Origin of the sequence: Streptomyces sp. 8N114 (assembly GCF_052245835.1) — a bacterium.
Classification (GTDB): domain Bacteria; phylum Actinomycetota; class Actinomycetes; order Streptomycetales; family Streptomycetaceae; genus Streptomyces.
Genome location: NZ_JBQQBT010000007.1, coordinates 284,747 through 340,797 on the forward strand (window position 1 = coordinate 284,747; position 56,051 = coordinate 340,797).

Below are 56,051 nucleotides of genomic sequence, written 5' to 3' on the forward strand. Positions count from 1 at the left end.
CTTCGACGACAACGGTGACCAGCGCATCCTTGCTGACGTACCGCGCTTCACCATCCCGGTCACCGACGCCGGGGACGACCCCGAAGCGGTCTACGAGACGCTGCGGCGTACCTGGTCGCACCACGTCTTCGACCCGGGCCGATGGCCCCTCTTCAGCCTTGCCGCAGTCCGGGACGGCGACCGTATCCGGCTCGCGGTCGGCATGGACAACCTCGTCCTCGACGCGCTGAGCATCCTCACCTTCTACGGCGAACTGTCCACGCTCTACCACGACCCCGGCACCGCACTGCCCCCGGTGGAGGTGTCGTTCCGCGACTACGTGCTCGCCGCCGAAGCCGATCCGGCCGACCGGGCCGAAGCCGAACGCTACTGGGACACACGCCTCGAGACGCTTCCCGCAGCACCCCGCCTGCCGCTGCAGTGCGACCCCGCCGAGCTGGGCAAGCCGTCCTTCACTCGGCGCACCGCCACACTTGAACCCGCCGCCCGGCGCGCCTTGGAAGAGCGCGCCCGGGCCCACGGAGTCACCCCCTCCGCGGTGCTCCTGACGGCCTACTGCGAGGTGCTCTCCCGGTGGAGCACCGACCGCGACCTGACGGTCAACCTCACGCTGTTCGACCGCCGCGAAGTGCACCCCCACATCCCGCAGGTCGTCGGCGACTTCACGTCGCTGGTGCTCGTCGGCCACCACCACCGGTCCGGCGAACCCTGGCTGGCCGGCGCCCGCCGCACCCAGCAGGAGCTGTGGCAGGCGCTCGACCACCGTTCCCTGTCCGCCGTCCAGGTGCTGCGCCGCCTCGCCCAGCGCACCGGCCAGGCCGACGTGACCGTGCCGGTGGTCTTCACCAGTGCCCTCGGCCTGACCGCCGGTGACGATCCGGCAGAGCTGTTCACCGACCAGGTCCACGGCATCACCCAGACCCCGCAGGTGTGGCTCGACCACCAGGCCGTCGAACGCCGCACCCCGGAAGGCCCGGTGATCGACCTGCACTGGGACGCGGTCGAGGAGCTGTTCCCCGAAGGCGTCCTGGACGCCATGTTCGACGCGTACACCCGTCACCTGCACGCCCTGCTGGCCGCCGACTGGACCCAACCGCGTCCCGTTCCGCTGCCGCCCGCCCAGCAAGCCGTACGCCGCCAGATCAACGACACCGCCGCCGAGCAGCGCGAGACCCTGCTGCACACACCGTTCTTCCGCCGGGCAGCCACACAGCCGCAGGCACCCGCGATCGTCACCGACGCAGACCCGCGGCCGACGACGTACGGTGAACTCTCCCTGCACGCCCGCCGGATCGCGGCCCTGCTGGCCGACCACGGAGTGCGGCCGGCCGAACCGGTCGCCGTCTGCCTACCCAAGGGACCCGAGCAGATCGCGGCGGTCCTCGGCGTGCTCGCCGCCGGCGCGGCCTATGTCCCCGTCGGTGTCGACCAGCCGCCCGTGCGCCGCGAGAAGATCCTCACAGCCGCCGGCGTCCGCCTGGCCCTGACGCCGGATACGGGCATGGGCGAGACCGACTGGCCGGTATGCCGCGTCCCCGTGAGCGACGCCGAGCAGTACACACCCGTCCCCGAACCCGCGACCCCGTCCCCGGACCAGCTCGCCTACGTCATCTTCACTTCCGGCTCCACCGGCGAACCCAAGGGCGTGGAAATCACCCACCGGGCCGCGGCCAACACCATCGAGGACATCAACGACCGCTATCAGCTCGCACCCGCCGACCGCGTACTCGCCGTCTCAGCGCTCGACTTCGACCTGTCCGTCTACGACATCTTCGGCCTGCTCGCGGCCGGCGGCGCGGTGGTCACGGTCACCGAGGACGAGCGCCGGGACGCCCAGCGCTGGGCCGAACTGTGCGCCCGGCACCACGTAACCGTGTGGAACACCGTGCCCGCCCTGCTCGACATGTTGCTCGTGGTCGCCGAACACCACCCGGAAACGGCGCCCCACCGTCTGCGCCTGGCCCTGCTCTCCGGCGACTGGATCGGTCTCGATCTGCCCACCCGACTCGCGGCGACGCTGCCCGGCTGTCGGCTGACCGGACTTGGCGGCGCCACCGAAGCCTCGATCTGGTCCAACGCGCACGATGTGGGCGAGCTCGACCCCGACTGGCCCTCTGTCCCGTACGGCAGGCCACTACGCAACCAGCGCTACCGGGTGGTCGATCCGGCCGGCGGCCAGGACCAGCCCGACTGGGTGCCCGGCGAACTGTGGATCGGCGGGAGGGGGCTGGCCCGCGGGTACCGGGGTGCTCCCGAGCTGACGGCCGCCAAGTTCGTCACCGCCGACGGAAGCCGTTGGTACCGCACCGGTGACCTGGGGCGCTACCGTCCCGACGGCTTGCTGGAGTTCCTGGGGCGGGCCGACAACCAGGTCAAGATACGCGGCCACCGCATCGAGATCGGCGAGGTCGAAGCCGCACTGGCTGTCCACGACCAGGTCGCCCGTGCAGCCGTGACCGTCACCGGTACCGGAGCGTCCCGGGAACTGGTCGCCGGGGTCGTGCTTCGCGCCTCTGACGTCACGCCGGCCCCGGACTCCGACCCGAGGCAGGACAGCACCTTGGCCGTGACCGGTGCCGCGCTGCGCGACTGGCTGGCGGAGCGCCTGCCGACCTTCATGGTCCCGCGCCATCTCGCGGTGCTGCCCCGGCTCCCGCTGACCGCGAACGGAAAGACCGACCGCTCGGCAGTGGCCGACGCGGTCCTCGCCACTGCGGTACAGCACGCGGAGGACGACGGGGATCCCGCCACCCCGCTCACCGGCTTCTCCAACTCCCTGGCGGGCTTGTGGGAGAGCGTGCTGGAGACTCCCGTGACGGGTATGGAAGCCAACTTCTTCGCTCTCGGCGGCGACAGCCTCAAGGCCGTACGCCTCATCGAGCGGGCGGCGACCGAGCTCGGTCACCGCGTGCCCCTCGCCCGATTCTTCGCTCGGCCCACACTTGGCGCCTTCGCGGCAGCGGTGCAGCACGGGACGTCCGAGGACATGGAAGAGGGAGCGCTGTAGCCGGTACGGCGCGGGTCGCGAAGGAGAGGACCGCAGGTGAGGCCCGGCGCTGCGAAGGCGCCGGGCCTCTTCTGGCCCTTCTCGGGCTCGCCGCCGCCCTGGCCCGCTGCACGAAGGTCTCAAGACTGAGGCCGGGCAGCGGGAGACTGTTGCGGTCGCCCGCTGCCCGAACGTGACCACCTGTCAGGCCGGGGTGCGATCGATCAGGCCCGGGTCACCGGTGCCTGTAGTTCCGTCACCCAGTCGTCGCGGTTCTCGGGGCACTCCAGGTTGATCTCGCGGGGGTATCTGGTCGACTGGTAACCGTTGGCATCGATCCAGCGGGCCAGGGTCTGGGCGGTGGGGAGCACGGTGTCCATCGAGCCGTGGTGCACGATGGTCGCCGCCTGGTCGAGGGACGGCAGGTCGAGGATTCGGAAGGCGCCGTCCCGGAGAGGGGCGGAGACCTGGACGGCGGCGTGGACGCTGATCCTGCCGCCGCCCTCCGGGGCGTCCTCGTAGTAGGCCACACCGGGACCTGTGGGGGTGATACCCGCCGAGCCCAGGCGTCGGAACAGCTCGTCGTAGAGCGGACCGATGACCGGGCCGATGTCCTCGGGCTCGAAACTCGCGGCGGTTGCGGTCAGCTCCGCCACCCGGATGGTGGGGACGCTCTTGATGACAACGTCGTTCGTGGGCATGCGCCCCTCGCTCTCGATCGCTCGGAGCCTCGCCTCGACCTGGACCAGCCGTGCTCCTGCGGCAGCCATGGCGGTCTCCAGTTCGGCCCGCCGCAGCCGCAGCATGCCGCGCAGTTCCTCGGCGCTGACCTTCTCGTCCACGATGTCCTGGACCTGCTGGAGGGTGAATCCGAGGTCCTTGAGCGCGATGATCCGGTTGAGGCGGGCCAGCTGGGCGGCGGTGTAGTAGCGATAGCCGCTGGCGGGGTCGACGTGGGCCGGGCGCAGCAGGCCGGTCGCGTCGTAGTGACGCAGCATCCGGACCGAGACGCGGCCGTGCCGGGCGAAGTCTCCGATGGTGAACATGATGTCTCCGAGCTGACCGCCTGACACGGTGTGAGGGTCAAGAAGCTACTTGGCGGTCGGCAGGAAGGTGCGGTGGGGCATCGATCGCGCCAGCGGTGATCGCGCCGCCGAAGTGGCTGTGAAGGTCGTTCTCACTTAGCGTCGGAAGTCCTGGAATGGTCAATATTGCCCCGGATCCACTCCGCCGCCGCTGAGAGAGAGCCAGCGCCTATGCATCCCCTCGCGTGCCGCCCCGTCGACCGCCGAGCTCCCCGGTTCGCTCTCAACAGCGCATTCGCCGCGGCCCTGGTGGCGGGCAGCGCCTGCTCCACGTCCGGAGGGAAAGGCGACGAGTCGGGCAGCCCCTCGCCGGGCTCACGGGGCGAGACCATCAAGGTGGTGGCGGCCGAGAACGTCTGGGGGAGCCTCGCCGCGCAGCTGGGCGGCAGCCACGCGAAGGTCACCAGTGTCATCGACAGCCCACAGGTGGACCCGCACGACTACGAGCCGACCGGCGCGGACGCCCGTACTGTGGCGTCGGCGCAGCTCGCGATCGTCAACGGCGCCGGCTACGACGCCTGGGCTCCCAAGCTGCTGGCCTCCAACCCGGACCCGGACCGCAAGGTGCTGGACGTCGGTGACCTGGTGGGTGTGAAGGAGGGCGGCAACCCACACCTGTGGTACTCGCCCGACAAGGTGCGCCGCGTGATCGAGAAGATCACGGCGGAGTACAAGAAGATCGACCCGGACAACGCGTCGTACTTCGAAAAGCGGAACGACGCCGTGCAGGAGAAAGCGCTCGCCTCGTACAACCAGCTCGTCGCCGAGATCCGGAAGAAGTACAGGGGCACGCCCATCGGGGCCTCCGAATCGATCGTGGACCCCCTGGCCAAGGGCTTGGGGCTGAAGATGCGGACCCCGGAGTCCTTCCTGAACGCCATCAGCGAGGGCGCCGACCCCACCGCCGGCGACAAGGCAACCGTCGACCGGCAGATCAAGTCGAAGCAGATCATGATCTACGTCTACAACAGCCAGAACTCCACCCCGGACGTCCGTGCCCAGGTGGACGCGGCCAAAGCCAAGGGCATCCCCGTCGCCACGGTGACCGAGACCCTCACCCCTGCCGACGCCTCCTTCCAGGAGTGGCAGGTCGCGCAGTTGCGCGGCATCCATCGGGCGCTGGCCGACGCCACCAAGAGGTAACGCCACCAAGAGGCAGCGCCACCAAGAGGTAAGGGGAGGCAAGGAGCAGAACTGTGAATCCGATCGCCCGAGTCCGAGAGAAGGTGCGGCGCAGCGCTCCGCCGGAGCCTCAAGACTCCGCGGCGACCCCGGGAGCGACCGTGGCCTCCCTGCGTGGCGCGGCAGCGCGGGTAGACGGTCGCATCCTGTGGTCCGGGGTCGACCTGGACATCGCCGCCGGGGAGTTCGTGGCTCTTCTCGGGCCGAACGGCGTAGGGAAGACCACCCTGGTCAAGATGCTGCTCGGCGTACTCGAACCCGCCGCCGGAAAAGTAGAGGTGCTGGGTGAACGGCCCGGGCGGGCGAGCCGGCACGTCGGTTATCTGCCGCAGAACCGCAGTTTCGACCCCTCGCTGCGCGTCCGCGGCATCGACATCGTCCGGCTCGGCTGGGACGGCGACCGGTGGGGCGTACCCCTGCCCGGAGCGGCACGGTTCAGCGCCCGGCAGCGGTCGGCGCGCGAGCGGATCGACAAGGTGATCGAGCTGGTCGGCGCCGACTCGTACGCGCATCGGCCGATCGGGCGCTGCTCCAGCGGCGAGCAGCAGCGGCTGCTGATCGCGCAAGCACTCGTACGCCGTCCCCGCCTGCTGCTCCTGGACGAGCCGCTGGACGGCCTCGACCTGACCGGTCAGGCGACGGTGACCGAGCTCATCGACCGGATCCGCCGCGAGGAAGGGGTGTCGGTGGTGCTTGTCGCACACGATGTGAACCCCATCCTGCGCTTTCTGGACCGGGCGGTGTATCTCGCCCCGCAGGGTGTGGTCGCCGGACCTGCCGATCAGGTCGTCAGCTCCGAGAAGCTGACCCGGCTGTACGGGACACCGATCGAGGTCCTGCGTACCTCCGACGGCCGACTGGTCGTCGTCGGACAGCCGGACTCCCACGCGGGGTGGCACCACCAGGCCGAACGGTTCGATGGGCGCACCGGCCCGGAAGCCGGCGGGCCGTGATGCCGGTGGCCCTCCTGACGGCTGCATCCGGACCGGGGTCCGCCGCCTGGACGTGGAATCCGATCGCCGTCCTGGAGCAGCTCTGGGCGTATTCGTTCATGGTCAACGCCTTCCGGGCAGGCACCATCGTGGCCGTCCTGGCGGCAGCGATCGGCTGGTTCATGGTGCTGAGGCGGCAAAGCTTCGCCGGGCACACGCTGGCGCTGGTCGGCTTCCCGGGCGCAGCCGGCGCGACCCTGCTCGGCATCGGAGCGATCTTCGGCTACTTCTTCTTCTGCATCGCCGCTGCTCTCGTCATCGCCTTGATTCCCCACGCCGGGCACGGGCGGAGCGCCGACCGCAGAGCCGGCAGTGGTCAGGAGTCGGCCCTCACAGGCACCGTGCAGGCGTTCCTGCTCTCCTGCGGCTTCCTCTTCATCGCCCTCTACAAGGGGTTCCTCGGTGGCGTGAACGCTCTGCTGTTCGGCAGCTTTCTCGGCATCACGAACAACCAGGTGGCGGTGCTGCTGGCGGTAGCGGCCCTCGCTCTGGGCGCACTGGCGGTGATCGGGCGTCCGCTGCTGTTCGAGTCCGTCGACCCCGGCGCCGCGGCCGGCCGGGGCGTACCGGCGGGGTGGCTGTCGGCCGGATTCCTGGTCCTCCTCGGCGCCGCCGTCGCCGGCGTCAGCCAGATCACGGGGGTGCTGCTCGTCTTCGCGCTGCTGGTGATGCCGGCCGCGACTGCGCACGCCCTCACCTCGCGGCCCGGACGCAGTCTGGCCCTGACCGTGCTCATCGCCTTGCTGGTGACGTGGCTGGCCCTGATCGTCGCGTACTACACGCCGTACCCGATCGGTTTCTTCGTGACCACCTTCGCCTTCGCCCTCTACGTCCTCGCACGGCTCGGCGTCCTCGTACGCCGAGGGTTGGTGCGCCGCACCGTCGAAGGCACGACATGAGCCCCTTCCTCCAGCACGCCCTCCTCGCAGGCACCGCGATCGCGGCAGCTGCCGGGATGGTCGGATACTTCCTGGTGCTGCGCGCCCAGGTGTTCACCGGCGATGCGCTGAGCCATGTGGCCTTCACCGGCGCCGTGGCCTCGCTTGCGTTCGGTTTCGACCCACGCCTCGGGCTGTTCGCGGCCACCATCGTCGTCGCCCTGCTGCTCGGGCTGCTGGGTCACCGGGGCCGGGCTGACGACGTGGCCATCGGCAGCGTCTTCTCCTGGATCCTCGGCCTCGGCGTCTTCTTCCTCACCCTCTACACCACCACCCGCAGCACTGCCGACAACCGAGCCGGGGTGAAGGTGCTGTTCGGTTCGATCTTCGGTCTCTCCGCCGGCCAGGCGCGTACGGCGGCAGTGATCGCCATCGGCATCTGCCTGGCTCTGCTCGTGCTGGCCCGGCCGCTGCTGTTCGCCTCCCTCGACGAAGCGGCGGCAGTCGCCCGCGGTGTGCCCGTCCAGATCCTGGGCTTCGCCTTCCTCGCCCTCGTCGGCGCCTGCGCGGCGGAGGCCACGCAGGCCGTCGGTGCGCTGCTGCTGCTCGGCCTGCTCGCCGCGCCTGCCGGGGCCGCCATGCGGCTGACCGACCGGCCCTACCGTGGCCTCGGCCTGTCCGCGGCGCTCGCGGTCGGTGAGATGTGGGCCGGACTCGGCCTGAGCTACGCCGTACCGACGTTGCCGCCCAGCTTCGCGATCATGACCGCCGCCGCCGTGGTCTACGCCATCGCCCTCGTCGGCCGTCGCAGGCGTACGGACGCGACGGTGGTCCCGCCACGAAGCCAGATGGCAGATGCCCACCACGTGGGCGATAATTGAGAAGGGTTGGGCATGGGGGCGCAATTACGACCTCAAGGAGCGCCCATGCATCCCGCTGCTGCTGCCGGTGCCGCCGCTGGCCGTCTTGTGCACTTCGCCGTCTCGGGCACCCTCGGCGGGCTGATAATCCGCGGTGCGAGCAAAGCCGCACCGAAAGTGAAACCCGTCGCCCGCCGAGCGCTCGTCAACGGGCTCGCCGGCGGGATCGTGAGCGGCCGCTGGCTCGGCTCCGCCGCCGAGGAGGCCCGTCTCAAGGCGGGCGACATGGTGGCAGAGGCCCGGTCATCGCTGGGCGAAGAGGCCGCACCGCCCTCGGCGGTCAGCGTCGAAGGTGACGATCACGGCCACGAGCACTGATCACCATGCCCGCCGTCCTAGTGCGCTCCGAGGCAGCGGGCCGGGTACGGCTGACCGTACCGTGGCTGCGGGCCCGGCCCCACTGCGCCGGACTGATCGACGAACGCCTCACCGGGGTGTGTGAGTACCGCGCCCTGAGGATCTTTCCCCGTACCGGCAGCGTGGTGATCTGGCTGGCACCCGACCACCTGGATGTCGACCGGTTGACGGCCGCGTTGGAGGAGCCGCCACCGCCCTCCGTTGCGGCCAAGCCGACCCGTTCGACACCGGACTCCTCCACCGGTGAGATCGCCCGGCTGGTGGTCGGCGGCGCGGTGCTCGCTGTGGTGGCGCTGCACCGCCTGGTCCTGCGCCGCAAGCCGTGGACCGCCAGAGCACCCACCGGGTTCCTGAGAGCGGCGACCGTCTTCAGCGGACTGCCTTTCTTCCGCGGGGCACTGCACACGCTGGCCGGCCGCCGACGGCCCGGTACGGACACCCTTGTGACGGCCGCGACGGTCATCTCCCTGGTGCTGCGCGAGAACGTCGTGGCGCTGACCGTGCTGTGGCTGCTCAACATCGGCGAGTTCCTGCAGACCTTGACTCTGCGCCGGACCCGCCGCGCGATCGAGGAGCTGCTCACCATCGGCGAGGAGCGGGTCTGGCTCGTACGGGACGGGGCGGAGGTCGAAGTCGCGCTGGAGGACGTGGCGGAAGGTGACGTGGTCGCCGTACACCAGCACCACAGGATCCCCGTCGACGGCACCGTGGTCACCGGTGCGGCACTGGTGGACCAGGCGGCGATCACCGGTGAGGCGCTGCCCGTCTACGCACAGGAAGGCGCGGAGGTCTACGCAGGCACCATCGTCACCTCCGGCTCGCTCACCGTACGTGCCACCTCGGTCGGACGGGACACCACGGTCGGCCGCATCATCAGCCGGGTCGAGGAGGCCCAGGCCGACCGGGCGCCCATCCAGACCGTGGCCGCCCGCTTCACCAGGCGCTTCGTCCCCGTCTCCTTCGCCCTGGCCGCGGGCACGTATCTGCTGACGCGGGACGCCCGCCGCGCCATGACCATGCTGCTCATCGCCTGCCCGTGTGCTGCCGGGCTGGCCACCCCGACCGCGATCAGCGCGGCGATCGGCAACGGCGCCCGCCACGGCACCCTGATCAAGGGCGGCACCCACCTGGAAGGCGTCGGACGCGTCACAGCCGTGGTCTTCGACAAGACCGGCACCCTCACCCTCGGCCGCCCGCTGGTCACCAGCGTGGTCACCTTCCACGAGGAGTTCACCGCGGACGAGGTCCTCAGCCTGGCGGCCTCCGGCGAGCTGCATGCCCGACACCCCCTCGCCGAGGCCATCGTCCGGCGCACCGAGGAACAGCACCTGCACATCCCCATCCACCAGGCCTGCGAAGTCGTCCTCGGCATGGGCATGCGCGCCGAACTGGACGGGAGCCGCCTCCTGGTCGGCAGCCCGGCCCTGTTGCGCCAGCACGGCATGGAACTGCCCGGTCACGCCCAGCAGTGGACCGAACAGCTGCGCGCCCAAGGAGAGACCGTCATCTGCCTGGCCCACGATGACGACCTGATCGGCATGCTCGGCCTGTCCGACGCGGTACGCGGAGGAGCCGACACGGTCGTGCGCCAGTTGGAGGACCTCGGGGTGCAGCGCATCATCCTGCTGACCGGCGACTCGCCGGAGACAGCCGCGGCGGTGGCCGACGCCCTGGGCATCGACGAGGTGCACGCACACGCGCTGCCCGAAGCGAAGCTCCAGCTGATCCGCGACCTCCAGGACGAGGGGCACCTCGTGGCCATGGTCGGGGACGGCACCAACGACGCCCCCGCCCTGGCGCTCGCGGACGTCGGCATCGCCATGGGTGCGCACTCCTCGCACGTGGCGCTGGAGACCGCCGACATCGCACTCGCGGGCAACGACCTGCAGCAGGTGGCCGGCGTCGTCGAGCTGAGCCGCCACACCCTGCGCGTCGTACGGCAGAACTACGGTTTGGCGATCGGCGTCAACCTGGTCGGTCTGGTCGCCGGTGCCGGCGGGTCGATCAATCCGGTCGTCGCGGCCTTGCTGCACAACACCAGCAGCATCGCGGTGGTCAGCAACTCGGCGAGGCTGGTCAACCACACGCCGTGCCTGCCCAGCGAACCCCTCCCGACCCTGCACGCAGCCCCGCTGGAAGACCGCCGAGTGCACTGATGCTCGGCACCTGGGTTGTTTGGGCAGGGCACCAACCTCGACGGGACAGTGACTGTTCGCCGCTACGGAAACCGGCCACCTGCCGCATGCCTGCCGCCGCGAGGCGCGAGCTGATCTCCTGACCGTCCCGGTCTCTCGGGCCCGACGTCTCCCGGTGACCCAGCACAGGGTCCGACCTTGAGCGGCCGCAGCTCTTGCGTGTCCGGATAATACGTGCTCGGATTACCCGCGGAGGTGGTCGCGATGGACCAGAACCTGTTCAACGACATCTGTCTGCAGCAGCTGACCCTGTCGGGCGTACACGAGGGCGAGACCGTGGTGGTGCTGACTCGCGGCGCGGACCGCCCCGAGTACGCCGACGCGTTCTTGTGGGCGATCCAGAAGCTCGGTGCCAGCGGTTACCACATGCGGTTGCCGTCGCCGGCGAGCGCGAGCGGTGCGTGGGCTGTCGGTGACTCCGGGCTGGGGAACATCCCGCTGGCCGTCGACGCACTCAAGGCGGTCGACATGGTCGTCGACTGCACGTTCCTGCTGTTCTCGAAGGAACAGTTCGCGATTCAGGAGGCCGGCACCCGTATCCTCACCGCCGTCGAGCCGCCGGAGCTGCTCGCCCGGCTGATCCCGACCCGTGAGTTGCGCGAGCGCGTCGAGGTCGGCGCGGAGCTGCTGGCGAAGGCGTCGACGATGCGGATCACCAGCCCGCACGGCACGGACGTCACCTACCAACTCGGCGTGTACCCGACCTTGAGCGAGTACGGCTACACCGACACCCCCGGCCGCTGGGACCACTGGCCGGCCGCGTTCGTGTTCACCGGCGGCGCCGACGACGGTGTCGCCGGGAAGATCGTCCTCGCACCCGGTGACGTGCTTCTGCCGTTCAACACCTACGTCCAGACTCCGGTCGAGCTGACGATCGAGGAGGGCTTCATCCGCGACATCCGCGGCGGCGCCGGCTCCTCGGGGCTCGACGCCGACCTGCTCAAGTCCTACATCGAATCCTTCGACGACCCGCGCGGCTACGGCATGAGCCACGTCGGCTGGGGCCTCGACGAGCGGGCCCACTGGCACGGCCTGACCCAGTTCCCCGGCGGGATGGGCATGGAGCTGCGGAGCTTCTACGGCAACGTCATGTTCTCCATCGGCCCGAACAACGAGCTCGGCGGCCCGAACGACACCGCCTGCCACTTCGACATCCCCATGCGTGGCAACAGCCTCTACCTCGACGACGAGCTGATCGTCGACGCCGGCGAGCTGACGGTCCCGGAGATGCGGCCGGTGAACAAGCGGTGAGCCGCGACGACCAGCGCGAGCACCACATCGGGATGATCGTCCCGAGCTCGAACCTCACCATGGAGGCCGAACTACCGCGGATGCTGCGCGCCCGAGAGGAGGTCGACTCGGGAGACCGGTTCGTCTTCCACACGGCCCGGGCCCGGATGCAGCACGTCACCCCCGAGCAGCTGCGCGCGATGAACGCGCAGGCCGAGCGCGCGGCCACGGAGCTCGCTGACGCCCGTCCGGACGTCGTCGCGACCGCCTGCCTGGTCGCGATCATGGCCCAGGGCCCCGGCTACCACTGCACCGCCGAAGACTCGATCACCGCCACGCTCAGGGCCGAGGGTGCGCAAGCCCCGGTCGTCTCCTCTGCGGGAGCACTGCTGTCTGGCATCGCTGCGTTGGGGGCCAAGCGGGTCGCGATCGTCACCCCCTATCTGAAGCCGCTGACCGAGGCGGTCGTGGCCTACCTCGAGGAAGCCGGCGTCGAGGTCGTGGACTCGCTGTCACTGGAGGTGCCGGACAACCTGGCCGTCGCCCGGCTTGACCCGGCTGACCTGCGTGAACACTGGCGCAAGCTCGACCTGGCCGGCGCCGACGCGCTGGTGCTGTCGGCCTGTGTGCAGATGCCGTCGCTGCCGTCGATCCAGCCGGTGCAGGACGAGGTCGGCATCCCGGTGCTTTCGGCCGCGACCGCCACCACGTTCCGGATCCTGTCGGAACTGGGGCTGGCGACGACGGTTCCGGGTGCCGGGGCGCTGCTCGACGGTACTCGACGCGATCCGGGTGCGGTCACCCGCGTCGGCTGATACGCGGCTGCGCAAACGTCGGAGGCCGGGCCCGCGTATCGGGCCCGGCCTCCGACGTATACGGGAACGGACGTTCAGAGCATGCTGCGGATCGCGTCGCGGGCCGCGCGGATGCCGGCCACCGGGTCGTCCCAGAACACCATGTGTCCTGCGCCGGGGACTTCGGCCAGGGCGGCGTCCGGGTTGGTTTTCGCGGCCTCGTCGGCGCCCGCGGCCGTCACCACGGGGCTGTCGCCGCCGTAGATGAGCACCGACGGGGCCGGGACCTGCGGCCAGTGGATGAAAAAGTCCTCGGACTCGAAGCCGGCGTGCGTGGCGGCCACCGCGGTCCGAGAGCAGGAAGCCAGCCAGCGAGCGCGCAGCTCCTGCTCGGCGCGGGGCCAGCGGGGCCAGGAGGCGGCAACCTCGTCGGCGTCGGTGCCGCGCCGAGCCTGGTCGAGCTGGCCCAGGAACACCTCCAGCGTCGTCGGATACCGGTCCCGGCTCGGCCCGCTCATCGGCGGGTCGACCAGGACCGTGCCGCGAAGCTCGTGTCGGCCGGCTGCCGCGACGACGGCGGCGATACGGGCACCCATCGAGTGCCCGAGCAGGATCGGCCGGTCCAGGCCGAGCTCGGTGATCACAGCCTCGACGTCGGCGGCGTAGCCGGCGAGGTCGTAACCGCGCAGCGGGCCGTCGGCGTCGGCGGGTGCGCTGTCGGAGAGCCCGCGGCCGCGGACGTCGAGCACGATCGGCCGGACGAGGTCGGTGAGTTGGCGAGCGACGAACTCCATGGTGACAGCGGGGCTGGTGATGCCGGGCAGAATCAGCACCGGGACGCCGTCGGCCGGTCCGTGGTCCAAGACGTGCAGCCGCAGCGCACCGGAGCGGACCCATCGGCTGGTCGCCGGGACGGCGGCGAGGTCGGCCAGGGCGGGCTGGGTCAGGACGCGGTGCTCGGGTACTTCGGTCGGGATGGTCGGAACCTGCTGAGTCACGGGGACCCTTCCTCGGCTCGTGATGTTCGGGGTGGTTGTCAACCGGCGCGGGCTGCGACCTCGGGGGAGCCGACGCCGAGGCCGTCCAGGTAGCCGAGCGCCTCGGTCAGGGAGACGACATCGGCGTACTTGGCCTGCAGGTCGAACAGGGCCGCGTCGTGCGGACCGCGGGCCCGGTCGCCGCAGGCCTCGCCGACGACGAGGGTGTCGAGGCCGGACTGGACGGCGTCGACGGCGGTGGCCCGCACGCATCCCGAAGTCGTCGCCCCGCACACCAGAACGGTGTCGGTGTGCAGCCCGGCGAGCAGCGCGGCCAGCCCGGTGCCGTGGAACGCAGAGGCGCCCTTCTTGAGTACGAGGTGGTCCTCGGCGCGGTGCTCGAGGCGGGGGTCGAGGTCGACTTCGGCGTGCCCTTCGCGCAGGCTGCGCATCCCGGGAGCCTTGCGCAGCCAGGCGATCGCGTCACCGTCGGCCTCGGCCGGGGTGTAGCTGATCGCGGTGTAGACCACCGGAACCCCCGCGCGTCGGGCGGTGTCGACAAGCGCCCGGGAGGCGGTGACCTCGGCGGTCAGGTCGGCTCCCGACGGGAACTGCGGCTCGGTGAAGCCACGGGTCAGGTCGACCACGACCAGCGCGGGGTGGCGCCCGCGGGGCACGGCAGCGCCGAAGCCGGCCCGCTCGTAGGTCGCGTCGGTCGAGTCCCCGTGCAGTCCCGGGGCCCTGGAGTCATCGGCCACGCTGCAACTCCTTGATCAGCTTGTCCTGGCTACGGATGCGGCCCAGCAGCCAGCCCTGGAACAGGCCCGCGAGGCCGGCGGCGACCACTGGGAGGTACCGGGTGACGCCAGGGGGCAGCAGCATCGCGAGCCCGTCGAGCTCCTCCCCTCCTGCCGCGGGGCGGGCCTGGCCGGTGGCAGCCGCGGGGTACGCGGCTGCGGGGACGGCGGAGCCGGTGGCGGCGGGAGGCTGCGCGGGCGAGGGCTGCTCCTGCAGCTGCGCTGTGAGGTTGCGTGCGAACTGCTCCAGCAGCCGTTTGGAGACCGAGCTGATCGCGCTCTTGCCGAACTGCGCGATCTTGCCGCGCACCGACAGGTCGGTGTGCAGGTCCAGCCTCGAGCCGCCGGGTGCCTGTGAGACGGTGAGTGTCACCTCGGCCTCGGCGTCGCCGTTGCCGTGGCTTTCCGCGCCGCGTGCTGAGAGCTGCAGCCGTCGATTTGTGTCGTCGACCTCGACGAAGCGGATGGTGCCGGAGTAGGCCGCGCTGATCGGGCCGACCTTGAACTTGACCCGGCCGAGGTAGTTGTCGCCGTCGCGGCCGTCGAGTATCGCGCCGGGCAGGCAGGCGGCGACCCTTTCGACGTCGTTGATCAGGGCGAACACGGCGTCAGGGTCGGCGGGGACATCGAGATGGTTGTCCAGGATCACGGGGTCGCTTCCTTCTTCGGGTCGGGGGTCTGCCCGGACACCACGGCGCCGACCGGGTCCGTGGCGAGTGCGGTCCGGCGGTTGTGCGCGGTCTCGGTGACCGCGTCGACGATGGTCTGGTAGCCGGTGCAGCGGCAGATGTTGGCCGAGACCGCTTCTCGGACTTCCTCGCGTCCGGCGTCGGGGCGCTGGGCGAGGAAGCCCTCTGCGAGCATGAGGAACCCCGGTGTGCAGAATCCGCATTGCAGGCCGTGGTGGGCGCCGAAGGCTTTTTGCAGGTCCGAGAGCTGTCCGTCGGCGCCGAGGGACTCCACGGTGCGGATCTCGCTGTTCTCGGCCTGTACGGCGAACATCAGGCACGCGCGGACCGGTGCGTCGTCGACCAGGATGGTGCACGCCCCGCACACGCCGTGCTCACAGCCCACGTGCGTTCCGGTCAGCCCCAGCTTGTGGCGCAGCACGTCGGACAGGGTTTGCCGGGGCTCGACCAGGACTTCGTGGTCGGTGCCGTTGACGTGCAGTTCGATCAGGTGCCGGTCGCTCATGCGGGGGAGCTCGCCTTCTGCGGGGGACGGGGGGTGTCGCGCTCGGGTGCGCCGTCCAGCGCGGCCAGCACGGTCTGCGGGTGCACGGGGGTGGTGTCGAGTTCGACGCCGGTGTGGCGCAGTGCGTCGTTGATGGCGTTGAGCACCGCCGCCGGGGCACCGATGGTGCCGCCCTCCCCGGCGCCCTTGGCGCCGTTCTCGGTGAACGCGCAGGGCGTTTCGAGGTGGGAGACGGTGATATCGGGGATCTCGGTCGCGGTGGGCACCAGGTAGTCGATGAAGCTCGCGGCCGACGGCTCGCCGTTGTCGGCGTAGGTGATCTCTTCGAACAGCGCGCCGGCGATGCCCTGGGCTATGCCGCCGCGGCACTGTCCGTCGACGACCTTGGGGTGGATGACCACTCCGCAGTCCTCGACGCAGGCGTAGCGCAGGATGCGTACCTGACCGGTCCCCGGATCGGTCTCGACGACGACCGCGTGGGTGGCGTTGGAGAACGTGCCATCGCCGGGGACGTCGAAGCTTGCGGTCGCCGACAGCGTCGGCTCGACGTCCTTGGGCAGCAGGTGCGCCCGCAGGTAGGCGACGTCGGCGATGTCCTCGAACGAGATCCGGCGGCTGGGGTCGTCGACCTGCACGACGCCGCCCCGCCCGTCGAGCCGGACCTGGTCGGGCCGGGTCTGAAGCAGGTGCGCGGCGATGTCGCAGAGAACCTCGCCGAGCCGGGCGGCGGCGATCGAGACCGCAGACCCGCCGATGGTGGCCGACCGGGAGGCGAAGGTGCCCCACCCGTAGACGATGCGTTCGGTGTCGCCCTGGCGCAGCTTGACCTTGTCGATGTCGAGACCGAGCCGGTCGGCGACGATCTGGGCCAGCGTCGTCTCGTGGGACTGGCCGTGGTTCATCGTGCCGCTGGTGACCACGACCGAGCCGGTGGTGTCCATGCGGATCTCGGAGATGTCGAACCCGGGCACTACCTGCATCTTGCGTTTGGCGAAGGCCTCGGATCCGTAGCCGGTGCGCTCGGAGAAGCAGCAGTACCCGATCCCGAGGTACCGCCCCTCGGCCGCGGCGCGCTCACGCAGTTCGTACCAGCCCTCCTCGCGCAGCGTCTGCTCGGCGAGATCGAGGGATTCCCGGTAGGTGCCGGGGTCGTAGGTGACACCGTTGATTCCGGTGTAGGGGAACTCGGTGATGACATTGCGCCGGCGGATCTCGACCGGGTCCAACCCGAGTTCGCGGGCGGCTCGTTCCATGAGCCGCTCGATGGCCATCACGTACTGCGGCCGGCTTACCCCGCGGTAGGGGGCGGTCGGGGCCTTGTTGGTAGCGATCGCCCGCCCCCGCACCCGGTACGCGGGGACCCGGTAGACGCTGGGCATCTCGGCCGAGGCCATCAGCGGCTCGATCCCGGCGGTGAAGGGATAGCAGGAGTAGGCGCCCATGTCGCAGACCACGTCCACGTCGAGGGCGGTGATCCTGCCCTGGGCGTCGAACGCAGCGCGGGATCGGTAGCGTTGCTCGCGGGCGAGGAAGCCCGCGGTCAGGGCCTCGCGTCGGTCCTCGATCCACTTCACCGGCCGGTCCAGGCGGCGCGCCGCAGCGGCGACGGCGATCTCCTCCCGCCCGACCACGCACTTCTGCCCGAACCCGCCGCCCATGTCCGGGACGGTCACCCGCACCATGCGTTCCGGGATGCGCAGCGACCGGGCCAGCACCGTGCGCACTTGGTGCGGAACCTGAGAGCAGGTCTGTACCAGCAGCTGCTCGTCGTGGTCGTCCCAGGCCGCCACGACCCCGCGAGTCTCCAGGGGCAGTGCGTTCTGTCGGCCGGTGCGGGTGAGCACCTCCACCACGCAACCGTCGGATGCGGCCGCGTCGAAGGCGTCGTCCACCCCGGGGGTGTCGAACATCGATACGTCCAGCAGGACGTTGCCTGGCGCCTCCTCGTGGACCAGAGCGGCGCCGGCGGCGAGTGCGGTGTCCTCGGAGACAATTGCGTCGTGGGCTTCATAGGTGACGACCGCGGCCTCGATCGCATCCTCGACGCAGTAGGGATCGCGGCCCACGACCAGGGCCACCGGTTCGCCGACGAACCGGACCTTGTCCTTGGCCAGGATCGGCATCGCGGTGGGCGAGAACTCCTCCGTGGGCCGGTCGAGCAGCGCGACGATGTCGCCGAGGTCGAGATCGGCGGCATCGTAGGCGGCGACGACGCCGTCGATCTCGCGGGTGGCCTTGAGGTCCACACTGGTGATCCTGGCGTGAGCCGGTGTCGAGCGGACGAACCCGGCATGCAGCATCCTCGGCAGCTGGATGTCGTCGACAAACCGGCCACGGCCCGCCAGCAGCCGCGGATCCTCGCGACGCGGAACTGAGGCGCCGACCCACCGTCCCCGGGCGCCGTCGAAGCGCGGTCCGCGGTCGCGGCTTGTGCTCTCCTCGCTGACCGGCGGGTCACCCCGCACGACCGGGCCGTCGGGCTCGGCTCCGGTCGCTGTGCGGTCGGGGTCGGCCGGGGCCGGTGGCGTGGAGGGGCCGGTGTGCTGGTCGTTCATCGGGTCTGTCCTCGCTCCCATGCCTGCTCCAGCGCTTGCTTGACCATGGTTCGGGTGAGCTGGCGCCGGTAGTGCGCCGTGCCCGCCGCGTCCTCGGGCGGATCGATCGCCTGAGCCGCGGCGTCCGCACACGCGGCGAACAGCTCCGGCCCGGGCGTCCCGCCGACGAGGACCTGCTCCGCCTCGGGGACCCGCACCGGCGCCGGCGCGACCCCGCCCAGGACGACTCGGCCACCGGTGAGCGAGCCGTCGGGGCCCGGAGAGCCGAGGCTGACCGCAGCGTCGACGACGGCGAAGTCCCCGTGGCGGCGGGCGAACTCCGTCAAAGCCGAGCGGGGGGCGCGGTGGGTGAACAGCACCTCGGTGACGACCTCATCAGGCTCGATCGCGGTCGCGTAGAAACCGTGGAACATGTCCTCGGCAGCGATCTCTCGGGTCCCGGACGGGCCCTCGGCGACGATGACGGCGTCGAGCAGCAGCGCCAGCAGGCACCACTCGGCGGTGGCGTCACCATGGACGATGCTGCCGGCCACGGTGCCGCGTGACCGTATCGGCAGGTGCCCGACCCACCGCATCGACCGGGCCAGCACGTCGAAGTCCGGGCCCAGTTGCGCCGTGGCCAGCTCGACGCTGCGGTGGGTGGCCAGCGCCCCGATCCGCAGCCCGGCGCCGTCGAGCTGGATCGAGGTGGCGGCGGGGTCCCGGCGCAGCGGCCCGAGATCGACCAGCGAGGTCGGCCGGGCCAGCCGGAAGCTCATCATGGGTATCAGGCTCTGCCCGCCGGCGATGAGCTTCGGGTCCTCACCGTCCGCGCTGAGCCGGCTGAGCAGACCGATTGCATCGGCCACGTCGTGGGCTTTGTGGTAGGTGAACGCGGCGGGTTTCAATCCCCGGACCTCCTTTTCTGTCGTCCGTCGCTGTGGCGTTCCCGCCCCGAGCGGGCACCCGGCTCACCCGGCCGGGGCCGCGGCGTCCGGAGCGGGAACCTCCGGGGTGCTGCCGGGAACCCGGTCGAGCTCGGCACCACGGGTCTCAGGCGCGCCCACGGCCATGAACACAACCGCAGCCGCGACGAGCAGCCCCAGAACAGCGAAGGTGAGCGGGAGCCCGAGCAACGGCCACAGCACGCTGCCGAACACGAGCGGCGCGAAACCGGTCACCGCCCGACTCGACGACGACGCCCACCCGAACCCCGACGCGCGCAGCTCGGTCGGGTAGAGCTCGGAGACGTAGGCGTACATGACCGGAATGACGATCAGCGCGAACATACCGAACGCACCGATCGCCACGACGGCACCGGCCGGAGACTTGAGGACGAGTGCGAACGTCACCAGCGTGGCTGCGGCAAGCGGCCCGGCGACCCCGATCACCCACTTGCGGCCGACCCGGTCGACCGCCAGGACCGCGATGAGGACACCGACGATGCCCAGCGTGTTCATCAAGGTCGTGGACGCGAACGCCGCTATCTCGCCGAACCCTTCGGCGCGAAGGATGGAGGGCATCCAGCTCAGCGCCGCGTAGTAGACGAGCATGACTGTGACGAACAGGGACCAGGCCACGCCGGTGACCTTCGGGTTGAACGCCCAGACCCGCCGCAGCTGGTCGAACGCCGCAGCTGCCGCCCCACCGCGGGTGTCCTCGGTGACCGCAGCTGGTATCACGTACGGCTCCGGGGCCGCGCCGGTCCGCCGGACCAAGTCGTCGATCACCGCGCGTGCCTCCGCTTCACGGCCCTTGCGGACGAGGTAGAGCGGGGACTCCGGCACTCCTCGGCGCACCCAGAACAGCAGCACGGCGGGCAGGACCATCAGCGCGAGCATCCAGCGCCAGTTGCCCTGCACCGGGACCAGCAAGGTCGCCGACAACCCGGCCAGGGTCGTACCGACCGGCCACCACCCGTCCATCGCCGAGAGCACCCGCCCCCGGTGCTTGCGGGGGGAGAACTCGCTGACGATGGCGTAGTCGACGGGGATGCAACCACCGAGCCCCACCCCGGCCAGGAAGCGCAGCAGCAGAAAGACCTCGACGTTGGGTGACAGGGCCCCCAGCACCGAGAACAGCGCGAATATCAGCAGGGTGATGCTGAAAGCCTTCTTGCGTCCGATCCGGTCGGCGACGGTTCCCCACGCCACGGCACCGACCGCCATGCCGATCAGGTTCGCGGTGGCGACCAGACCACCCTGGGCCGTCGGCAGATCGAACTCCCGCCCCACCAGAGGGGTCAGGAAACCATTGAGCGCGACGTCCCAGGCGTCGAACATGTAGCCGAGTCCGCCAAGGAGGAAGATCTTACCCTGGACACTCCATCGCCAGGGCAGGTCCTGGACGATCTGATCTCCGGTACGCATAAGCACACTCGCTTCGTTTGCGGTGGGTGGAGCAGGGGCGTTGGTCAGCGTGCGAACTGATAGTGGATCGATTCGTTGTCCGGGTCGGCGAGGGGACTGCCGTTCCACAGCCAGTCGTAGGAAACGTCGGACTCACCGTTGAAGCCGCGAAGCTTCGCGTCACGCTCACGCTGCTCCGGCCCGTCCGGCAGGTGGTAGAAGTGCATGTTCCGCAGGGAGGCGTCCTGCACCATGCCGGCGTGCTTTGCGCGCCGGTGCACGTAGCGCACCAGAGCCGCGTCGATGCCCTCCCGGGTGACCTGGCCCAGCTCCTCGGCCAGCACGGCGGCGTCCTCCATGGCCTGCGAGGCACCCTGGGCCTGGTAGGGCAGCATGGCGTGGCAGGCGTCGCCGAGCAGCGCCACCCGCCCGTCGACCCACGCCGGGTCGCGGCGGCGACGGAACATCGCCCACAGCGAGACGTCCTCGTCCTTGGCCTTCGCCAGCATCGTGGGAACCCGGTCGTCCCAGTCGGTGTACTCCGCAGCCAGATCCGCCGCCGTGGCCGGCCCGCTCCACTCCCGCTCGATCGTCTCGCTGCACGGCACGATCGCGACGACATTGAGGTAGTCGCCGCCACGGATCATGTAGTGCACCAGGTGCTTGTCCGGGCCGTACCAGATCGTCGAGTGGAACCGGTCGGCCAGGAACCGGGTCGCGGGATCCGCGGAGATCAGGTCGCCGGGGATCAGGGCCCGATAGGCCATCTCCCCCGAGAACACCAGAGTGTCCTCGAAACCTGAGGCCTCGCGCACCGCGGAACGAATACCGTCAGCGCCCACCACCACGTCGCCGGTGAAACGGCGTCCGTCCGCCGCGACGACGGCCGGCCGGTTCGGGTCCCTACGGTCCACATCAACGATCTGAGCGCCGGTGGCGATCTGGACGACCGGCCCCGGGCCCTCCGGGTCCAGGCAAGCGTCCAGGAGCACCTTGTGCAGGTCAGCGCGGTGGTAGTGCCAGTACGGCGCCCCGTACTCGTCGGCCACACGCTGCCCGAGCGGGAGCTGAGCGATGATGCTGCCGTCAGCCCAGCGTCGGCGCACCTGGTCCTGCGGCTCGGTCCGGATCCGCTCCAGCTGAGGGCGCAGACCCAGACCCATCAGGATGCGGCTCGCATTCGGCGCGGTCTGAATCCCGGCGCCGATCTCGCCGAGCTGCGGCGCGGCCTCGGCCACCGTCACTCGCAGAGCGCGCTGCCGCAGTGAAAGGGCGGCGCACAGGCCCCCCAGGCCGGCTCCGGCGATCACGACCTCGAACGACTGGCTCGCTGCCATCCCTGACCTCCGCCTCAGTGTGAGTCCGTCGAGGAAATGATCCGAGCACGGATTATCCGAAGACGCAATACCCTTGACGACGCACCGGCCGATTTCGACTGCGCGGCGCGGTTTGATGCGCGTGAACAGCGCTGCAGCGCCACGTGGCCACGTCACGATCCGCCCGGGCCAAGCTCCTGCGGCTGCACGTGAGTTGACTCCCGCGGGGGCTCTTCTGCGCCGAGATGACCGGTCCGGCAGCTGACGGTCCGGGCCTCAGCCGGCCCGGTGGCGCGCTCGTCGTGCCGCAACGTGGTGCGGTTCCCCCGCCGCGGGCCGGCCGTGATCAGGCTGCGAGCAGAGCGTTCGGGCCGACCCGAATCCGGCGGGAGCCCGGCGACCGCGGGCTTGATCGACTCGGCGGCGTCGGGCGGGACCCGGGAGAGGACCCGCCGGTACACCGCGGCGATCCCGGCCTCGATTCCCCGCTGCTGGCCGGTGTCGAATCGACGTGCCTGCCCGGCCGCAGTGGCGAGGCGGGGAACCGGACCGGGGCGAGTACCGCATCCGCGGTGTCGGCCATGTCCGATCCAACCCGGACCAGAACCGTCCACCGGTCAGCCGGCGGGACGTCAGCCGGACCAGCAGTCCGCCCGTAAACAGGCCCCGGCGACGCTGCTTGGTCGGGCCGACTCCGGCATCCAGGGCCGTGGTGCTCCCGAGGCAGTCGACGAGATCGGCCACCTTGGCCACCCCCGCCGATCCGGTCCATCCGGCGGGCCGACACGGACCTGCCGTCGCCCCCAGCGACCGACTCGTGAACTCCTCACCCGACGGCTGCCTTCCTGCTCCTGCTCGGTCCGGCCCGACAACCGCGAGCCGGCCCGGACAGCAAGCACCTGTCGCCATCTCACCAGCGTGTGGCCACCACTACTGCCGAATTCGGGTCTGAGCCATGAAGAACTCCTCTGGCCGGTACTGTGAATCAGGCCATGCGAGCACGGATGATCCGGACGCTCAAGAGCCGGGGCCTGAATTTCCGTGCGCCACGGCTTGCGATGAACCACTGGCCCGGCTACGCGGTTCGGCACCATCGTCCGAGCACGTAGAATCCATGGCGCCAAGTGGGGCGGACATGCTATGGAGGGTGAGATGAGCGGGCCGGCACGCATAAGCGACGACGTCGAGCGGACTGTGCCGATGACTCCGGCCCCGCCCGACGACTTGGTCGCCGCGCCCGGTTACGGAGCCCGCCGGATGTATCAGGCCTACCTGGCTGCCTGGCACCGTCACGTCGACTCGGTACTGACCGGCCCGCAGTTCGCGGTCCTCACAGTGATCCACGCTTACCCCGACAGCGACCAGAGCTATCTCGCCGGCGCGGTCGCCCTCGACACCTCGACGATGGCCGACGTATGCCGCCGCCTGGAGAAACGGGACCTGATCCGCCGTCGCCCCTCGACCCGGGACGCGCGGCGCAAGCTGTTGTCGCTGACCGAGCAAGGTGAAACGACCTTGCGCGAGATCAACCGACGTGCCCGGCGGCTCGACCGTGCGCTGCTCGGGGACGACGCCGGCGACGCCACGACGGCGAGGCTCCTCAATACGCTGGGGGAGCGCTGGGAGACCATCGCCGCGCTCGACGAACTCGACTGAGCTTGTCGCCGCTCGATGGGAGTCCCACCCATCTCGAGCAGTCCTTGCCCCCTCAGACGGGTGCCGACAGGCTGCGGCGCCCGGACTGTTTCCACGGCTCCCGGCACCTGCGCATCCGCTGGGAGACGACGCGACATCCAAGAAGCGCTCTTTGCGCTCGCCCGTCGCCCGGGCACCGTCCTCGCCCAGCGGAACCACTCACTGTGTTCGAAACTCTCACCGTGCCCGAGCGGTAGGCCAGCCGGACCTTCGCCCCTGCCTGGATGAGATGGGGGGATTGTGGGGCCTGTGACCGGCGGGGTGATCCGGGCGTCAGGAAGTCGGCGCCAGCGCCAGAAGGTCGCTGCACTCGGGCGGCGGTGTCGGGATTCCGGTGGCGCGGCGCAGATCCGTACTCCCGCCGGCGGCAGCACGAACATCGAGGCAAGGGTGTCCGGCTGGGCGAAGACCTCGGATGGAGAGCCGTCGAGCAGGACCCTGCCCTCGTTGAGCACGACGATCCGGCTGGCGTGTCGACGGGCGAACTCCACGTCGTGGGTAATCGCGATGACCACCTTGCCTGCTGCGGCGAGGTCGTCGACCAGCCGGCCAAGGAGGGCTTTTCCTGGCGCGTCCTGGGCGCCGGTGGCTCGTCCAGGACGAGGACGGGGTTCCATGGCGACGACTGAGGCGACCGCCACGCGCTTGCGGGCGGCGAGGCTGAGCTCTGACGGGTCGCGATGGCGCAGGTGCTCCAGGTCCAGCCGGGCAAGGGCGTCGTCCACCAACTCCGCGACGCCACCTTGGTGGAGCGGCTTCTGGGCCAGATTCGCAGCCAGCAGCAATGCGCCACCGGTTCCACGCCCGACTGAACACCGATCACCCAATGAGATCACATAGTTGGCCACACGAGCTGCGGAACCCGGCGCTCAGCGAATGTCGTTTGCATGCTTGTTGGCACCAGAGGTCGACCAGAATCCCGCCGTAGAGCAAGCGAGATGCTGCCGGACCATGCCCCGGTGACTGAGTGCCTGAGGCAGTTGGGGATCTGTGGGTGGGTGACCCCGACTCGGGGAACTGGGACAGTGCGCGCTTGCGGCGGGTTTCGATCTTGATGAGTCCGCTGTGGGACGGCGACTTCTGTCAGCCCGGGAAGGCCGCCGCATAGGCAGCAGCCGCGGTGATCGATTCGAACGGCCAGCGTACGAGCGTCACCCCGGCGCGCCCGTCGACGGCCGCGTGCACCTTCGCCGCTGTGGCCGCGGGCGTGCCGCCGCAGATCTCCACGATGTTGGCGCCTGCGTCAACTGCGGCAACCGCGGCGGCGACCATGGCGTCATCATCGGGTGCCGGTGCCACGGTCGTGGCGGCCCCATGCGGGTGTTCGACCGTGACCGTGTCGGTGAGCGGATCGGCATCGGGATCGCCGAACAGCGTGACCGATCGGGGATGCCTCACTCCGCCGAGGTCGCCGGCGAACCCGACTGGCGCGCGGCCTGCCACCGCCTCGATCACCTGGCCGGCCTCGGCCAGGCCGAAGCCCCGGTACAGCTCCAGCAGGCCCAGACCCGCCGTTGCCTGGTCGGCGGCGACGCGCGCGGCGGCGTCCGCGTCAGGCACCCAGACGTATGCGAGTGGTCCGCCCGGGCCCTTGCGATCGATGCGTTCAACCGCCGCGTCCTCGGCAAGGAAAAGGAACATCGTGTCCACCGCGTGCATCTTGATCCCCTCGTTCCACTCGCTGTCGAATTGCTGACGGACCGGGTAACCGCACGGGGAGGCCGACGCATTCCCTCCGGTTTGTCCGTTCGGCCGCAAGCCACGCAACCGCAGCCGGAACAGGCGAGTTGAAGGCCTCAGAGCCTGTCCCTGCCGGGGACCTTGAAAGATGACGCGTCAGCCGAAGTCGGTGGAGCCCGCCCGGGGTCGGCCAGTTGGAGGTCGCGCACGGTATCCAGCAGGCGGTCCAGGAGCGCAGCGCCCAACGCTGTGCCTCGGTGGTCGCACAGCCCTTCGGCCGAAAGGTGAGGCAGCGGTGCGAAGGATCGTGCCCCGAGCGCCGTCTGTCGCGCGGAGTTACCGCAGGCCAGAAGGTCAGACGCAGGTGTGTGGGGATCTCAGTGGGCTGCTTTCGGGAGAGATACCGCGAGGTGGCGGTAACCCCGCCCGCCCTGGCTCGCCAACGCCATTGGCCGAGTTCGGTTCTGCTCACCGCCCTGTGGCGGTGTTCGTATTGCGGGCGGTGGTTCTGCCGGAAGGGACCGCGGCGGTGCCGTACTGTCCCGTGAAGCCGTGGCGAGCTGTTGGTGCTGGTGCTCTCGCGCTTGGCAGTCAGGATGGCTGGACTTGGTCGAAGAGGGCGAGGGCTTCGGCGGGGTCCGGGCTCACGAGGCGTTCCAGACCGGCCATCGTGATCTTCGCCCACCTGCCGGCCCGTGCCCACATCTGTTCCTCGAAGGCGCGGACGGCCTCGTCCAGATCTCCGGGGCCGGTGGCGATGGACTCGGCGAGTTCGGCGCCTTCCAGCATCGCGAGGTTCGCGCCCGCCCCCAATGGGGGCATCAGATGGGCGGCGTCGCCCAGCAGCGTCACCCCGAAGACGTGGGTCCACGTGTGGGACTCGGGCAGGACGTAGAGGGGGCGGTGGACGAAGGCGGTGCCGTGGCGGAGGAGGTCGAGGACGGGAGCGGCCCAGCCGTTGAACAGAGCCAGCAGGCTCGATCGCACGGCCTCGACGTCGGCCAGGTCCAGGTTCGTGTGCCAGTCCAGCGGCGCGCGGAACTGGGCGTACACCTTGACGTGGCCGCCGCTGTTGCGCTGGGCGACGAGAGCTCGGTTCACGCCGTACACAGCCACGGAACCGTCGCCGATCAACCGGGCGAGGTCAGGGTGGCGGGTGTCGACGTCGTGCAGGGAGGTCTCGACCAAGGTGACGCCGGTGTAGTGCGGCGTCACTGACGAGACTGCCGGGCGGATCCGGGACCAGGCGCCGTCCGCGCCGACTACGAGGTCGAACGTCTCCTGTCGCCCGTCCGCGAAATGGACCAGTACGCCATCCCGGGTCCCCGGCACCACCTGCGTCACGCCCCGCCCCCACCGGACGTCGAGAGGGCCGAGCAGCAGGTCACGGAGTTGCCCGCGGTCGATCTCGGGATTGGCCTGGTCATCTGGGCGGGGTCGCCAGTCGCGCAGGACGGTCCCGTCCGCGTCCAGGATGCGCATGGCCTGCCCCTCGGGACGGGACAGCGCCTGGAACTCCGCCAGCAGCCCCGCCTTGTCCAGCGCGAGTTGGCCCAGCCCTTCGTGCAGGTCCAGCGTGCCGCCCGGGGGGCGGGCGTCGGGGGCGGCATCGCGTTCGAGGACGCCGACGGGGTAATCGTGGCGGTGCAGGACGCGGGCGAAGGTAAGGCCGGCAGGGCCGCTCCCGACCACGGCGATTCGGTGTCTCATGGCGATACACTGTATTTCTCCATTACGGCGCATCGCAACAGTACGATGTGACCATGACTGTGTGGGACCGGCCGGAGCCGCCGACTCGCCCCGTGCCGCTCGACCGGGAGCGGATCGTCGCCGCCGCCATCGCGCTGGCCGACGAGGGCGGGCTGGAGGCGGTGTCGTTGCGCAAGGTCGCCGCCCGGCTGAACGCCGGCCCGATGCGGCTGTACGGATACATCTCCACCAAGGAGGAGCTGTTCGACCTCATGGTGGACGAGGTCCACGCCGAGATTCTCCCCGATCAGCAGCCCGGTGACTGGCGGGAGGCGCTGAGCATTCTCGCCCACCGCACCAGGCAGGCCGCTCTCCGTCACGAATGGCTGGCCGACCTGCTCGGCGGCCGCCCGGCCCTGGGACCGAACGGCCTCGCCGTGACCGAGGCCACGCTGGCCGCCCTCGACGGCCTCGCGGACGTCGACACCGTCATGCGCGCGGTGGAGACTGTCAGCGCCTACTTCACTGGCGCGATCAGGCGCGAGATCGCGAACCTGCGGGCCGAGCGCGCCACGGGCCTGTCCAAGCGCGACTGGCAGCGCGCCTCCGGCCCTCATGTGACGAGAATGTTGGCCACGGGCCGCTTCCCGGCGCTGACCAAGGCCGTGTACGACGGCACGGACGTGGACGCCGAGGCATCCTTCGCGACCGGCCTGAACTGGGTCCTCGACGCCGTGGCTGCCAAACTCACCCGGCCACCGGCGTGACGCTCAGCTCTTGCCGAATGTGAGCGAGGTCGGGGTCGGTGTCCACGGGCCGTGCGGGCTTGCCGCCACCACTTCATAACGTTGGTGCTGCCATCGGGGCGCCGGGAGCGTCCGCTTCTTGTGCCGGGTCGTGGAAGGGCCGCAAGCCGGCGCCCGAGTCGGCTCGCGTGAAGGCGTAGCGGCCCAGGAAGTTGATGTGCTCGTAGGCGATCGGCGAGAGCCGGGTGCCCATGTCGTCGGTGGCGGGCATGCGGCGGTAGCCGCCGTCGGAGATGAACTGCAGCAGGTGCGGGGTCTTGAAGATCCGGCCGCAGATCGCGCAGGTGTTGGTGCGCCACAACCGAGTGTCGCCCAGGTCGGCGATGCGCGGGGAGAACTGGTGGCCGCAGATCGCGAACAGCCCGAACACGGTGTCGGAGTGGGGGAGGCGGTGTCGGTCACTACGGGTCTCGGGGCGGGGCCCGCCGTCGATGGTGTGGATGGCATCCAGGGTGAACAGCGAGTCCCGCAACGTACCAGGCACGACCAGCCCGCCGATGCCCATCACCTGGTCGTTGACGACGTTTCAGCCAGGTCGCGCCGCGCAGACGGCCGAAGTAGATCGGGTTGTGGCCGGACCGGCCCTGCCGGGCAGCAACTCGACGGGGGAGAAGTGATCAGGACGCTGAATTGACCAACAGCGTCGGCAATGCCGTGGGCGGGGCGCTTTATGAGGTGGTGAGCTGCTGTGCCGTGACGAGGACTGTCACGACGGCCGCGAGTTCGGCGATGGTGGGCCATGGCCACCGGTCCGCTTCAAGGCAGCGGGCGAGGGAGGGCACTCCTGCCCAGACCGGATTCACCGGCTGCTGAACACCTGCGACTTGTGGCGCAGTGGTACCTCCGGGGAGTAGACGCTCATCACTTTGGGAGAGCCAGATCCAACCGTAGGGGGTGACACGTTCGTCAATGGCACGTCGGCCGTGAGTTCAGCGTGACTGGGGTGCTTTCGCCGGGAACCCACGGCGCCTTCGGCAGGCAGGCTCGAAGGTGCGGTGGGTTCGTAGCCGCTGAATCGGCAGGATACTGATGGGGTGTGGCTCCTCCTGAGGGACGGGCTGCACCGGGTCACGGGGTGCCGTGGTAGGCCAGATGCACGGCCAGAGCAGCCACGGGCAGACAGAAGAACACGGCCCAGGGACCCAGCTGGTGGTCACGAACCCGCAGGTGGGCAAAGAGTGCACCCAGGAAGTACAGCACGAGACCGGTGGCAGCGAGCATGCCCAGCACCGGCACGGCGAACCCGGCCAGCAGCCCCAGCGCCCCCAACGCCAGCAGTGTGCCCAGCGGGCGCATCCAGGACCGGGGCACACGCAACTTGTCCGCCTGGCTCTTGGGGTAGTCGTGGCCGATGAAGTTGGCGATGGCGGCCGAACCGTTGACAGCTGCGGTGAGGAGGGTGACCACGAGGTAGGCGGCAAACACGAGAAACTCCTTCTTCTGCGCGAGAACGACGGTTGGGTGTTCGTCGTCCTGGACGAAGACAGCACCTCAAGATGTGACACGCCCTGTCAGAGCAGTCCCTCGGGGAGAGCTGCTCCCATACTCACTCGCTCTTGGCGCTCTGCTCGATCTGGTCGTCGAGCAGATTTCGGGCGGTGGCAGCCGCATAGCGGACGCTGCGAGAGCCCTCGGAGAGGTCGCCGCGGCCCTCCTCAACTCGCTTGACCGGCACGGTGAACCGCACCGCGCTGCACGGGTGCTGCCGTTCATACGGGCAGGTTGAGGGTGCCGTCTGCGGCGAGGGCCGCGCGGCCCGTGATGGACGGGACGTCGTCCGCGAACGTGACCTGGATGCGGGAGGGCCGGTCGAGGGCGTGCCCCTGCACGATGGTGAGCCGGTCGCCGGCCAACCCGTGACGGTGGAGAAGGCACGCCAGGGGACCCGCGGCGCTCCCCGTCGCAGGATCCTCGGTGATCCCCGCGACCGGATTGACGAACCGTGCGTGCACCTGAGCGTCGGGTTCCGCGGGGTCGAGCGCGTACAGGTAGACACCCTGGCCGCCGACCGTCGGCAACAAGCCACGCAGCCGCTCAGCGTCGGGAGCCGCGGCATCCACGGTGCCCTGGCCGCGCAAACCGACCAGCAGATGGGCCGCGCCGGTCGAGACGACCTGGGCCACCGGCAGCCCATCGCCGGCGCCGAGGTCGCCGTCGTCAACTCCGAGAGCGCGGGCAAGTGCGGCCCGGTCGGTCAGCTTCTGCCCGTACTCGGCGGCGCGCTGCCGCATGGTGACATCGACGAGCCCGTCTGGTCCGACCGCGATGCCGACCTCCAGGATCTCGGAACCGAGCTGCTGGTACCAAGGCCCGTCACGGTGCCCGAGCCGTCCTGTGGCGGCCAGCCACCACCAGGCACCGAGGGCGTTGTGGCCGGCGCCGAACACCTCCACGCCTGCTGCGGTGAAGGACCGCAACCGCCAATCGGCCCCCGGCACCGTCGGGGACAGCAGAAACGTCGTCTCGGCCTGGTTGAACTCACGGGCGACGCGTGGCATCAGCGACTCCGGCAGCTCGTCGGCGTCCGGGACCAGGGCCAGGGGGTTGCCCTGGAGCGGCTGGTCGCTGAAGACATCCACCAGGGTGAAGGGGGAACGGTGGGCCATGCCCGGCTCCTGTCGACTGGGAGTGATCACGAGGCCATCGAGACTATGGCCCGTACCCGCCCCGGCCCCAGAGTTTTCCCTGGTCGACGCGGGTATCCAGGAGGGGAACCAGCGGTAGATTCATATGATGACCGATGAATCCACTGCTGCACTGGACGAGCTGGACTGGTCCCTCCTGGAAGAGCTGCAACAGGACGCCCGCCTGTCGTATGCCGAGCTGGCCCGCCGCGTCGCATTGAGCCCGTCGGCAGTGACCGAGCGGGTACGCAGGCTGGAGAGTCTCGGGGTCATCACCGGGTACCACGCGGCGGTCGATCCGTCCCGCGTCGGCCTCGGCATCCAGGCCATCGTGCGGCTGAAGTACCCAGGTACGGCCCACCAGCCGCTGCGCCGCCTCATCTCCGACCAGCCCGAGATCCTCCAGTGCCACCGTGTCACCGGCGACGAGTGCTACGTCCTCCGGCTGACCGCCCGCGATGTCAGCCACCTCGAGCACGTGGTCGACAAACTGGCCCGGCTCGGCTCCCTGACCACGAGCGTCGTCTACTCCACCCTCCTGCCGCGCCGGACGGTTACCCGCCCTGAGAACGTCCGGTCGGGGGTCACCGACACCGTGTCCCGCCCTGAACCGTGACGGGACTCTTACTCTCCTCAGCCCGACCGCGGTCGCCACGCAGCCCGGCCGCCGCTCTTGGCCACACACACCCGCCGTCCGGCCAAGCCGTGCTTCTCGTCGACGCGTGCGGGGCGGTCACTGTCGCTGCGGACGGAGCTGCCACGGGTCGCGGGCGGCGGAGGGCACTCCTTCACACTTCCGTCGATGGGACGGTGGGACCGGGCGAGCGTTGACGCTGAGCTGGTCGCGCCCGCACCGTTGCTGCCCCCGGCGCCGCTGCCCGCCATGTCGCGCCTAGGCTGCCCCTGTCCCACCGCCGCTGATCCGGAACTGGTCCTCGTGCCTCTCTCTTTCGAAACCTTGCTGCTCCCAGCGGCCTTCATGCTGGTCGGCACTGTCTGCAGCGCGATTGGGTGCCGTGACCTCCTCCGGGCCCGGAGCCTGCGCCGGAAGGGCGCGAGAGCGGAGGGGGTGGTGACCCGCTTGCAGCCCTCCAGCATGAGGACCTACCGCTCGGGCCCCTCGGCCACCGTGTACTCCCCGGTCATTGCCTGGACCACGGCCGACGGCCGCCCCATGGAAACGGAGCACAACCTGGCCCGCGAGCTCCATCACAACCCGCCACCCGGCACCCAGGTCACGGTCTGTTACGACCCGGCGGACCCGTCCCGCTGGACGCTCCCGTCCGCGGGCACCTTCGTGGACTGGTTCGTCGGCGCAATGGGGGCGGCCTTCGCGGTGGTTGGCCTAGCAATGTTGCTGTCAATGACGTTGTGGGGGTCCTCGTGGGAAAAGTGCGATTCCGGCACGAGCGACTACAGCACCTCGTGCCCCTAGATGGTGACGTGACTGCGGTAGCCGGGGCTTCGAGGACGCTGGGGCGGTCGACCGGAGCGTGGGGAGACGGCAGACGGCCCTGACGGAGGGGAACCCGACTGATGAGTGCACAGCCCGTGCATGGGGCGCCGGGGGCCCACGAACCCGCTTCGGTGCCGCGCAACGCGGACGGCATCGGTGCCGCGCTGTCCAGCGAGCGGTGCATGGAGTTCTACCGCGAGCTGCCGGCCGCCGCCCCCGAGGACGCCGAGGCGGTCCTGCGCCACTGGTGGTGCGAGGCGATGCTGGACGCCGATCAGGACAAGGGCGACCGGCTGACCGAGGCGGCACTGAACGGAACACTGCCCACCCACAGCACCACCGAGGCCATCGAGGCCCGCCGAGCTGCGGGGCTGCCCGTTGAGTGACCCGTACGGTGACGAGGGGGAAGGCTGGCCCTGCGTCCTGTCGGACGAGGTCGACGCGCTGCTGAAGGATCTGTCCCTGCCGCCGGAAGTCTTCGGCGCGATCGTCGCGGCCAAAGTCCAGATCAACGAAACAAGAGGCATGGTGTCCGGCAGCACCGCCTCCACACGAGGCCCCAGCAGCGGCGGATGCCGCTGGGCCTGAACGGCTCACTTGGAGTGGCGGCGTACGTGCTCGTCGCCGATGCCGACGAGCCGCACTGCGTCCTGACCCGCGTCCAGCTGTACTGATTCCTGGCGGATAGCGTCACCGCAGGCGCCAGAAGGAAACAAGACCCTCAGCTGACCCGTCAGTCAGCGGCAGCTTCGAAGCCGCCCCTCCGCTCAGTTGCTGGTTTCAGCGTGGTGGGAAGAGTGCGGGGTGCGGGCACCTCTCCAGCGGCTGCTCGGGGCGATCAGTCCACTTCCACCAGATGTGTCGCTGCTCGCATCGCCACAGTCCACGGCGGGACCGCTCGCCGTCGTTCTCACGCCGGCTGAGCACGAAGCCGCCGGACTTAAGCGGAAGGCCGCAGTCGGGGCACGCCAGCGAGGCGTCGGACGACGCGGCGCGCACCCAGTGGTTGCGGTGAACCTGCTCGACCCGGAATCCGTAGATCACAAGCTCCCGTTGGCCCCTTGAGGCGCATGCCTCGTTCCGGGGCGGTTCCATGTGAGCCCGCTCGATGCGGTGCGTCACCCCATCGCGGTAGACCAGGTCAAGCGGTTGTCGAGCTGCCCAAACACCTGCCCGGTGATGTCCGTAGACGTGCACACCACCATCCGGTGTCGCCCCCGACACGCCTTTGATCAAGAACTGGAACGGCCCCTGACCACGCACAGCCGGCCGTCCGGTGGAGTCATAGGAGACAAGTTCCACTCCCGCACCCTAGCGCGGCATCCACACCTGCACCCGGGCTGGACGGGGCACGCCCGCGCCCCTGTAGTTGTCGCCGCCCCGCCCTCCCGGCCCCAATGCTGCCGACGCACAAGCTTGGAGTTGAAAGGCGCACAGAGGAGAGCAAGGGGGTGACCGGGCCCGGTGTGGCTGCACAAGGCCGGGCCACCAGCCAGTGTGTACGCATCACGTCGGCTTGGCCCCCCGCAGCTATCGCGGACTGCCTGTGTTGCCGTCGCGGATGGTTTTCACGCACAACACCGGATCCGGAGCGGGAACGAGCGTCTTGTCGACGAGGGCCTTGAGGTTGGCAGGCGCGGGGGTGTCCGCTTGCAAGGCGGCCACGTACTTGGCGGCTTCCACCGAGGCAAAGGCCGGGATCCTCTGCCGCAACAACCGCATCGCGGAGGTACGGCCGCAGGCTGCCGCCGTCTTCCGTATCTCCTCATGCAGCTCCTCCACCGGCCCTGGCGTGGGCCGGCCGCGGATGCGGCTGCGGTAGTCCGCCTCCCAGTCCCCAGTGACCGCATCCACCGGACCGATCTGGTGAAGCCCACCGTCGAGCCGGTCGACCAGATAGGGCCCGTTGCCCCCCAGCAGATACCGCGAATCTCCTGTGCGCACATACTCCGGCACCTGGTAGTAGACGATCCAGACCAGCTCGTGCTCCTCGGCGTGCGTGACCACCAGCTTCCTTGCGCCTTCACGGTCCAGGTGCTCCTGGACCAGCCGGACGGCGAACTCCCGCTCAATCACACATCCGGCCCTTCACTACGGGAGGAGGCCCGCTCCTGTGGGCGTCGTTCGATGCGGACCAGGAAACTGGCGACGCCACAGCCAGTCCTCCGGCCAGGTCGAGACCGGAGTATCCCAGCTGCCGGATGTGGCGCGTGTTGAATTCGATGGAGTGAACGTAGGGGTCTTCCGGAGCGATGGTCGGCCCGCAGGAAGGGCTGCCGTCGTGTGCACCCTCCTCCTTGAGCGGAACACACAGCATGGCCACCACCACGACCACCGCGGTGAGGGCCAGCGCGGCCAGGAACCGGGACCCGGATTTCACCTCATCCTGCGCCTCCCAAGCTTCCGCCGCGTCGTGTGCCTCTTCACCGGTCTCAGCCTCTCCGGCCACTGCCAACACTCTTTCATCTCACCCTGGAGCGGCCGGAGCCGTGCTGTCGGCCCTGCGCAAAGTCCTCGGACTGGCTGGCGGCACCGAAGAACTACCACCCACCACCACAGCGCCTGGCTCGGAATCCCGTTGCACTTCACCAACGGCCACCCCCATACCGTGCCTGCCCCACCTCACCACCGAAGAGGCCCGGCAACCCCGCACCACTAGGTTGTCCTCGGCCACAGAATCCAGGCCAACGCCGACTTCCTCACCGAACTCGCGAACGACCTGTGACCCGGCGTCCAAGCCTTTGAGAAACCAGGGGCCGCCCGGGGCAATCTCACCTCCGGGCGGCGACCCCCGTCAGTAGGCGGCAACCAGAAGCACGCGGTCTTCCAGCGGCAGACTCCACGGCCGACCCTCGCGCACCGGATCCGCACCCTCGCGTCGCAGCGCGGTGATCAGCTTGCCGAACTGAAGCGGGCTCAGCCCCATGAACGGGGCTATGCAGACGGCTCCGACGCCGGATCGCTGCGGTCACATCAAGATCGTGCCATCCACCCGCAAGCCCCGACCTGCTGGAGATCGCTGCCGGTCGGGATTTCGTTGGGGGGTCTCGTCATCGGCCGGTACCGTGCGAGGCAGGTTCAAGGGGGTTGAGCTGGTGCGCCCAGTGCTGTTGGTGGATGTTGACGGACCTTTGAATCCGTATGCCGCGAAGCCGTACCGACGGCCCGAGGGGTACGAGACGCACCGGCTCCTGACGCCTCGCTGGGAGGCCGCCGAGCGGCGTCGGCTGACTGAGTGGGGGCTGCCGAACAAACCGGTGAAACCGCTGCGCGTGTGGCTCAACCCGAATCACGGCCCGGCATTGGACGCGCTTCCCTTCGACCTGGTGTGGGCCACGACGTGGGAGGAAGAAGCCAACGCTTTCGTCGCGCCGGTCCTGGGATTGCCCGAGCTGCCCTTCATTGCCTGGTCCTCGCCGCGGGCCGAGCCTGCCGGCGGTGTGTTCTGGAAGACGCCGGACATCGTCGCGTGGGCGAAAGGCCGGGCGTTTGCCTGGATCGACGACGAGATCACCCAGGCGGATCGCGCCTGGGTGAATGAGCACCACGATGGTCCCGCCCTACTCCACCGGGTCGACCCCCGATGCGGCCTTTCCGTCGACGACTTCGCCGCGCTGACGGCATGGGCGACCGACCTTGACTGACTCCACGGCCCATCGACCGCCGCCAGCCACGCCGTTCCGAGTGATCATTGCGGGACACACTTGGACGACGTGTTTCGGCAGCACGGTAATGCTGCACAGCGGCGCTGCTCCACCGGCTTTCGAGCGCCTCGCCGATAGGGCCTGTTCGGAGTCACGATCATGTGGCATGCTTTCTACCCTGAGGTGGGGTCCGGGCTGGTAGGGCACTCGCGTGGCGCGACGCGGGAGTAGTCAGCTCCTGCCGAAGTCTTTGGTCTTGACGAAGTGGCGGTCGGTCTTCGACGGGCCGTCCTGCGTTCCGCGCAGCATCCAGTAGCCGGCGTCAGTGCGGGGCTTGCTGGTACCGACCGTGCCGATGAGCAGCTCGTCGCGGCCATCGGTGTCGAGGTCGGCGAGGTACAGGTCCCAGCCGAAGGATCCTCGGTCCCGCGCCGGGCGGCGGGGGGAACTGCCCGGGCTGAGCGCGTTCCGGTCGATCGTTACGGTACGGGTCGCGCTGAGCCCGTCCTTGCCGCCGAGCACCACCCTCACCTGGCGGAAGTCGCCACGGGAAGAGGTGGCGATGTCGTCGTGGCCGTCGCCGTTGATGTCGCCGACCGCAACGGCGTAGCCCACCTTCAGTTCACCGAGCCGGCCGGCGCGGTCCTTGCCCCGGCCGGGGCCCTGGCTGCTGCCGTAGACGGCAACAGCCCGGTCGTCGCCCGGGTTACCGGCGTCGCCCTGGCTGCGGGCGAGAATGTCCTGCTTGCCATCGCCGTCGAAATCCCCGGCGGCAACGGGGACGGAGCCGGCCGTGCTCGTGATGCCGGGTACGGACCCGGCAGGCTTCAGCCCTTTGGCCGTTCCCCGGTAGAACGTGGCATCAGTGACGTCCTTCGGCCGGCCCTCCTCAAGACGCGCGTCCTCCTCGTCGTACTCGCCCTTCGTCACCAGGTCGTCGTGGCCGTCGCCGTCGAAGTCGCCGACGGCCGTGTGGGCCACCGACACCCAGCCCTTGTAGCCCACATCGGTGGTCGAGGTGGTGCGGGGTGCCGCGCCGTCGCGGCTGAGCGGGCCGTACAGGACGGTGGCGGGCTGCGGCCCGTCGGCGGACTCGCTGGAGGAAGGCTGCGCGAGGGTCAGCAGGTCGAGGGCGCCATCGCCGTCGAAGTCCCCGGTGGCGGTGGCCGGGAGGGCGTCGGCGGGCAGCTTGGTGACGCCGCTGCGGCCGTCGGGACCACCCCAGACGATGCGCTGCTCACGCATGGGCTTCCCGTGGGAATCGTGCACCCGGTCGCCCGCCATGACGTCGGCGTAGCCGTCGTCATCCATATCTCCGGTGAACTGAGTCGACTGGTCGTTCCCGATCGGCCCGCTGCTGATCCTCTGGTCAAGCTTGGGCAGGCGCTCCGGGAGGCGGAATGCCGCGCACGGTTTCGGCCAACCGGGCGCGGAGAGGGCGACGAAGCGGTTGCGGTGCCACACCTGCCCAGGGTTGGTGAGCACGTTGTACCAGCCGTTGACGACCACGTCGGCGTGCCCGTCGCCATTGACATCGTCCCGGTTGACTGCGCTGTCGTTCCGCTTCGAGGGGGAGGGGGACGGTGGTGCCGTCTTCCCGTTCGAGGGGGAGGGGCACGAGGGTGTCGGTGTCGCCTTACCGCCGTCGGCCGAGCAGGCCGTGAACAGCGGGGTGGTCACGCACAGACAGATCACGGCGGCGAACAGGCGGTGGAAGGTACGGCGCATGGCGCCATCCTGCAAGGCACAGCTCACGAACCCCTAACGGCCGGGGCAAGGTCGGATTGAGGTGACCATGCTCCCCGTCCTCGCGAATCTCAAGATCCCCGACAGCGCCGGCTTCTGAGCGATGGCGAGGGCGGTTGATTGAGCTGTTGCGGCAGCGGTGGCCGGTTGCCAGACGGCCTTCAGGTGGCGCGGCGGCTTGGCGTGACGCCACCAGCGGCGATCCTCGCCCAGTACCTCACGGAAGCCAACGGAGACCACAGGCTCGCTCCCCGACGAGCCGCCGTGGGTCCGGTGATCACCGGCACGAACGGGTCAAAAGGCCGCGCCGCTGTGCTGATCAACAAGCTGAAGGCGTGGCGGGGCGTGGCTGCGCGCTACGACAAGACGCCGCAGAGCTACCTGGCAGGGCTTCAACTGCGGGGCTCGATCAGCTGGATCCGCAGCCTCCGCCCCACCACGTGATCACGACTCCGAACAGGCCCTAGTGGGCCCTGCCGCCCCCGAGTTCAAGCACGCCGAGAGCGAAGTCCTGGTTCGGCGGTTCCGCGCTCGCGAGCAGGACAAAGCGAGCGTGCGGGAGGTCGGCTAGGGCATCGCCAAGGTAGGAATCCTCCTTGAACCGCTCGGTGACGATGTCCATGGGGCCGCCGGAGCCAAGCAGAATCAATGCGAGGAGGCGGCGTCGCGGCGATACGATGTCGGCGAGCGGCGGCCGGTCGTCGTTCGCCGGCCCGGCATCGTCCAGCCGGTCAAGCAGATCCTCCGCGGTGTCGCCGGTTGCCGCCAAGAAGTCGTCGACCAGCAGATCCAGAGCTTCGTAGAAGGACGCGGCGCCACCCCTGGCCGCAAACTCCTCCACCCCTCGGGCGCGGAGGTGCGAGACGTCCAGTTCGAGACCCTCGCCGTATGCGACCGCAAGGTAGCGGCCGCCGCACAACTCGGGCCGGCGCTGGTCCCCCTCCGCCTCCGCGAGGCAGCGCAGCGCTTCGTCCAAGTCCATGCCACGCAGTCTGTCAGATGCCTTGGACATCGTCCGGCCACCATCGCGCTGCCCCCAACCACGAGGCCGATGCACCATGCTCATTGCCTCCACCGGCATGCCTTGCCCGTTCTCCAGAAGGATCGAAAACAAGTACTCGTTCGACGGCGTCCCCGAGTCGTACACGTCCCGGCTGCGCGCCGGATGGCGGCGTCAGCGCGGCCCTCGCGGGGCGAGCAAGCGGGCCCCAAGTTGTCCCACCAGGTCGAGGTGGACCAGCGCGGTAAACCAGGGAACGGACGGCCTTGCGCGGGTGATTGATGTTCAGCAGGGACGCGTAGGCGAACAGCACGCGGTGTGCGCTGCGGTTGTCGATGTCGAGCAGAGCGGAATGCACCGGAAGGGGGTAGGGAGACTGCCGGAGAACACACACGCCGGCCGCCGCCCATCCCAACGGAGTGGAGAACCCCCCGTACATGTGTGGCCTGTTCTCGGTATACCGCCCCTATGGTCCGCCTATGGCCTCCTTCGCCCGCTCACCAAAAGCCCTTCAACTTCCGCTCCTGGCAACAGAGCACCGGTTCAATTTTTGGGCCCTCGTTTGAGTGCTCCGAGCCGACCAGCGCGGCGACCAGTTTGGAAGCTGCCGCTTTCGTCAGCCGCCTCACAGCCGCCTGCGTCGTCTCCTCCGGGCCCCGCGGCGCCACCCCTGTGCCCCTGACCGCCTTGCTGAACTCCGCATCGAACCGGTCACGCTTCACCTTGGACGCCAGCGCGATGAGGTACCTGATCTGCTTGTCAGTGGCCAACTCCACCCTGGCCTCCGCCACCCGCCTGCGTCGGCCCAACGCTTCGTACGCCCCGTGATCGTCGTCGTCCTTCGTAGACATGCGCAGCAGCGTCTCACCCCTGCCCCCCGACCGCGGCCCGGGCCCCCACTACACCTGCCCTTCGTGCGGGAGGACCCGTGGGGGCTTACGGCGATCTCAAGCCCGAGCACGTCGTTCTTTCCCGAAGGACCGGGCCGGGCGGCCGGTGGTCATCGCCCCCGGGCTCCAGTTGGCCGGTCCTGCGGTCGACGCGGCGAAGCTGCTCAGCGGTACCGCGCTGGTGCTGGCTGCCGCCCGCCCCGGCGCGCTGGCCGGCCAGCAGGTGGTACACGGCGTCGGCGCCTTCGCCACGAAGTGGATGGACGTCCTGCCGGTCAAGGAGCACCGCGCATGGCGCCGAGAGGTGCTGGTGCTGTGGCTGATGGACAGCGTCAACGTCCTCTCCACATACCTGTCCGCCCCTGCCGCGCTGCCGCTGCCCGACCACGGCACGGCTCTGGTGGGCAGGGCGGTGGACTGGTGCCGCATGGCGGATCGCACCAGCAGCGAGCGGGGGGGGGGGCAGTTGCAGCACAGCCGGCAGGCAGCTTGGCAGTGTCCATGGCGGCTCACGGTTGCGCGGCTCTCGGAGTTATGGGAGCTTGCCAGGTTGCCCGGCACGGGGGTGTGGAGCCACGCTGCGGCCTCACCCAGGCCCGTGGGTCCCACCATGAGCCGCCCCTGCAATGCCGCGCCTCCTCGCGGCGCCGCTCAGTACTGCAGCAGGTCCTCGGGGGCCGGGGCAAGGACGCGGCGGAACTCTTCGAGGAGGAGGCGTGCGGCAGGATGGCAGTTACCGTTGGAAGACAACGCTGGGGCACGTGTCGGGGTCCGTTTCCACGAACAGTTCGGGCTTGCCCTGCGTGCCGCCGACTTCCAGGTACTGCGGTTCGGTAGGCATCCGTTGTTCGGGCGTGCCGCGGAGGAAGTCGAGCTTGATCTGGCGGAACTCCTCTCCTCCTGTGGTTTCCTCCCTGCGAAACTCCCAGGTTCCCTCGCCCTGGAACGCTTTGCGGGGTCCGCTGTCGTCAAGCTCCTCCAGGGAGATGGACCAGTTCTTCGTCCGCACAGTGCCGACCTGGGCGGGGCGCCCTTCGGGGTACTGGGTGGAGGCGTGCCCGAGGGTGATGCGCATGCCATGCGGGCCCTTGTAGTTGCCGTGCAGATCGCTGGCCCGCACCGTGGTGCTCGACTTCGGGCACGGGCCCGAAGCGTTGTCCACGACGGTGCACGAGGTGAGGGTGGCCAAACAGCAGGCGGCCACCGCAGCCGCCTTGCGTGACATCGTGCTGCCCGGCCATCTCGTGCGGCCGGCCGAGCCGTGGTTAGTCATGGAAATCATCGTGTCAGTGGTCGTCCGGATCTTCGAAGCGGGGCGGGTGGATGCGCTCCGTCCAGGTCATCTTCTCGTGAATCCCGGTTCCGGGGCCCGAGGAGGGGTTGAAGATCGACTGCCACTTCGGATAGCCGGGGAGGAAGGATTCGACGTCCGTGTCGTTGTTGAGCGTGTACTGCACCACGATGGAGCCGTCCGGTTCCTCGGACTTGACTATGTAGTCGACGTCGTAGGACCCGAGGAGGGACTGGGCCTCGTTGGTCTTTCCGCCCCAGAGGTTGTCGATTCCGCTCAAGCCTGCCATGTCCTTGGCGAACATCTTGGCCTGGTCGCCGAACCCCTCTTCGGAGATCTTGTGCTTGACCCGTCCGGACAGCTCCCCCTCCCGCCATTTTTGCAACGTCTGGTTGCGGATCGTCGCCATGCTGTCGCTCTTCTGGAGCTGTTCGACGAACGGGTCGCCCTGGTGGAACTTCCGGTTCGGCTCGAATTCCCCCATGCCTGTCAACCAGGCCCCAGCCGTGGTGCGGGGCGTTGCGTTGTTGGGATCTGCGTGCGGGCTCTCGCCGTTCATCACGCGGGTGTAGGCGTCGAAGTCGTCAGGGCTGATACTGCCCGTGCTGTCCAGGTTGGTGTGCTTGGGCTTGGCATTGAACCACTGGTCGAGGCCGACATCAGCCATGAGGGCATAGGCGAGGTTGCTGTCGATGAACAGCCCGCCGCGCAGGGCAGTGTTCAAGTCACGCTGGCCGTCCCTGACCATTTTGGCTGTCTCTTTGTCCACCTCGCCGCTCGCGGTGGCGCGCACCTTCCCGTGGGAGGTGACCTCCACCGCTCCCTTGCTGTCCTCTTCGATGCGCCGGACGATCCCTTTCACCTCACCGCGCAGCGTGGTCAGATCCGACTCGCCGTCCTCCAGGACTTTTTTCATGTTGCGGGCGACCTCGGTCGCCCGACTGACCTGCCGGGCTATGTCGTCGATCATCTGCCATGCGTACGGTGCGGTCGCGCCCTCCCAGTAGCCTTCGTCCCGTAGGGGCTTCATCAGCTCTTTGTGGATCCGGCCGGACAGTCCGTCGATGGCATCGATGACCGCTTTCCACTTCTTGGCCATGTCTGTTAAAACCGAGAAATCGGTGGTCATCAGCTCATGGTAGAAGCTGCCGCTGTTCATCGGTCGTACTCATCAAGCGCCGAGCGGCGATGCGTCAGAGGCGGGACCGCAGGGCTAATCGACGTACCGTCTTGCCCCCGGTGCTGCTGAAGTATTTTGTCTATGTCGGTCTTGGTGCCGTGATCCCGTGTCTTGTATGCCTTCTTGGCATCCCGCAAGCTTTGCTCTATCTGTGCCAGCCACGCAGCGACATTCCCAGCCTGGGTCTCCCATTGTTCGTGGGACTTCCGCAACCCCCCGGCGGTCGTCCAGCCCTTGAATTCGGCCGCTGCCGTGTTCGTAGACGCCCCCAAGGAGGCCGCGGCCTTGTAGAACGCCGTACGGATCTCGCCAGCGCTGGTGGCACCCTTGGCAAGCACGCTATGGGAAACCTTCAACTGCGGTTTGAGGATCGAGTCGCCGCCCGGCTGCAGTGGGTAGCGGCCGCCCTCCTCACGCGGAGGTTCGAGCATGCCCTGCTCCCCAGGCGGCACCGGTGGCCCAAGCACCGGCTCCGGAAGCTTACTGTCACCTTTCGAGTCCGAACCGCTCACAACTGCTCTGCTCCCCCCCCATAAAGTCGTTGCCACCTCAAGCGACCCAGCCACGTGCACCCAAGTGGCCACGAACCCCCTCGGCGCGACGCGGATTGGATTGGGCCGCATCCGCCACGGCGTGCGCTCCTCCGAGTCCCCAGAGGTGGGAGCGACGGACTGCGACTGAGTAAGCACAGCAGTGCGGCGTTCCGCTTTGGGCGAGGCGCATCCAGTGACACACAGTGCCACTCCGATGACCATCTTGCCATCTCGGGGGCGTGCGCTCTACGGCCCCCGTCCCGCCAACCTGGGGAGTGTCAGGCCGGAGATCTGCCCGGAGGTCTCACACTCAGTACATCTCGCCGAACTGGTGGTAAGTGGTTGCATAGAAGCGCGAACGCTACGCCAACGACCTCGGCTCCCTCGGTCGCTGGTGGCGGTGACCGCGCGGGAGGACTGGCAGCAGGCCGACCAGGACCCGAGCTCCTGGCAGGTGCCGTCCAAGGACGCTTCCTGTACCTACCTGGCCGACTGGGGCGCACCAAGACCCGTTGGAAGCTGGCCGTCGGCGAGGCGAGAAGAAGGCCCTTGAAGCGCGGGCCGCAGAGTTTCGCTACCACCGGCCAGCACCGAGATCGCCTCCTGAGCTAGCTTTAACCTCCCGCCGGGGTGCTTGACCGCTGGTGGACCGGAGCGGTGAGGCGTTGCAGTGCGGCGTGGGCGGGTGGGCCCCAGGTGGGCTTGCCGCCGGGGCGGCCGTGGACGCCGGCGTGGCCGATGTGGATGCCGGCGAGGGCGCGCAGCACCGCCCAGCCGCGGGCGCGGCGCAGGGTCGCGGCGTCCGGGCTTGGCTGGTAGCTCTCGTGGAAGCGGCCGATGGCGCCGTCCGGCAGCAGGATCCAGGCCGCGGCGAGGTCGCAGGCTGGGTCGCCGGCGAAGAGGTCGCCGAAGTCGATCACGCCGGAGAAGGTGCCGTTCGTGGTCAGGATGTTGGCTGGGTGCAGGTCGCCGTGGAGCCAGAGACGTGGGCCTTCCCATTCGGGCGCGGCGGCGGCGTCCTCCCAGACCGCGCGGACGGCGTCCGGGTCGCGAATCAGCCCCAGCTCGGTGGCCGAGGCGAGCCCTTGGGCGAAGTGTTCGGCCGTGTCGGCCAGCGGGCCACCGCGGTCTCGGCCCGTTGGCGCCCCGTCGGGGGCGGGACGGTGGAGGGCGGTCAGGAAGGCGGCCAGGGTGGCGGCTGCCTCCGAGGGGCACGTCGCGGGAGCGCGATCGGCGGGCTCACCGGGGACCCAGGTGGTGACGAGCCAGGGCCGCGGGAACCGTTCGGAGGGCTCACCAAGGCGCTGCGGGACGGGGGTCTGCAGAGGAAGGTGCGGGGCGAGGAGAGGCAGCCAGGCGTGTTCCTTGCGCAGCAGCGCGTCCGCGGACTGCGTCGCCCAGGGCAGCCGGACGGCGAGGTCGTCGCCAAGCCGCCACACTTGATTGTCCCAGCCGAGCGCTCCGAGCTCGAGGGAGCGATCCGCAAGATCGGGGTGCTGCTCGCGTAGCAGATCCCGGATCAAGTCCTCGGTGATGTCCATCTCGGTGGCAGTCATATGGGGCAACGGTAGTCGGGCAGCGGCCTGCCTGGTTTCCGGGCGGATCTGTGTCAAGCCCATGCGTCGAACTGGATCAATGACAAGCTGAGTGCTTTTATCGCGTCGACGACCTGGGCGTCCCCGTCGGCCCCGCCGTCCAGGACGCGGGCGAAAGTCGGGACGCCCCCTCGGCCGAGCCCGGCCTGGACCTGCGCCAGCGCCTTCGCGGCTCGCCGGAGATCGTTCCCCGTGCGTGTAGTGATGGTTCCCCGAGGCTGGGGCGGGTTCACCCGGGAAGTTGCAGCGCTGCCGTCAGGTTCCAGGGCGGGCCGTGAGTCTGGCGGATGGCCTGGGGGACCGGCCAGTGCAGCACCGGCTTCATCGGCCCGGAACCCTGATCCCGACGCGACGCTGAACGGGGGAAGGATCGCTTCCCGCCCGCTCAGGAGTGCCGGTGGTAAGCCTTGTTGGCGATGCGCCAGCTGTCGTCGGCGTGGACCAGCAGGAAGATGTCGGTGAACGTGTCCGCGCCGTGCGACAGCGTCATGGTTGCGGTTGCGACGGTGCCGTGGACGTCGATGGCGTCGATGCGGCGGGAACGGGTCGGTTCGTCCGGGGCGGGTCGGCCGTGGAAGAGAGCGCAGTACTCGTCCAGGGGCCACGAGACGAAGGCGCCGTCCCGGATTCCCTCGATGTGGGCGGTGGGCAGGAACGCGTCGCGGAAGTGTGCGGGGTCGCCGGTGGCGTGTCCGCGGATGTAGGCGCGGAGCGGTTCGAGCACGGCGTCCGCCACAGCGGGGACCGTGGCGGCGACAGCGATGTCGGCCTCAGGGTCGGCAGGGGTGTCGGCCAGACCGGCTGCGCTGCGCAAGGGGGTGTGTGACGCGGCGGCCAGCAGAGCCATGTCCTTGGCCAGCGCACTGATCGTGAATTCGGCCGTGCCAGTAGTCGGCTGTTCGGTGAGGAACGGGCGTTTGCGGGCCACGAGCCCGCCGAGTTGGCCGAGTTCGAGGACGTCCAGCACCTGGGCACGGGGCAAGCCGAGGGCGTCGGCTTGTCGCAGTGAGTCGCGCAGCGCGAGGACGGCGCCGGCGAGGCTGTTGTTGGCGATCAGCTTGAGCGCGGCGGCGGTGGAGGCGTCGTCGACGCGCCGGACGGTACCCAGCGTTTCCAGAACCGGTCGGACTCGATCGAGCGCGTCGTGGTCGGCGGCGGCGAGAATCTCCAGGGCGCCGGTGGCGGCAGCCGGCACAGAGCCGAGCACGGGCGCGTGGACGTAGGACGGGCCGAGCCGCCGGGCCAGCTTCGACGCCTCGGCGGGGGCGATGGTGCTGGTGTTCAGCACCATCGTCTCCGTTCGCAGCGAGTCACGGACATCGTCGAGGACCTGCTGGCAGGCCGAGCCGTCGAACAGCGCCAGGACCACGAGGTCGGCCTTCGCCACAGCCTCGTTCGGTTCTCCGGTCATCGTGACGGCGCCTGCTGTGCGCCCTGAGCGTGTCCAGCCGACGACGTCCCAGTCCTGGGCGGTGAGGCGTGTCGCGATCGCGTCGCCCATGCGCCCCAAGCCGAGTACGGCGATCTTGTGCGGTGTGGTCATGCGCGCCAGCGTGGTGTACCGCGTTGGCTGCGACAAGCGCAGATTTCGCAGGCCGACCCTGCGGAGTGCGCATACCGGCTGGGCATACTGGCGCCATGGAGCTGACGGTGTGGCGAACCTTCGTGACCGTGTGCCGACTCGGGTCGCTGTCGGCGGCGGCCGCCGAGCTCAATCACACGCAGTCGGCCGTCTCCCGGCAGATCGCCGGGCTGGAGCGGCAGCTCGGGGTGCCTTTGATGGAGCGCCATGCACGTGGTGTGCGTCCGACGCCTGCCGGCGAGGTGTTCCGGCGCCACGCCCTGGCCACGCTCAACGAGGCCGACCGCGCCGTCCGCTCCGCACGAGACGTTCGCGACGGCGCGTTCAACCGGCCGCTTGCCGTCGGTGCCACCCCCTCTCTGGCTGCAGGAATCGTCCCCGAGGCCATCCGGGGCCTGCTGAAGCAAGCCGGATCCATCCCGTGGAGCCTGGTCCCCGGCCTGAGCGCGCAACTTCACCACCGCGTGATCGCCGGCGACCTCGACCTCGCTGTCGTCACCGATGCGCCACCGGGGCTGCCCCATGACTCCCGGGTCGAACGACGGTTCCTCGGGCTGGACGACATGGTCGTCGTCCTGCCCGTCGGTCATACGCAGGCCGGGCGTGGCCCGCTGCACATTCAGGCGCTGGCCGACCAGACATGGGTCGAGGACAACGACGGCTCAGAGGCGCTTCTGCGCCAGCACGCCGCCCGCGCCGGAGTCAGTGCCCGCATCGACCTCAACGCGGCCGATCTGCTCGGCAAGCTGGCCCTGGTCGCAACCGGTCACGCCATCGCGCTGATACCCGGGGTACTGACATGCGCGCTGCGGACCGACGTCACCACAGTGGGCCTCGTCGACCCCCCGACCCGCGGCATTTACACGATCACACCACGCCGCGACCCCCACCCCTCCGCAGCGCCCCTGCTCGACCAGCTCGCCACAGCCTTCACCTCGGTCCGCCCGGCCCAAGCCGCCCACCGCCCGACCGAGACGGACCCCCACGCTGCTGCGCCGGCATTTCACGACGGCGCCACGGAAACACCCCGAGCCTGAGGCCGTTGCACCAGGGGGCGCCTCGGCGTCTTTCCATCCCCATCCATGCGCACCACAAAGGTTCACGTCCCGGCCCCGGACGGCTGCATTGCGGTGGTCCGCGACAAGTCCTGTGATCGTGTGGCCGGGCTGCGCCGGCTCTTGGGCCGATGACGCGGAACCGGACGGCGACGGCGACCAGCCGCCTCCGAATCGGACCGCGGTCCAACTGCCCCAGGAGGCGTCTTGTCGCTCACGCCGTCCAGCGTGTGAGCGCGCCCCTCAACCGTCTGCCACTTGGCGGGTTTCGACCTTCAGGCCGCCGCGGGTCAGCGTGCGACCGAAGTCGCTGGCGAGCAGGTCGTGCGGGAAGCCGAGTTCGATCGCGCTGGCCTCGTCGAGGCCCGCCAGCTGGGAGGGGGTGAAGTCGACCTCCAGGGCGCCCAGATTGTCCTCCAGTTGTGCGGGGGTGCGGGCGCCGATGATCGGTGCCGTCACGCCCTGGTTCTGCAGGGTCCAGGCCAGTCCGACCTGGGCGGGCGTGCGGCCAAGCTCCGCGGCGACCTCCTTCACGACGTCCGCGATGGCGAAGTTACGTTCGACGAGCGCACCGTTGGCGATGGTGAGGCTCTTGCGGGTGCCGTCGTCGACTGCGGTGTTCGTCGCGGTCAGGTCGTCGCGGCTGTACTTGCCGGTGAGCACCCCGCCGGCCAGGGGTGAGTACGGGATCACCCCCAACCCCATCTCGCGTGCCATGGGGATCAGGTCACGTTCCCCGGTACGCTCGATCAGGTTGTATTCGATCTGCAGCGCGACCAGCGGTGACCAGCCGCGCAGGTCGGCGATCGCCTGCATGCGCGCCACCTGCCAGGCCGGAACGTTGGAGATCGCCACGTACAAGACCTTGCCCTGCCGGACCAGATCGTCCATGCCGCGCAGGATCTCCTCGACCGGCGTCGTGGAATCCCACACGTGCAGGTAGAGCAGATCGATGTAGTCCGTTTTCAGCTGTCGCAGACTGGCTTCCACCGACGCGAACAGGCTCTTGCGGTGAGGGCCCCCGGAATTCGGATCGCCGGGTCGGCGCAGCGTTGTGTATTTCGTTGCCAGCACCAGGCTTTCGCGGTTGTCGCGGGTGAATTCGCCCAGCATGCGCTCGGAGCTGCCATTGGTATAGCTGACGGCCGTATCGATGAAGTTGCCGCCGCGCTCGACGTAGAGGTCGAACAGCTTGCGAGCCTCGTCCTGCTCGGCGCCCCAGCCCCAATCGGTGCCGAAGGTCGCCGCGCCCAGCGCCAGCGGTGAGACCCGCAGCCCGGAGCGGCCCAGCAGCCGGTAGGTGTCGAGGGTGAGCGACATCGTGTCCTCCTGTGCTTGTGATCCAATGTCGAAAACAAGCCTGTGACCGCCGTGAGCCGGGGGTAAGGGAAAGAAGTTCCTGGGAACGCCAGTCCTACCCTGGCTGTAGGGTCGAACATGATGACCCGCATCGTGGACACAACCCAGGAGCTGGCCGCGTTCCTGCGGACCCGGCGCGAACGCCTGGACCCGCACGATTTCGGTCTGCCGTCGCGTCGGCAGTCCCGGCGGACCCCGGGATTGCGCCGCGAAGAGGTCGCCGAACTGGCCGGGGTCAGCATCGACTACATCGTGCGGCTGGAACAGGCCCGTGGGCTGCGGCCCTCAGCGGACGTGGTGGAGGCGCTGGCCCGGGCGCTGCGCCTGCCCCCCGACGAACGCGCCTACCTCTTCAACCTGGCCCAGCAGCGCCCTCGCAACGCCGACAAGCCCGCCACCACTCCAGCGCCGCCGCTGGCCCGGCTGATCGCCGACCTGTCGCCGCTGCCGGCCATGCTGATGAACCACCGCTACGACATCCTGGCCTGGAACGGCGAAATGGCGAAGCTGCTCATGGATTTCGACACCCTGCCGCCGTCGCAGCGCAATGCGATGTGGCTGTGCCTGATGTATCCGAAGATGCGTGAGTTCTATGTCGACCGCGAACGCGTCGTGCGGGAGGGGATCGCCCACCTGCGCGCTGCGTGGGCTGCGCATCCGGAGGATCAGGCGTTGACCGACCTCATCGCCGAATTCGCCACCGGTGACGAGCAATTCGCGTGTTTGTGGGCCGAGCGAGACGTCAAGGTCAATGGCCGCGGGCGCAAGGTGATGCGGCATCCTGACGTCGGTGAGATCGCAGTGGATTTCGAAACGCTTACGCCACTTCAAGATCCGGACCAGCTGTTGGTGATCTACCGCGCCGTGGACGATGAGAGCCAGTCGGCATTGGACCGGTTGTGCGCACGGTGATGTCGAACCGTGCATTCGCGCACTGAGTCGAACCGTCGTTCCGGCGAGGGGCTGCCGGGCGGTGGATGGGCGCCATGAAGTCGTCGCTCGCGAGCCGAGACTGTTTCATGAGGGCGTTTCAGGCCTTCAGTCGTTTGCAACAACTCATGAAACATGATCGCCGCTGGTGGACTGCGGAGTGACCGCGCGTTTCGTAGGCGAACGCCTATGAATCGCAGCCCACCCGACAACAGGGCCGCTACCGAGGCATCTGTACGAAGAACTCGTTGCCGTCCGGATCGAGCATCAGCGCCCGGACGCTGTCACCGCCGGTGTCGGCGCGCGTCGCGCCGAGCGAGATCAGGCGGTCGACCTCGGCCTCCCAGTCGGCGTCGGCGGGGAGCGCCAGCTCGAAGCACAGCCTGTTCGTGCCCGTCTTGGGCGCCACCGGAGGACCGCCCCACGTGATCTTCGTACCGCCGCTCGGCGATTGGATCGCGGTCTCCTGGTCCTGGTCCCAGACCAGCGGCCACCTCAGTGCCTCGCTCCAGAAGTAACCGACCTCCTGCGTACCGTCGCAGGCCAGCGCTCCGATGAAGCCGGTGTCGGCGAGGAACTTGTTGCCCGCCTCGATGACGCAGAACTCGTTGCCGTCTGGATCGGCGAGTACCACATGCCCCTCTGTCGGGAGTTGGCCCACGTCGATGTGCTTTCCGCCGAATTCCAGCGCCCTGGCCACCGTCTGCTGCTGATCTTCCGGGGAGGTGCTCGTCAGGTCGAAGTGCGCCCGGTTCTGGCCGAACTTCGGCTCCTGGCTCGGCAGGAAACGGATGCGGAACCCGGCGGTGTCAGGGGGCAGGATGGCGACGTCGCCGTCCGGACCGTCGGCCAATTCCCAGCCCAGGACCCCGGACCAGAACCGCGCCAGGCCCGACGGCCGGGTCGCATTGAAGCAGATCGCGAACAGTTGACTGGTCATACCCCGTGCATCTCCGATCCACTGACGGTCGATGCGGCGCCTCACCCTTCTCCGCGAGCGGAGCCTAGGGGTGGCCGTGCGGCACCCGCATCCGAGTTTCCGTCGGGGGGCCGCGCTCGGCCTCGTGGCCTTTCAGGTAGGTCAACGCGTCTGGGGACTCCCCGGATTCAGCTTCCCCCGGACTGCGACCGCCGCCACCGACTACGTGCTGGTCGAACCCAAGAAGCTGGCGCCTGCGCCAGTGAGCCTCGACTTCGCCTCGATGGCCGCCCTGCCCTGCACAGCGCTCACCGCGTTGCAGACTGTGCGCGACATCCTCGAGCTCCGCGAGGGCAGAAACTCCTCGTCGTCGGCGCCAGCGGCAAGAGCGCCGATCTCTGCCGCGAGCTGGGTGCCGAACGAATTCGTTCAGGTGGGTGAAAGAGTTTATGTTCTGGTGGCCAAGCACCGGCGGCCGATATTCCTGAACGACGTTGAACTGCGCAGCTGCGAGGCAGCCGGGTCCGCGCTGCGAGTCGGCGGGGGTGGCGTTCTGTGGTAGTTGCCCTGACGGCGGTTGACAGACACGGACGGGACAGGTGGAGCGGTGATGGAAGGTGTTGGGTCGGCTTCCTGGGTGAGTGGTCGTAACCTCGCCGGAAAGGCGGCGCTACCCGGATGACCGCAACGCTCTCCGATCGTCTAGGGGCACCTTTGTCCATGACGGCCTGTCAGGGTGTACGGTGCGGCGGGTTGCGACCCTTCAACGAGCCTGCTGCCAGGGATTTTTCACCGACGCCGGCCATGCGACCGGGCAGTAGCAAGAGGGTGCAGGGCGCCGCTCCAAAGACATCTTGACAAGGGTTGATTCGCGACCTCACAGTAGTCGCTACGTACAACGCAACCGGATGCGTTCTCTGCGTACATCCGTGAATCCTCCTCTCAAGCCATCACGTAAGCACATTCTGCGGGTGTCATTCGGACTGTCCGAGTGACTGCCCGCTTAATTGTCGGCAGGTGCAGCCGCCTGAATCCGCCGTACAACGCTGCGCAGTCCCCGGCGGAGCAATGGCGGCTGTCGGCCCCTGGGCCGATTCCGCGCAAACACCTGTGCCTGAGAGCAGGACCCCGTCGTTACCGGAAAGGGTGAGTGCCATATGACGCGAAATGCTGTCGAAACACCGATGCAGGCTCTTGAGCATAAACCCTTTCTCCAGGTCACATGGCGAGATTCCGAGACCCCGGCGCGCGGCTACGTCGTGATCGACCAGCTGGTGACGGGCATTGCCACGGGGGGCCTGCGTATGCGGCCCGGATGCACGCTCGACGAGGTCGGTGCCCTCGCCCAGGAGATGACGCTGAAGATGGGTGCCTTCGGCATTCCTGTCGGCGGCGCAAAAGGGGGGATCGACTTCGACCCCGCGGATTCGCGGGCTGACGGGGTGAGGGAGCGGTTTCTGCAGGGGGTTCGGCCGCTGCTGGAACGCTTCTGGGTGACTGCTGGGGACCTCGGAACGCAGCAGGACCAGCTCGACCGGGCCTTTGAACAGGTGGGCCTCGGGGAGACTTCCTTTCACGCCGCCGTGGTCCGTTCCCCGGACGAGGCCGAAGTGCGCTCACGCATTCGGCAGGCTTTCGCTACGCGAACGGACGGCCTGAAGCTTTCGGAGCTGGTCGGTGGCTTCGGAGTGGCGGAGGCAGCGTTGGTGGCGTTGGAGCACCGCGGCATCCCCGCTTCGTCCGCACGCGCAATCGTTCAGGGATTCGGCACGATGGGAGGGGCTACGGCGCTGTACCTCTCGCGCGCCGGGGTGCAGATCGTCGGGGTCACGGACGCTCAGGGCCTCGTCCTCAACGTGTCGCGGGGCATCGACGTGGAACGCCTGCTGTCCGCGCGAAGCGCCAGCGGCGTGATCGACCGTTCCGTCCTGCGCGACGACGACGAGGAACGCCCCGGTGACGAGTGGCTGGGGCAGGACGTCGACGTCCTGGTGCCGGCTGCTGTCTCCCACACGATCACGGCGGACAACTGCGACCGGATTCGCGGCAAGCTCGTGGTCGAAGCGGCAAACGTACCCACCACGCCCGAAGCTGAGCAGCTTCTGTTGGACCGAGGGGTCAGCGTGGTCCCCGACTTCATCGCGAACACCGGTGCTGCCGCCGGAGCCTGGTGGGTCATCCTGGGTGAAGTGGTCAGTCCCGCCGGTGCGTGCGGCCGACTGACCTCTGAGATCCGTCCGCTGGTCCGAGGCCTCATGAGCCGGGCCGACGATACGGGGACGTCGATGCGGGCCGCCGGTGTGCGGTTCGCGGAGGAGAACTCACAGCGGATGATCCGTGAGTACGGGGGAGCGGTGGCCTTCCGCGACCTGTTCCCCGGCGCCTCACTGGAGCAGCAGGTCCCCGGGGCCGACTCGGGGCCGGTGGTAGGTTCCGCGTCCACTCCGGACGCCGCCGAGCCCGTGGCCCATCCGTTGAACGGCACTCCGGTTTCGGCCGGCGGCCTGGACGGCGGCCTGTCGGAGACCGGCCGGCAGCCCATCGCGGCCTACCCGGCGTACTGCCCGGGTACGGCCGACCCGTCTCCCGGAAGTCACTGAACAGCCTCGCCGAGACGTGACGTGCCTGCGACCGGAACCTTCCGGTCGCAGGCACGTCAGCTCCGCTCCGCGAGGGGAGGTGCCGCCGCTCCGCCGGCTGCTCGAGAACGCGGCCCCCTACAGACGCGGATCGACCGGCTCTGACTCCAACGCCAGCACCGCGAACACCGCCTCATGGATCCGCCACAACGGCTCTCCCTCCGCAAGCCGGTCCAGGGCCTCGAGCCCCAGCGCATACTCACGGATCGCAAGTGACCGCTTGTGATTCAAGAAGCGCCCCCGCAGCCGCGCGAGGTTGTCCGGCCGCGTGTACTCCGGCCCGTAGATGATCCGCAGGTACTCACGCCCCCGGCACTTGACGCCGGGCTGCACCAGACGTCCCTGGCTGTCGCGCACCATCGCCTCGACGGGCTTCACGACCATGCCTTCGCCACCACGGCTGGTCATCTCCAGCCACCAGTCGACCCCCGCCTGCATCGACGTCTCGTCGCTGGTGTCGACAAAGAGACGCCGCGTGGTTTGCAGCAGACCCGACTGGTCCTTCTCAACCGCCCTGTCGATCAAGGCCAGTTGCTCATCATGCGGCAACGCCGCGAGCGAGCGGCCCTGCACGGCCAGGACCTGGAACGGCGCGAGGCGCACACCGTCCAAGCCGTCGGTCGTCCAGCAGTACCGCCGGTAGGCGTCCGTGAACGCCGCGGCGTCGGCGGCACGTTCGCGCTGCTCGGCCAGCAGGACCTGGACGTCGACCCCACGCGCGGCAGCCGCTTCGAGGGCGGCCACGGCGCTGGGGAAGGCCGCCTTGGAGGCGGCTCCCACAGCCGCGTACTGCGTGCGCAGCAGACCGGAAGCCTTCAGCGACCACGGCATCAACTCGGCATCGAGCAGCAGCCAGTCGGTCGCGAGCTCGTCCCAGAGCCCGGCCTCGGCGACGGCGGTGCGGACCCGGCTGATGATTTCCTCAGTGATGGAGTGGCCGGCGGCGGAGCCGCCCATGGGCTCTGTGAAGAAGGGACGACCGGTACGGGTGTACAGCGCCCCCGTGACCGACGACGTAGCGTCGAGCCCGAACCGCTTCCGTGCCACCTCCGCATCCCGGCACACCAGGGCCACCGCGCGCGACCCCATGTGCTTCTCCTCGCACACCACGCGCGCGACACCGTCCGACGCGTACTGCGCGAAGGCCTCGTCCGGGTGCTCCAGAAAGAGTTCTTCCGCGGTTCCGCCGCGGGCGCCGCGCTGCGAGGTCGCCGTCGGCGCCATCGTCGGCGGCAGATACGGCATGACGCGTGGGTCGACGGCGAACCGGCTCATCACCTCAAGGGCCGCGGCCGCGTTCTCCTCGCGTACGGACACGCGCCCCAGGTGGCGGGTCTCCACCACGCGGCGGCCGTGGACGTCGCCGAGATCGAGGGGCCGCCCGGCATGACCGCCGCCGGGGGCCTCGGTGCGCAGCGGCTTGACCGGCTCGTACCAGACCTTGTCGGCCGGCACATCGACCAGTTCGCGCTCCGGCCAGCGCAGCGCGGTGAGTCTGCCGCCGAAGACGACGCCGGTGTCCAGACAGATCGTGTTGTTCAGCCAGGACGCGGTGGGCACGGGCGTGTGTCCGTACACGACGGCTGCCTTTCCGCGGTACTCCTCGGCCCACGGGTAGCGCACAGGCAACCCGAACTCATCGGTCTCGCCGGTCGTATCCCCGTACAGCGCATGCGAGCGCACCCGCCCCGACGTACGCCCGTGGTACTTCTCCGGCAGCCCGGCGTGGCAGACGACGAGCCTGCCCCCATCGAGAACGTAGTGACTGACGAGCCCGTCCACGAACTCCCGCACCCGCACGCGGAAGTCCTCACCCTCGCCCTCCAACTGCTCAATGGTCTCGGCGAGTCCGTGCGTACGCTGGACCTTGCGGCCCTTGAGATGGCGGCCGAGCTTGTTCTCGTGGTTGCCGGGCACGCACAGTGCGTTCCCGGACGCGACCATGTCCATCACGCGCCGCAGCACACCCGGGGTGTCCGGGCCTCGGTCGACGAGGTCGCCCACGAAGACGGCCGTACGCCCCTCGGGGTGCACCCCGTCGACGTACCCGAGCTTGCCGAGCAGGGACTCCAGCTCACTGGCGCACCCATGGATGTCGCCGATGATGTCGAAGGGCCCGGCGAGGTGGGAGAGGTCGTTGAAGCGCTTCTCGGTGACGATCTCGGCGCCCTCGACCTCCTCCACACCGCGCAGGATATGGACCTTGCGGAATCCCTCGCGTTCCAAGTGCCGAAGCGAGCGGCGCAGTTCGCGCTGATGGCGGGCGATGACCCGACGCGGCGTGCCGACCCGGTCGGCGCGGGTGGCGTTGCGCTCGGCGCAGACCGCCTCCGGCACGTCGAGGACGATGGCGATGGGCAGCACGTCATGCTGCCTGGCCAGCTGTATCAGCTGCTTGCGGCTGTCGCTCTGCACGCTGGTCGCGTCGACGACGGTGCGACGGCCCGCCGCGAGCCGCTTGCCCGCGATGTAGTGCAGCACGTCGAAGGCGTCCTTGCTGGCACTCTGATCGTTCTCGTCATCGGCGACGAGCCCGCGGCAGAAGTCGCTGGAGATCACCTCGGTGGCCTTGAAGTGCCTGCGTGCGAAAGTGGACTTACCGGATCCGGTGGCGCCGATGAGGACGACGAGGGAGAGGTCGGTCACAGGAAGACTACGGGCGCTGCGCGCGGTGGCGGTGGGGCCGGAAGAGCCGTCTTCCGAGCCCCGGCCCGCACCGCCCGGCGAGGCGTGTTCGCAGCCCGGGTCCGTGTTCGGGCCCATGTTCTGGTTGGTCATGCCGCCTTCACGCCCTTCTCGCTCTCGTCGGCCGTCGTTCTGTCCGTCCCATCGCTGTCGCTCTTTGTGAAGACCGCCATCTGTGTGGGCGGCCCCACCTCAGGGTCGTCGTCTCCCACGGGCACGAACTCCACGCCGTATCCATGCCGCTCCGCGGTACCGCCGGCCCACGCCCGGAACTCCTGCCGCGTCCACTCGAACCGGTGGTCCCCATGGCGCACGTGCCCGGCAGGCAGTGACTCCCAGCGCACGTTGTACTCGACGTTCGGGGTCGTCACGATCACCATGCGGGGCTGCGCCGAGCCGAACACCGCATACTCAAGGGTCGGCAGGCGCTCCACGTCGACGTGCTCGATCACCTCGCTGAGTACCGCCGCGTCGTACCCTTTGAGCCGCTTGTCGGTGTATGTGAGCGACCCCTGGAGGAGCTTTACGCGTTCGGCCTGCCGCTCTCCCACCCGGTCCAGCTTCAGCCGCCGCGCGGCTACGGTGAGCGCCCGCATCGACACATCCACGCCCACGATCTCCACGTACCGTGCGTCCTTGAGCAGCTCCTGCAACAGCTGCCCCTGTCCACAGCCCAGATCGAGCACCCGCCTCGCCCCGGCCGCACCGAGCGCCGCGAGGATCGCCTCCCGTCGCTGCACGGCAAGCGGCGTGGGCCGTTCCTTCGTGTCGTCGAAGCCCACGCAGTCGGCCACTGCGTTGTCGATCTCCTCGACGTCCGTGTCATCCGCGTCGGCGAGCCGCAACAGCGCGAGCCGCTCCCTCGCCTCCCGGGTCAGCGACCATCGCCGCGACAGGTAGCGGCTCGTGATCAGCCGCTGCTCCGGGTGCTCCGCGAGCCAGCCCTCACCGGCCCGCAACAGCTTGTCGACCTCGTCGGGCGCGACCCAGTAGTGCTTGGAGTCATCAAGCACCGGCAGCAGCACATAGAGATGCCGCAGCGCCTCGGCCAGCGTCAACTTCCCCTCGGGCACATCCAGTACGAGCCTTACGTACCGGGAATCCCCCCACTCCGGGAACTGCTCGTCCAACGGGACCGCCCTCACCGCCACGGTCCACCCCAGCGGCTCGAACAATCCCCGCACCAGCGCGGCACCGCCGCGCGCGGGCAGCGCGGGTACCTCGATCCGCAGCGGCAGCGGCTGCGCGGCCCGCTCGGGGCGCGCGTT

52 protein-coding genes and 2 pseudogenes (2 of these 54 running past the window's edge) are annotated in these 56,051 nt (G+C 69.3%); 23 read left to right on the forward strand and 31 right to left on the reverse strand.

Annotated elements, in window-relative coordinates:
- Window positions 1-3,007 carry the final stretch of an amino acid adenylation domain-containing protein gene (locus tag ACTWQF_RS17925; protein ID WP_443280413.1) on the forward strand. It extends 3,677 nt beyond the left edge of the window, so the window shows 3,007 of its 6,684 coding nt (coding positions 3,678-6,684); its start codon lies beyond the left edge, outside the window; its stop codon occupies window positions 3,005-3,007.
- 203 nt (window positions 3,008-3,210) lie between these two features.
- Here the strand turns inward: ACTWQF_RS17925 and ACTWQF_RS17930 are convergent, their stop codons facing one another.
- Window positions 3,211-4,032 carry a MerR family transcriptional regulator gene (locus tag ACTWQF_RS17930; protein ID WP_443280414.1) on the reverse strand — a complete coding sequence of 274 codons (822 nt, stop codon included), beginning with the start codon at window positions 4,030-4,032 and terminating at the stop codon, window positions 3,211-3,213.
- 210 nt (window positions 4,033-4,242) lie between these two features.
- Here ACTWQF_RS17930 and ACTWQF_RS17935 point away from each other — a divergent pair, with 210 nt between their 5' ends.
- The 8 genes from ACTWQF_RS17935 to ACTWQF_RS17970 all read left to right on the forward strand — a co-directional run bounded on the left by ACTWQF_RS17935 (window position 4,243) and on the right by ACTWQF_RS17970 (window position 12,640).
- The gene (locus tag ACTWQF_RS17935; RefSeq protein ID WP_443280415.1) at window positions 4,243-5,214 is read left to right on the forward strand and encodes a metal ABC transporter solute-binding protein, Zn/Mn family; all 972 of its coding nucleotides are present in this window, start codon (window positions 4,243-4,245) and stop codon (window positions 5,212-5,214) included.
- A 140-nt stretch (window positions 5,215-5,354) separates the two neighbouring features.
- A complete protein-coding gene (locus ACTWQF_RS17940; RefSeq protein WP_443280416.1) occupies window positions 5,355-6,206 on the forward strand; it encodes a metal ABC transporter ATP-binding protein in 852 nt (283 codons plus the stop codon).
- Window positions 6,206-7,144, forward strand: a complete 939-nt coding sequence (locus ACTWQF_RS17945; protein ID WP_443280417.1) for a metal ABC transporter permease — start codon at window positions 6,206-6,208, stop codon at window positions 7,142-7,144. The genes ACTWQF_RS17940 and ACTWQF_RS17945 overlap by 1 nt, the downstream gene beginning before the upstream one ends.
- Window positions 7,141-8,004, forward strand: a complete 864-nt coding sequence (locus ACTWQF_RS17950) for a metal ABC transporter permease (protein ID WP_443280418.1) — start codon at window positions 7,141-7,143, stop codon at window positions 8,002-8,004. The genes ACTWQF_RS17945 and ACTWQF_RS17950 overlap by 4 nt, the downstream gene beginning before the upstream one ends.
- A gap of 45 nt (window positions 8,005-8,049) precedes the next feature.
- Complete coding sequence (locus ACTWQF_RS17955) at window positions 8,050-8,361, forward strand: DUF1490 family protein (protein WP_443280419.1); 312 nt, start codon at window positions 8,050-8,052, stop codon at window positions 8,359-8,361.
- 5 nt (window positions 8,362-8,366) lie between these two features.
- A complete protein-coding gene (locus ACTWQF_RS17960; RefSeq protein ID WP_443280420.1) occupies window positions 8,367-10,556 on the forward strand; it encodes a heavy metal translocating P-type ATPase in 2,190 nt (729 codons plus the stop codon).
- A 243-nt stretch (window positions 10,557-10,799) separates the two neighbouring features.
- Window positions 10,800-11,846 carry a leucyl aminopeptidase gene (locus tag ACTWQF_RS17965; protein ID WP_443280421.1) on the forward strand — a complete coding sequence of 349 codons (1,047 nt, stop codon included), beginning with the start codon at window positions 10,800-10,802 and terminating at the stop codon, window positions 11,844-11,846.
- A gap of 32 nt (window positions 11,847-11,878) precedes the next feature.
- Entirely contained in the window at window positions 11,879-12,640 is a 762-nt protein-coding gene (locus ACTWQF_RS17970) for a maleate cis-trans isomerase family protein (RefSeq protein ID WP_443280547.1), read from the forward strand.
- A gap of 74 nt (window positions 12,641-12,714) precedes the next feature.
- On the opposite strand, the gene ACTWQF_RS17975 is transcribed toward ACTWQF_RS17970, so the two are convergent.
- The 8 genes from ACTWQF_RS17975 to ACTWQF_RS18010 all read right to left on the reverse strand — a co-directional run bounded on the left by ACTWQF_RS17975 (window position 12,715) and on the right by ACTWQF_RS18010 (window position 21,806).
- A complete protein-coding gene (locus ACTWQF_RS17975; RefSeq protein ID WP_443280422.1) occupies window positions 12,715-13,617 on the reverse strand; it encodes an alpha/beta fold hydrolase in 903 nt (300 codons plus the stop codon).
- 38 nt (window positions 13,618-13,655) lie between these two features.
- Window positions 13,656-14,354, reverse strand: coding sequence for an isochorismatase family protein (locus tag ACTWQF_RS17980; RefSeq protein ID WP_443280423.1), 699 nt, complete (start codon window positions 14,352-14,354; stop codon window positions 13,656-13,658).
- Window positions 14,344-15,042: an SRPBCC family protein gene (locus tag ACTWQF_RS17985; RefSeq protein WP_443280424.1), complete on the reverse strand. Its 699-nt coding sequence runs from the start codon at window positions 15,040-15,042 to the stop codon at window positions 14,344-14,346. Before ACTWQF_RS17985 ends, ACTWQF_RS17980 begins: the two co-directional genes overlap by 11 nt.
- Window positions 15,039-15,587, reverse strand: coding sequence for a (2Fe-2S)-binding protein (locus ACTWQF_RS17990; RefSeq protein ID WP_443280425.1), 549 nt, complete (start codon window positions 15,585-15,587; stop codon window positions 15,039-15,041). Before ACTWQF_RS17990 ends, ACTWQF_RS17985 begins: the two co-directional genes overlap by 4 nt.
- A complete protein-coding gene (locus ACTWQF_RS17995; RefSeq protein WP_443280426.1) occupies window positions 15,584-18,163 on the reverse strand; it encodes a xanthine dehydrogenase family protein molybdopterin-binding subunit in 2,580 nt (859 codons plus the stop codon). Before ACTWQF_RS17995 ends, ACTWQF_RS17990 begins: the two co-directional genes overlap by 4 nt.
- Window positions 18,139-19,029 (reverse strand): FAD binding domain-containing protein, encoded by an 891-nt coding sequence (locus ACTWQF_RS18000; protein ID WP_443280427.1) that lies wholly within the window; start codon window positions 19,027-19,029, stop codon window positions 18,139-18,141. Before ACTWQF_RS18000 ends, ACTWQF_RS17995 begins: the two co-directional genes overlap by 25 nt.
- Before the next feature lie 63 nt (window positions 19,030-19,092).
- Window positions 19,093-20,490 carry an MFS transporter gene (locus tag ACTWQF_RS18005; RefSeq protein WP_443280428.1) on the reverse strand — a complete coding sequence of 466 codons (1,398 nt, stop codon included), beginning with the start codon at window positions 20,488-20,490 and terminating at the stop codon, window positions 19,093-19,095.
- Between the two features lie 44 nt (window positions 20,491-20,534).
- Window positions 20,535-21,806: an FAD-dependent monooxygenase gene (locus ACTWQF_RS18010; protein ID WP_443280429.1), complete on the reverse strand. Its 1,272-nt coding sequence runs from the start codon at window positions 21,804-21,806 to the stop codon at window positions 20,535-20,537.
- Between the two features lie 1,131 nt (window positions 21,807-22,937).
- On the opposite strand from ACTWQF_RS18010, the gene ACTWQF_RS18015 reads away from it, so the two are divergent.
- From ACTWQF_RS18015 to ACTWQF_RS18025, 3 genes are all read left to right on the forward strand, one after another.
- Window positions 22,938-23,441 carry a MarR family winged helix-turn-helix transcriptional regulator gene (locus ACTWQF_RS18015; protein ID WP_443250046.1) on the forward strand — a complete coding sequence of 168 codons (504 nt, stop codon included), beginning with the start codon at window positions 22,938-22,940 and terminating at the stop codon, window positions 23,439-23,441.
- Between the two features lie 533 nt (window positions 23,442-23,974).
- Complete coding sequence (locus tag ACTWQF_RS18020) at window positions 23,975-24,109, forward strand: hypothetical protein (RefSeq protein WP_443280430.1); 135 nt, start codon at window positions 23,975-23,977, stop codon at window positions 24,107-24,109.
- A 60-nt stretch (window positions 24,110-24,169) separates the two neighbouring features.
- A complete protein-coding gene (locus ACTWQF_RS18025; RefSeq protein ID WP_443280431.1) occupies window positions 24,170-24,292 on the forward strand; it encodes a hypothetical protein in 123 nt (40 codons plus the stop codon).
- Between the two features lie 271 nt (window positions 24,293-24,563).
- On the opposite strand, the gene ACTWQF_RS18030 is transcribed toward ACTWQF_RS18025, so the two are convergent.
- Both ACTWQF_RS18030 and ACTWQF_RS18035 read right to left on the reverse strand, forming a co-directional pair.
- A complete protein-coding gene (locus ACTWQF_RS18030; protein WP_443280549.1) occupies window positions 24,564-25,121 on the reverse strand; it encodes a DUF6506 family protein in 558 nt (185 codons plus the stop codon).
- Between the two features lie 630 nt (window positions 25,122-25,751).
- Window positions 25,752-26,870, reverse strand: a complete 1,119-nt coding sequence (locus ACTWQF_RS18035; protein WP_443280432.1) for an FAD-dependent oxidoreductase — start codon at window positions 26,868-26,870, stop codon at window positions 25,752-25,754.
- 53 nt (window positions 26,871-26,923) lie between these two features.
- Here ACTWQF_RS18035 and ACTWQF_RS18040 point away from each other — a divergent pair, with 53 nt between their 5' ends.
- Complete coding sequence (locus tag ACTWQF_RS18040) at window positions 26,924-27,616, forward strand: TetR/AcrR family transcriptional regulator (protein WP_443280433.1); 693 nt, start codon at window positions 26,924-26,926, stop codon at window positions 27,614-27,616.
- A gap of 73 nt (window positions 27,617-27,689) precedes the next feature.
- Here ACTWQF_RS18040 and ACTWQF_RS18045 read toward each other — a convergent pair.
- From ACTWQF_RS18045 to ACTWQF_RS18065, 5 genes and pseudogenes are all read right to left on the reverse strand, one after another.
- Window positions 27,690-28,169, reverse strand: a pseudogene (locus tag ACTWQF_RS18045) (Tn3 family transposase); the annotation flags it as partial.
- Between the two features lie 154 nt (window positions 28,170-28,323).
- Window positions 28,324-28,458 carry a hypothetical protein gene (locus ACTWQF_RS18050; RefSeq protein ID WP_443280434.1) on the reverse strand — a complete coding sequence of 45 codons (135 nt, stop codon included), beginning with the start codon at window positions 28,456-28,458 and terminating at the stop codon, window positions 28,324-28,326.
- A 265-nt stretch (window positions 28,459-28,723) separates the two neighbouring features.
- Window positions 28,724-29,080, reverse strand: a complete 357-nt coding sequence (locus tag ACTWQF_RS18055) for a DoxX family protein (protein ID WP_443280435.1) — start codon at window positions 29,078-29,080, stop codon at window positions 28,724-28,726.
- A gap of 121 nt (window positions 29,081-29,201) precedes the next feature.
- Window positions 29,202-29,330 (reverse strand): hypothetical protein, encoded by a 129-nt coding sequence (locus tag ACTWQF_RS18060; RefSeq protein ID WP_443280436.1) that lies wholly within the window; start codon window positions 29,328-29,330, stop codon window positions 29,202-29,204.
- Between the two features lie 34 nt (window positions 29,331-29,364).
- Window positions 29,365-30,261, reverse strand: coding sequence for a PhzF family phenazine biosynthesis protein (locus ACTWQF_RS18065; RefSeq protein ID WP_443280437.1), 897 nt, complete (start codon window positions 30,259-30,261; stop codon window positions 29,365-29,367).
- Between the two features lie 127 nt (window positions 30,262-30,388).
- Between ACTWQF_RS18065 and ACTWQF_RS18070 the strand changes: the two genes are divergently transcribed.
- The 4 genes from ACTWQF_RS18070 to ACTWQF_RS18085 all read left to right on the forward strand — a co-directional run bounded on the left by ACTWQF_RS18070 (window position 30,389) and on the right by ACTWQF_RS18085 (window position 32,323).
- Complete coding sequence (locus ACTWQF_RS18070) at window positions 30,389-30,895, forward strand: Lrp/AsnC family transcriptional regulator (RefSeq protein WP_443280438.1); 507 nt, start codon at window positions 30,389-30,391, stop codon at window positions 30,893-30,895.
- A 363-nt stretch (window positions 30,896-31,258) separates the two neighbouring features.
- On the forward strand, window positions 31,259-31,714 hold the full coding sequence (locus tag ACTWQF_RS18075) for a DUF3592 domain-containing protein (protein ID WP_443280550.1): 456 nt from the start codon (window positions 31,259-31,261) through the stop codon (window positions 31,712-31,714).
- Between the two features lie 101 nt (window positions 31,715-31,815).
- Complete coding sequence (locus tag ACTWQF_RS18080; RefSeq protein WP_443280440.1) at window positions 31,816-32,121, forward strand: hypothetical protein; 306 nt, start codon at window positions 31,816-31,818, stop codon at window positions 32,119-32,121.
- Window positions 32,114-32,323 carry a hypothetical protein gene (locus ACTWQF_RS18085; RefSeq protein WP_443280441.1) on the forward strand — a complete coding sequence of 70 codons (210 nt, stop codon included), beginning with the start codon at window positions 32,114-32,116 and terminating at the stop codon, window positions 32,321-32,323. The genes ACTWQF_RS18080 and ACTWQF_RS18085 overlap by 8 nt, the downstream gene beginning before the upstream one ends.
- A gap of 942 nt (window positions 32,324-33,265) precedes the next feature.
- Here the strand turns inward: ACTWQF_RS18085 and ACTWQF_RS18090 are convergent.
- From ACTWQF_RS18090 to ACTWQF_RS18100, 3 genes and pseudogenes are all read right to left on the reverse strand, one after another.
- Window positions 33,266-33,811 carry a YrhB domain-containing protein gene (locus ACTWQF_RS18090; protein ID WP_443280442.1) on the reverse strand — a complete coding sequence of 182 codons (546 nt, stop codon included), beginning with the start codon at window positions 33,809-33,811 and terminating at the stop codon, window positions 33,266-33,268.
- Entirely contained in the window at window positions 33,804-34,193 is a 390-nt protein-coding gene (locus tag ACTWQF_RS18095; RefSeq protein WP_443280443.1) for a hypothetical protein, read from the reverse strand. The genes ACTWQF_RS18090 and ACTWQF_RS18095 overlap by 8 nt, the downstream gene beginning before the upstream one ends.
- A 339-nt stretch (window positions 34,194-34,532) precedes the next feature.
- A pseudogene (locus ACTWQF_RS18100) lies at window positions 34,533-34,690 on the reverse strand (IS5/IS1182 family transposase); the annotation flags it as partial.
- Between the two features lie 137 nt (window positions 34,691-34,827).
- On the opposite strand from ACTWQF_RS18100, the gene ACTWQF_RS18105 reads away from it, so the two are divergent.
- The gene (locus ACTWQF_RS18105; protein ID WP_443280551.1) at window positions 34,828-35,379 is read left to right on the forward strand and encodes a hypothetical protein; all 552 of its coding nucleotides are present in this window, start codon (window positions 34,828-34,830) and stop codon (window positions 35,377-35,379) included.
- A 231-nt stretch (window positions 35,380-35,610) separates the two neighbouring features.
- On the opposite strand, the gene ACTWQF_RS18110 is transcribed toward ACTWQF_RS18105, so the two are convergent.
- Window positions 35,611-37,107, reverse strand: coding sequence for an FG-GAP repeat domain-containing protein (locus tag ACTWQF_RS18110; protein ID WP_443280444.1), 1,497 nt, complete (start codon window positions 37,105-37,107; stop codon window positions 35,611-35,613).
- A 282-nt stretch (window positions 37,108-37,389) separates the two neighbouring features.
- Between ACTWQF_RS18110 and ACTWQF_RS18115 the strand changes: the two genes are divergently transcribed.
- A complete protein-coding gene (locus ACTWQF_RS18115; protein WP_443280556.1) occupies window positions 37,390-37,569 on the forward strand; it encodes a hypothetical protein in 180 nt (59 codons plus the stop codon).
- A 19-nt stretch (window positions 37,570-37,588) separates the two neighbouring features.
- Here the strand turns inward: ACTWQF_RS18115 and ACTWQF_RS18120 are convergent, their stop codons facing one another.
- From ACTWQF_RS18120 to ACTWQF_RS18150, 7 genes are all read right to left on the reverse strand, one after another.
- Window positions 37,589-38,107, reverse strand: coding sequence for a phosphoribosyltransferase (locus ACTWQF_RS18120; protein ID WP_443280445.1), 519 nt, complete (start codon window positions 38,105-38,107; stop codon window positions 37,589-37,591).
- 515 nt (window positions 38,108-38,622) lie between these two features.
- Complete coding sequence (locus tag ACTWQF_RS18125) at window positions 38,623-38,976, reverse strand: hypothetical protein (protein ID WP_443280446.1); 354 nt, start codon at window positions 38,974-38,976, stop codon at window positions 38,623-38,625.
- A gap of 772 nt (window positions 38,977-39,748) precedes the next feature.
- Window positions 39,749-40,288 carry a hypothetical protein gene (locus ACTWQF_RS18130; protein ID WP_443280447.1) on the reverse strand — a complete coding sequence of 180 codons (540 nt, stop codon included), beginning with the start codon at window positions 40,286-40,288 and terminating at the stop codon, window positions 39,749-39,751.
- A 13-nt stretch (window positions 40,289-40,301) separates the two neighbouring features.
- A complete protein-coding gene (locus tag ACTWQF_RS18135) occupies window positions 40,302-41,435 on the reverse strand; it encodes a hypothetical protein (protein WP_443280448.1) in 1,134 nt (377 codons plus the stop codon).
- 26 nt (window positions 41,436-41,461) lie between these two features.
- The gene (locus ACTWQF_RS18140) at window positions 41,462-41,917 is read right to left on the reverse strand and encodes a hypothetical protein (protein ID WP_443280449.1); all 456 of its coding nucleotides are present in this window, start codon (window positions 41,915-41,917) and stop codon (window positions 41,462-41,464) included.
- Between the two features lie 716 nt (window positions 41,918-42,633).
- The gene (locus ACTWQF_RS18145) at window positions 42,634-43,575 is read right to left on the reverse strand and encodes an aminoglycoside phosphotransferase family protein (RefSeq protein WP_443280450.1); all 942 of its coding nucleotides are present in this window, start codon (window positions 43,573-43,575) and stop codon (window positions 42,634-42,636) included.
- A gap of 424 nt (window positions 43,576-43,999) precedes the next feature.
- Window positions 44,000-45,157: a nuclear transport factor 2 family protein gene (locus ACTWQF_RS18150; protein ID WP_443280451.1), complete on the reverse strand. Its 1,158-nt coding sequence runs from the start codon at window positions 45,155-45,157 to the stop codon at window positions 44,000-44,002.
- A gap of 95 nt (window positions 45,158-45,252) precedes the next feature.
- On the opposite strand from ACTWQF_RS18150, the gene ACTWQF_RS18155 reads away from it, so the two are divergent.
- Window positions 45,253-46,233 carry a LysR family transcriptional regulator gene (locus ACTWQF_RS18155; protein WP_443280452.1) on the forward strand — a complete coding sequence of 327 codons (981 nt, stop codon included), beginning with the start codon at window positions 45,253-45,255 and terminating at the stop codon, window positions 46,231-46,233.
- A gap of 261 nt (window positions 46,234-46,494) precedes the next feature.
- Here ACTWQF_RS18155 and ACTWQF_RS18160 read toward each other — a convergent pair whose 3' ends face one another.
- Window positions 46,495-47,571, reverse strand: a complete 1,077-nt coding sequence (locus ACTWQF_RS18160; RefSeq protein ID WP_443280453.1) for an aldo/keto reductase — start codon at window positions 47,569-47,571, stop codon at window positions 46,495-46,497.
- A gap of 117 nt (window positions 47,572-47,688) precedes the next feature.
- Here ACTWQF_RS18160 and ACTWQF_RS18165 point away from each other — a divergent pair, with 117 nt between their 5' ends.
- Window positions 47,689-48,522: a helix-turn-helix transcriptional regulator gene (locus ACTWQF_RS18165; protein ID WP_443280454.1), complete on the forward strand. Its 834-nt coding sequence runs from the start codon at window positions 47,689-47,691 to the stop codon at window positions 48,520-48,522.
- Between the two features lie 238 nt (window positions 48,523-48,760).
- Here ACTWQF_RS18165 and ACTWQF_RS18170 read toward each other — a convergent pair whose 3' ends face one another.
- Window positions 48,761-49,480, reverse strand: coding sequence for a VOC family protein (locus tag ACTWQF_RS18170; RefSeq protein WP_443280455.1), 720 nt, complete (start codon window positions 49,478-49,480; stop codon window positions 48,761-48,763).
- A gap of 70 nt (window positions 49,481-49,550) precedes the next feature.
- Between ACTWQF_RS18170 and ACTWQF_RS18175 the strand changes: the two genes are divergently transcribed.
- Both ACTWQF_RS18175 and ACTWQF_RS18180 read left to right on the forward strand, forming a co-directional pair.
- Window positions 49,551-50,021, forward strand: coding sequence for a hypothetical protein (locus ACTWQF_RS18175; RefSeq protein ID WP_443280457.1), 471 nt, complete (start codon window positions 49,551-49,553; stop codon window positions 50,019-50,021).
- Window positions 50,022-50,643: 622 nt separating this feature from the next.
- Complete coding sequence (locus tag ACTWQF_RS18180) at window positions 50,644-52,059, forward strand: Glu/Leu/Phe/Val family dehydrogenase (RefSeq protein ID WP_443280458.1); 1,416 nt, start codon at window positions 50,644-50,646, stop codon at window positions 52,057-52,059.
- A 117-nt stretch (window positions 52,060-52,176) separates the two neighbouring features.
- Here ACTWQF_RS18180 and ACTWQF_RS18185 read toward each other — a convergent pair whose 3' ends face one another.
- Together ACTWQF_RS18185 and ACTWQF_RS18190 are read right to left on the reverse strand one after the other, a co-directional pair.
- A complete protein-coding gene (locus ACTWQF_RS18185) occupies window positions 52,177-54,876 on the reverse strand; it encodes a polynucleotide kinase-phosphatase (RefSeq protein WP_443280459.1) in 2,700 nt (899 codons plus the stop codon).
- On the reverse strand, window positions 54,873-56,051 hold the 3' portion of the coding sequence (locus tag ACTWQF_RS18190) for a 3' terminal RNA ribose 2'-O-methyltransferase Hen1 (protein ID WP_443280460.1). The gene runs 330 nt beyond the window's last position; only the last 1,179 of its 1,509 coding nucleotides appear in the window; its start codon lies beyond the right edge, outside the window — the gene reads right to left on this strand; the stop codon is at window positions 54,873-54,875. Before ACTWQF_RS18190 ends, ACTWQF_RS18185 begins: the two co-directional genes overlap by 4 nt.

Excerpts from the sequence above, each read along its gene's own strand:
- ACTWQF_RS17970 (WP_443280547.1), top strand. The coding sequence starts at position 11,879 with ATGATCGTCCCGAGCTCGAACCTCACCATGGAGGCCGAACTACCGCGG.
- ACTWQF_RS17965 (WP_443280421.1), top strand. The coding sequence starts at position 10,800 with ATGGACCAGAACCTGTTCAACGACATCTGTCTGCAGCAGCTGACCCTG.
- ACTWQF_RS18010 (WP_443280429.1), bottom strand. The coding sequence starts at position 21,806 with ATGGCAGCGAGCCAGTCGTTCGAGGTCGTGATCGCCGGAGCCGGCCTG.
- ACTWQF_RS18030 (WP_443280549.1), bottom strand. The coding sequence starts at position 25,121 with ATGTTCCTTTTCCTTGCCGAGGACGCGGCGGTTGAACGCATCGATCGC.
- ACTWQF_RS18125 (WP_443280446.1), bottom strand. The coding sequence starts at position 38,976 with ATGTCTACGAAGGACGACGACGATCACGGGGCGTACGAAGCGTTGGGC.
- ACTWQF_RS18015 (WP_443250046.1), top strand. The coding sequence starts at position 22,938 with ATGAGCGGGCCGGCACGCATAAGCGACGACGTCGAGCGGACTGTGCCG.
- ACTWQF_RS18005 (WP_443280428.1), bottom strand. The coding sequence starts at position 20,490 with ATGCGTACCGGAGATCAGATCGTCCAGGACCTGCCCTGGCGATGGAGT.
- ACTWQF_RS17930 (WP_443280414.1), bottom strand. The coding sequence starts at position 4,032 with ATGTTCACCATCGGAGACTTCGCCCGGCACGGCCGCGTCTCGGTCCGG.
- ACTWQF_RS17955 (WP_443280419.1), top strand. The coding sequence starts at position 8,050 with ATGCATCCCGCTGCTGCTGCCGGTGCCGCCGCTGGCCGTCTTGTGCAC.
- ACTWQF_RS18110 (WP_443280444.1), bottom strand. The coding sequence starts at position 37,107 with ATGCGCCGTACCTTCCACCGCCTGTTCGCCGCCGTGATCTGTCTGTGC.
- ACTWQF_RS18040 (WP_443280433.1), top strand. The coding sequence starts at position 26,924 with ATGACTGTGTGGGACCGGCCGGAGCCGCCGACTCGCCCCGTGCCGCTC.
- ACTWQF_RS17935 (WP_443280415.1), top strand. The coding sequence starts at position 4,243 with ATGCATCCCCTCGCGTGCCGCCCCGTCGACCGCCGAGCTCCCCGGTTC.
- ACTWQF_RS18140 (WP_443280449.1), bottom strand. The coding sequence starts at position 41,917 with ATGCTCGAACCTCCGCGTGAGGAGGGCGGCCGCTACCCACTGCAGCCG.
- ACTWQF_RS18150 (WP_443280451.1), bottom strand. The coding sequence starts at position 45,157 with ATGACCACACCGCACAAGATCGCCGTACTCGGCTTGGGGCGCATGGGC.
- ACTWQF_RS18120 (WP_443280445.1), bottom strand. The coding sequence starts at position 38,107 with ATGGACTTGGACGAAGCGCTGCGCTGCCTCGCGGAGGCGGAGGGGGAC.
- ACTWQF_RS18130 (WP_443280447.1), bottom strand. The coding sequence starts at position 40,288 with ATGACTAACCACGGCTCGGCCGGCCGCACGAGATGGCCGGGCAGCACG.
- ACTWQF_RS17995 (WP_443280426.1), bottom strand. The coding sequence starts at position 18,163 with ATGGGAGCGAGGACAGACCCGATGAACGACCAGCACACCGGCCCCTCC.
- ACTWQF_RS17945 (WP_443280417.1), top strand. The coding sequence starts at position 6,206 with ATGCCGGTGGCCCTCCTGACGGCTGCATCCGGACCGGGGTCCGCCGCC.
- ACTWQF_RS18070 (WP_443280438.1), top strand. The coding sequence starts at position 30,389 with ATGACCGATGAATCCACTGCTGCACTGGACGAGCTGGACTGGTCCCTC.
- ACTWQF_RS17950 (WP_443280418.1), top strand. The coding sequence starts at position 7,141 with ATGAGCCCCTTCCTCCAGCACGCCCTCCTCGCAGGCACCGCGATCGCG.
- ACTWQF_RS18165 (WP_443280454.1), top strand. The coding sequence starts at position 47,689 with ATGATGACCCGCATCGTGGACACAACCCAGGAGCTGGCCGCGTTCCTG.
- ACTWQF_RS18185 (WP_443280459.1), bottom strand. The coding sequence starts at position 54,876 with ATGACCAACCAGAACATGGGCCCGAACACGGACCCGGGCTGCGAACAC.
- ACTWQF_RS18145 (WP_443280450.1), bottom strand. The coding sequence starts at position 43,575 with ATGACTGCCACCGAGATGGACATCACCGAGGACTTGATCCGGGATCTG.
- ACTWQF_RS17990 (WP_443280425.1), bottom strand. The coding sequence starts at position 15,587 with ATGAGCGACCGGCACCTGATCGAACTGCACGTCAACGGCACCGACCAC.
- ACTWQF_RS17960 (WP_443280420.1), top strand. The coding sequence starts at position 8,367 with ATGCCCGCCGTCCTAGTGCGCTCCGAGGCAGCGGGCCGGGTACGGCTG.
- ACTWQF_RS18065 (WP_443280437.1), bottom strand. The coding sequence starts at position 30,261 with ATGGCCCACCGTTCCCCCTTCACCCTGGTGGATGTCTTCAGCGACCAG.
- ACTWQF_RS18170 (WP_443280455.1), bottom strand. The coding sequence starts at position 49,480 with ATGACCAGTCAACTGTTCGCGATCTGCTTCAATGCGACCCGGCCGTCG.
- ACTWQF_RS18035 (WP_443280432.1), bottom strand. The coding sequence starts at position 26,870 with ATGAGACACCGAATCGCCGTGGTCGGGAGCGGCCCTGCCGGCCTTACC.
- ACTWQF_RS18080 (WP_443280440.1), top strand. The coding sequence starts at position 31,816 with ATGAGTGCACAGCCCGTGCATGGGGCGCCGGGGGCCCACGAACCCGCT.
- ACTWQF_RS18135 (WP_443280448.1), bottom strand. The coding sequence starts at position 41,435 with ATGACCACCGATTTCTCGGTTTTAACAGACATGGCCAAGAAGTGGAAA.
- ACTWQF_RS18180 (WP_443280458.1), top strand. The coding sequence starts at position 50,644 with ATGCAGGCTCTTGAGCATAAACCCTTTCTCCAGGTCACATGGCGAGAT.
- ACTWQF_RS18075 (WP_443280550.1), top strand. The coding sequence starts at position 31,259 with ATGCTGGTCGGCACTGTCTGCAGCGCGATTGGGTGCCGTGACCTCCTC.
- ACTWQF_RS18160 (WP_443280453.1), bottom strand. The coding sequence starts at position 47,571 with ATGTCGCTCACCCTCGACACCTACCGGCTGCTGGGCCGCTCCGGGCTG.
- ACTWQF_RS18155 (WP_443280452.1), top strand. The coding sequence starts at position 45,253 with ATGGAGCTGACGGTGTGGCGAACCTTCGTGACCGTGTGCCGACTCGGG.